General features: G+C 41.5%; 42 protein-coding genes, 1 tRNA gene, 2 CRISPR repeat arrays and 2 riboswitches (1 of these 47 running past the window's edge). Of the genes, 29 read left to right on the top strand and 14 right to left on the bottom strand.

The window, feature by feature from the left end:
• Window positions 1–1031, bottom strand: the 5' portion of a protein-coding gene (locus tag HKX40_RS03170; RefSeq protein ID WP_171588122.1) for a benzoate/H(+) symporter BenE family transporter. 142 nt of this gene lie to the left of the window's left edge; 1031 of the gene's 1173 nt are visible here — the first part of the coding sequence; it begins with the start codon at window positions 1029–1031; its stop codon lies off the left edge, out of view.
• A 44-nt stretch (window positions 1032–1075) separates the two neighbouring features.
• Between HKX40_RS03170 and HKX40_RS03165 the strand changes: the two genes are divergently transcribed.
• Window positions 1076–1405, top strand: a complete 330-nt coding sequence (locus tag HKX40_RS03165; RefSeq protein WP_171588121.1) for a DMT family transporter — start codon at window positions 1076–1078, stop codon at window positions 1403–1405.
• 30 nt (window positions 1406–1435) lie between these two features.
• Window positions 1436–1867, top strand: coding sequence for a DUF2147 domain-containing protein (locus HKX40_RS03160; RefSeq protein ID WP_171588120.1), 432 nt, complete (start codon window positions 1436–1438; stop codon window positions 1865–1867).
• Here the strand turns inward: HKX40_RS03160 and arsC are convergent.
• Window positions 1864–2214 carry an arsenate reductase (glutaredoxin) gene (gene arsC / locus HKX40_RS03155; RefSeq protein ID WP_171588119.1) on the bottom strand — a complete coding sequence of 117 codons (351 nt, stop codon included), beginning with the start codon at window positions 2212–2214 and terminating at the stop codon, window positions 1864–1866. The two genes, HKX40_RS03160 and arsC, sit on opposite strands and share 4 nt — an antisense overlap.
• 141 nt (window positions 2215–2355) lie before the next feature.
• On the opposite strand from arsC, the gene HKX40_RS03150 reads away from it, so the two are divergent.
• The gene (locus HKX40_RS03150; protein WP_171588118.1) at window positions 2356–2601 is read left to right on the top strand and encodes a hypothetical protein; all 246 of its coding nucleotides are present in this window, start codon (window positions 2356–2358) and stop codon (window positions 2599–2601) included.
• 114 nt (window positions 2602–2715) lie between these two features.
• On the opposite strand, the gene HKX40_RS03145 is transcribed toward HKX40_RS03150, so the two are convergent.
• From HKX40_RS03145 to HKX40_RS03135, 3 genes are all read right to left on the bottom strand, one after another.
• The gene (locus HKX40_RS03145) at window positions 2716–3729 is read right to left on the bottom strand and encodes a sulfate ABC transporter substrate-binding protein (RefSeq protein ID WP_171588117.1); all 1014 of its coding nucleotides are present in this window, start codon (window positions 3727–3729) and stop codon (window positions 2716–2718) included.
• Window positions 3730–4116: 387 nt separating this feature from the next.
• Window positions 4117–4740: an FMN-binding negative transcriptional regulator gene (locus HKX40_RS03140; protein ID WP_171588116.1), complete on the bottom strand. Its 624-nt coding sequence runs from the start codon at window positions 4738–4740 to the stop codon at window positions 4117–4119.
• A gap of 120 nt (window positions 4741–4860) precedes the next feature.
• Window positions 4861–7077, bottom strand: a complete 2217-nt coding sequence (locus HKX40_RS03135) for an NADP-dependent isocitrate dehydrogenase (protein ID WP_216605154.1) — start codon at window positions 7075–7077, stop codon at window positions 4861–4863.
• A 333-nt stretch (window positions 7078–7410) separates the two neighbouring features.
• Between HKX40_RS03135 and HKX40_RS03130 the strand changes: the two genes are divergently transcribed.
• Entirely contained in the window at window positions 7411–8514 is a 1104-nt protein-coding gene (locus HKX40_RS03130) for a glycerol dehydrogenase (RefSeq protein ID WP_171588115.1), read from the top strand.
• A gap of 86 nt (window positions 8515–8600) precedes the next feature.
• On the opposite strand, the gene ffh is transcribed toward HKX40_RS03130, so the two are convergent.
• Window positions 8601–10028 (bottom strand): signal recognition particle protein, encoded by a 1428-nt coding sequence (gene ffh / locus HKX40_RS03125; protein WP_171588114.1) that lies wholly within the window; start codon window positions 10026–10028, stop codon window positions 8601–8603.
• Window positions 10029–10092: 64 nt separating this feature from the next.
• On the opposite strand from ffh, the gene HKX40_RS03120 reads away from it, so the two are divergent.
• The 3 genes from HKX40_RS03120 to ampD are packed head-to-tail and all read left to right on the top strand — an operon-like array spanning window position 10093 to window position 11784.
• A complete protein-coding gene (locus tag HKX40_RS03120; RefSeq protein ID WP_171588113.1) occupies window positions 10093–10953 on the top strand; it encodes a cytochrome C assembly family protein in 861 nt (286 codons plus the stop codon).
• On the top strand, window positions 10950–11198 hold the full coding sequence (locus tag HKX40_RS03115; RefSeq protein WP_171588112.1) for a PP0621 family protein: 249 nt from the start codon (window positions 10950–10952) through the stop codon (window positions 11196–11198). The genes HKX40_RS03120 and HKX40_RS03115 overlap by 4 nt, the downstream gene beginning before the upstream one ends.
• Before the next feature lies 1 nt (window position 11199).
• Window positions 11200–11784, top strand: a complete 585-nt coding sequence (ampD, locus tag HKX40_RS03110) for a 1,6-anhydro-N-acetylmuramyl-L-alanine amidase AmpD (RefSeq protein WP_171588111.1) — start codon at window positions 11200–11202, stop codon at window positions 11782–11784.
• Here ampD and HKX40_RS03105 read toward each other — a convergent pair.
• Together HKX40_RS03105 and HKX40_RS03100 are read right to left on the bottom strand one after the other, a co-directional pair.
• The gene (locus tag HKX40_RS03105; protein ID WP_171588110.1) at window positions 11776–12726 is read right to left on the bottom strand and encodes a lactate/malate family dehydrogenase; all 951 of its coding nucleotides are present in this window, start codon (window positions 12724–12726) and stop codon (window positions 11776–11778) included. The two genes, ampD and HKX40_RS03105, sit on opposite strands and share 9 nt — an antisense overlap.
• 507 nt (window positions 12727–13233) lie before the next feature.
• Window positions 13234–13318: transfer RNA gene (locus HKX40_RS03100), tRNA-Leu, on the bottom strand.
• Window positions 13319–13640: 322 nt separating this feature from the next.
• Between HKX40_RS03100 and htpG the strand changes: the two genes are divergently transcribed.
• Window positions 13641–15527 carry a molecular chaperone HtpG gene (gene htpG, locus HKX40_RS03095; protein WP_171588109.1) on the top strand — a complete coding sequence of 629 codons (1887 nt, stop codon included), beginning with the start codon at window positions 13641–13643 and terminating at the stop codon, window positions 15525–15527.
• 118 nt (window positions 15528–15645) lie between these two features.
• Here htpG and pip read toward each other — a convergent pair whose 3' ends face one another.
• From pip to HKX40_RS03075, 4 genes are all read right to left on the bottom strand, one after another.
• Window positions 15646–16587 carry a prolyl aminopeptidase gene (pip, locus tag HKX40_RS03090; RefSeq protein WP_171588108.1) on the bottom strand — a complete coding sequence of 314 codons (942 nt, stop codon included), beginning with the start codon at window positions 16585–16587 and terminating at the stop codon, window positions 15646–15648.
• 36 nt (window positions 16588–16623) lie between these two features.
• Window positions 16624–17427: a tRNA (guanosine(46)-N7)-methyltransferase TrmB gene (gene trmB, locus HKX40_RS03085; RefSeq protein WP_171588107.1), complete on the bottom strand. Its 804-nt coding sequence runs from the start codon at window positions 17425–17427 to the stop codon at window positions 16624–16626.
• 15 nt (window positions 17428–17442) lie between these two features.
• A complete protein-coding gene (gene metG / locus HKX40_RS03080; protein WP_171588106.1) occupies window positions 17443–19515 on the bottom strand; it encodes a methionine--tRNA ligase in 2073 nt (690 codons plus the stop codon).
• Between the two features lie 194 nt (window positions 19516–19709).
• The gene (locus HKX40_RS03075; RefSeq protein WP_171588105.1) at window positions 19710–20006 is read right to left on the bottom strand and encodes a hypothetical protein; all 297 of its coding nucleotides are present in this window, start codon (window positions 20004–20006) and stop codon (window positions 19710–19712) included.
• Between the two features lie 162 nt (window positions 20007–20168).
• Here HKX40_RS03075 and apbC point away from each other — a divergent pair, with 162 nt between their 5' ends.
• The 18 genes from apbC (at window position 20169) to HKX40_RS02985 (ending at window position 51537) form a co-directional block, all read left to right on the top strand.
• A complete protein-coding gene (gene apbC / locus HKX40_RS03070; protein WP_171588104.1) occupies window positions 20169–21260 on the top strand; it encodes an iron-sulfur cluster carrier protein ApbC in 1092 nt (363 codons plus the stop codon).
• Between the two features lie 45 nt (window positions 21261–21305).
• A complete protein-coding gene (locus tag HKX40_RS03065; RefSeq protein WP_171588103.1) occupies window positions 21306–23141 on the top strand; it encodes an autotransporter assembly complex protein TamA in 1836 nt (611 codons plus the stop codon).
• Window positions 23142–27983, top strand: coding sequence for a translocation/assembly module TamB domain-containing protein (locus HKX40_RS03060; RefSeq protein WP_171588102.1), 4842 nt, complete (start codon window positions 23142–23144; stop codon window positions 27981–27983).
• Window positions 27984–28114: 131 nt separating this feature from the next.
• On the top strand, window positions 28115–28678 hold the full coding sequence (gene dcd, locus HKX40_RS03055) for a dCTP deaminase (RefSeq protein ID WP_171588101.1): 564 nt from the start codon (window positions 28115–28117) through the stop codon (window positions 28676–28678).
• 217 nt (window positions 28679–28895) lie between these two features.
• Window positions 28896–31157, top strand: coding sequence for an arginine/lysine/ornithine decarboxylase (locus HKX40_RS03050; protein WP_171588100.1), 2262 nt, complete (start codon window positions 28896–28898; stop codon window positions 31155–31157).
• Between the two features lie 100 nt (window positions 31158–31257).
• Window positions 31258–32622: a BaiN/RdsA family NAD(P)/FAD-dependent oxidoreductase gene (locus tag HKX40_RS03045; protein WP_343042948.1), complete on the top strand. Its 1365-nt coding sequence runs from the start codon at window positions 31258–31260 to the stop codon at window positions 32620–32622.
• A 249-nt stretch (window positions 32623–32871) separates the two neighbouring features.
• Window positions 32872–33942, top strand: coding sequence for an FUSC family protein (locus HKX40_RS03040; protein WP_171588099.1), 1071 nt, complete (start codon window positions 32872–32874; stop codon window positions 33940–33942).
• 162 nt (window positions 33943–34104) lie between these two features.
• Complete coding sequence (locus tag HKX40_RS03035; protein WP_171588098.1) at window positions 34105–34365, top strand: helix-turn-helix domain-containing protein; 261 nt, start codon at window positions 34105–34107, stop codon at window positions 34363–34365.
• On the top strand, window positions 34365–35642 hold the full coding sequence (locus HKX40_RS03030; RefSeq protein ID WP_171588097.1) for a type II toxin-antitoxin system HipA family toxin: 1278 nt from the start codon (window positions 34365–34367) through the stop codon (window positions 35640–35642). The genes HKX40_RS03035 and HKX40_RS03030 overlap by 1 nt, the downstream gene beginning before the upstream one ends.
• A gap of 20 nt (window positions 35643–35662) precedes the next feature.
• On the top strand, window positions 35663–38104 hold the full coding sequence (gene cas3 / locus HKX40_RS03025; protein ID WP_171588096.1) for a CRISPR-associated helicase Cas3': 2442 nt from the start codon (window positions 35663–35665) through the stop codon (window positions 38102–38104).
• Window positions 38105–38449: 345 nt separating this feature from the next.
• A complete protein-coding gene (gene cas5c, locus HKX40_RS03020) occupies window positions 38450–39079 on the top strand; it encodes a type I-C CRISPR-associated protein Cas5c (RefSeq protein ID WP_171588095.1) in 630 nt (209 codons plus the stop codon).
• Window positions 39076–40890, top strand: coding sequence for a type I-C CRISPR-associated protein Cas8c/Csd1 (gene cas8c, locus HKX40_RS03015; protein WP_171588094.1), 1815 nt, complete (start codon window positions 39076–39078; stop codon window positions 40888–40890). Before cas5c ends, cas8c begins: the two co-directional genes overlap by 4 nt.
• A gap of 5 nt (window positions 40891–40895) precedes the next feature.
• Window positions 40896–41744 carry a type I-C CRISPR-associated protein Cas7/Csd2 gene (gene cas7c, locus HKX40_RS03010; protein ID WP_171588093.1) on the top strand — a complete coding sequence of 283 codons (849 nt, stop codon included), beginning with the start codon at window positions 40896–40898 and terminating at the stop codon, window positions 41742–41744.
• 2 nt (window positions 41745–41746) lie between these two features.
• Window positions 41747–42355 carry a CRISPR-associated protein Cas4 gene (gene cas4, locus HKX40_RS03005; protein ID WP_171588092.1) on the top strand — a complete coding sequence of 203 codons (609 nt, stop codon included), beginning with the start codon at window positions 41747–41749 and terminating at the stop codon, window positions 42353–42355.
• Window positions 42303–43367: a type I-C CRISPR-associated endonuclease Cas1c gene (gene cas1c, locus HKX40_RS03000; RefSeq protein WP_246233551.1), complete on the top strand. Its 1065-nt coding sequence runs from the start codon at window positions 42303–42305 to the stop codon at window positions 43365–43367. Before cas4 ends, cas1c begins: the two co-directional genes overlap by 53 nt.
• 8 nt (window positions 43368–43375) lie before the next feature.
• On the top strand, window positions 43376–43669 hold the full coding sequence (gene cas2 / locus HKX40_RS02995; RefSeq protein ID WP_171588091.1) for a CRISPR-associated endonuclease Cas2: 294 nt from the start codon (window positions 43376–43378) through the stop codon (window positions 43667–43669).
• A 179-nt stretch (window positions 43670–43848) separates the two neighbouring features.
• Window positions 43849–44813: a CRISPR direct-repeat array (repeat unit 32 nt).
• Window positions 44814–45319: 506 nt separating this feature from the next.
• Window positions 45320–47475: direct repeats of the CRISPR family, unit length 32 nt; unit sequence GTCACCCTCTGCACGAGGGTGTGAATTGAAAT.
• A 22-nt stretch (window positions 47476–47497) separates the two neighbouring features.
• Window positions 47498–50962 carry a MuF-C-terminal domain-containing protein gene (locus HKX40_RS02990; RefSeq protein WP_425500433.1) on the top strand — a complete coding sequence of 1155 codons (3465 nt, stop codon included), beginning with the start codon at window positions 47498–47500 and terminating at the stop codon, window positions 50960–50962.
• Window positions 50959–51537: a hypothetical protein gene (locus HKX40_RS02985; RefSeq protein ID WP_171588089.1), complete on the top strand. Its 579-nt coding sequence runs from the start codon at window positions 50959–50961 to the stop codon at window positions 51535–51537. Before HKX40_RS02990 ends, HKX40_RS02985 begins: the two co-directional genes overlap by 4 nt.
• On the opposite strand, the gene HKX40_RS02980 is transcribed toward HKX40_RS02985, so the two are convergent.
• Window positions 51469–52041 (bottom strand): cysteine hydrolase family protein, encoded by a 573-nt coding sequence (locus HKX40_RS02980; RefSeq protein WP_171588088.1) that lies wholly within the window; start codon window positions 52039–52041, stop codon window positions 51469–51471. The two genes, HKX40_RS02985 and HKX40_RS02980, sit on opposite strands and share 69 nt — an antisense overlap.
• A gap of 181 nt (window positions 52042–52222) precedes the next feature.
• Window positions 52223–52324, top strand: a riboswitch (glycine riboswitch).
• 47 nt (window positions 52325–52371) lie between these two features.
• Window positions 52372–52452: riboswitch (glycine riboswitch) on the top strand.
• 52 nt (window positions 52453–52504) lie between these two features.
• Between HKX40_RS02980 and gcvT the strand changes: the two genes are divergently transcribed.
• The 3 genes from gcvT (at window position 52505) to gcvP (ending at window position 57118) form a co-directional block, all read left to right on the top strand.
• Complete coding sequence (gcvT, locus tag HKX40_RS02975; protein WP_171588087.1) at window positions 52505–53599, top strand: glycine cleavage system aminomethyltransferase GcvT; 1095 nt, start codon at window positions 52505–52507, stop codon at window positions 53597–53599.
• A gap of 238 nt (window positions 53600–53837) precedes the next feature.
• Complete coding sequence (gcvH, locus tag HKX40_RS02970) at window positions 53838–54212, top strand: glycine cleavage system protein GcvH (RefSeq protein ID WP_171588086.1); 375 nt, start codon at window positions 53838–53840, stop codon at window positions 54210–54212.
• 35 nt (window positions 54213–54247) lie between these two features.
• Window positions 54248–57118, top strand: coding sequence for an aminomethyl-transferring glycine dehydrogenase (gene gcvP / locus HKX40_RS02965; protein ID WP_171588085.1), 2871 nt, complete (start codon window positions 54248–54250; stop codon window positions 57116–57118).
• A 457-nt stretch (window positions 57119–57575) separates the two neighbouring features.
• On the opposite strand, the gene HKX40_RS02960 is transcribed toward gcvP, so the two are convergent.
• The coding region (locus HKX40_RS02960; RefSeq protein WP_171588084.1) for an IS3 family transposase at window positions 57576–57671 on the bottom strand (96 nt) is incomplete at its 5' end.

Raw genomic sequence — 57671 nt, 5'->3', positions numbered from 1 at the left:
GGTTCATCATTCCAGGCTTGCAATAAATTGCTTAATAATGTGCCAAAAATAGCAATACCAGCAAGAGCTGTTAGTAGCTCTTTAGGCAGTGCATCAAAAACAGAGACAATTGTCCCTCCTAAAACAGCAGCAAGAAAGTAAAGTACAGCAAGCCAAATATTGGCAATATAGCGCTTTTTGGGATCTGGATCTACATCATCTCCCATTGTAATTGCAGCACTTATGGCAGCAAGGTTTACCATGAATGCACCAAAAGGAGCCATCAAGACTGTTGCTAGAGCTGAAGAACTCACCAAAGGTTTTTCAGGGATGTTGTCGTAACGGTACATCTTTAGAATGGTCATGGCAGGAACATTTTGAGTCACTAATGAGGTGATAAACAAAGGAATACCTACACTGATGATTACTTGTAGATTAAAGCTGGGATTTAGCCAAACAAGTTGAGGATTGTTCCAACGGATATGGTCTAGGTTGAGTAAGTCAAGGAAATAGGCACAACCAAAGCCAATAAGCAACATAAACATTAGACTATAACGAGGAAAACGTATTTTGCTGAGAAGATAGGTTAATAACATCATCCCCACTAATAGTGGTTGTGTTTCCACAGAAACAAATACCCGTGAGCCAAAATTAATTAAAATACCTGCTAACATGGCACAAGCAAGGGTTTTGGGTATAAGAGAGACTAAACGATTAAAAAGCCCCGTAAGAGAAAAAAACAACATTAGGGCTCCAGCAAACAGGAATGCTCCAGTAGCCTCTGATAAGGGAATTCCTGTCATCCCTACCATTAAAGCAGCTCCAGGGGTACACCAAGCGACCATGATAGGGGTTTTATATTTTAAGGAAAGCCCGAGAGTGAGTAACCCACAGGCGATGCCCAATGAAGTAAACCATGAGTTAATTTGTATTGGGGTACTACCAAAAGATAGGGCAGCTTGATAAATAATAACGGCAGAGGACCCATAAGAGACCAATAATGCAGCCACTGCGGCAGCAAAATGGCTTGCAGAAAGGATAGGTTTTGTCATAATGGTATACTTTTAGGTAAAAATACTCTTTTAGTAGGTAACACATGAACTGGTTGTATCTTGCAATCGCAATCTTAGCCGAAGTAGTGGCATCATCATCTTTACTGGCTTCTCATGGATTTACTCGATTAATCCCCAGTCTTGTCACAGTGATAGGTTATATTATCAGTTTCTACATGTTATCTCTAGCCTTAAGACAAATTCCATTAGGGATTGCTTATGCTATTTGGTCTGGGGTAGGGATAGTCCTGCTAGCCGTGATAGGTTATTTCCTGTATAAACAAACACTGGATTTTGCTGCTATTCTTGGATTAGGCTTTATTATTACAGGGGTAGTGATTATTAATTTATTTTCCCAAACAGTTGGTCATTAGGGCTGACTATGTGGTTCTTAGGAGACAACAATGAAGAAATTATTAGCAGGCATGGTATTAATGAGCTCACCTTTATGGGTCATGGCACAAACCAACACCCCTATTGGAACTTGGCAATCTGTCGATGAAGATGGTGCTAAAAAGGCTGTTGTTAAAATTACACAAGATTCCAATGGTGACTTGCGTGGCACAATTATTAAGCTGAATCAAAAACCAGGAGCACTTTGCGAAAAGTGTGAGGGTGATAAAAAGGGAAAACCTATTGAGGGGATGTCAATTATTTGGTCTCTCAAAAAAGTGGGAGACAATGCTTGGGGAGAAGGGGCAATCATGGACCCCTCCAATGGTAAAACTTATAAGCTGAAGGCAGAGATGGCAGAAGGAGGCCAAAAGTTGAAACTTCGAGGATTTATCGGAGTTTCTCTATTTGGCCGTACACAGACCTGGAATCGTATTGATTAGAGAATCTCTTTGACGGTTTCTATAGGGCGACAAAGACGAGCACCCTTATCGGTGACGACTACAGGGCGGTTCATGAGGACAGGGTGCTCTACCATAGCATCAATCAGTTGTTCTTCAGTGACTCCTTCCGCATTGAGGTTTAGCGTCTTAAAAAGCTCTTCCTTGGCACGGATAAGCTCTCTTGCTGTTAATCCTGATTTTTTGAGAATATCTTTAAGACCATTCTTATCAAGAGGGTGTTTGAGATATTCTACAACAGTAGGTTCTATACCCGACTCACGTATGAGAGCTAATGTGTTGCGAGAAGTGCTACAACGAGGATTATGATAAATAGTGACCTGTTTCATGATGAGGAGTTTTCCTTTACGTGTTTATTCAGTACAATAACCTTATTGTACGCTATCAGATGCAATATGATAAAGGTCTTGTTGTAAAGACATGGTCATATTTTTAGGATAGCTGGTCACTAGATAAAAGGGATGTTTGAAATGCGAGTATTGAGTCAATATGGGAAATGGTTAGGATTGTTATTAGTATCTATCTTATCCGCTTGCTCTGCCGGCCCTGTAGACCACACCAAAACAGCAGAGTGCTCTCAACTTACAGGGCGTATTATTCAACCTCCTGCTGCCCAGCAAGCTCCAGGAAGCAATAATTTTCTCAATCAATACCAGCAACTTAACCGTCAAGAGGCAGCAAGAGCTCATGCTAGAAAGGTAAAGTGTATTGAATAACTAGATTTTGAATTAGGTTACGCTTATACCTATAAAAAATAATCCGGTGTATAACCATAAAATATAGATGGAGTGATGGGGATGTGAGGTTTAATGACATCCCCAGGAAGGTGCTTACTTTTTCTGTTGAATGTAGATTTTGTCAAACACGCCGCCATCAGCAAAGAACCTTTTCTGTGCGTACTGCCATCCTCCAAATTCATCACGAATATTGACTAGATGAAGAGACGGGAATTGCTGAGCGAATTCAGTTTGTACCTTTGGGTCTATAGGGCGATAAAAATTCTTGGCAATAAGACGTTGTGCTTCTGTTGTATAAAGTCGTTTTAAATATTCTGTTGCCACAGCACGAGTGCCTTTCTTATCGACAACATCATCGACTATAGCGACAGGAGGTTCGCATAAGATAGATAATGTTGGTGTAATGATGTCGAACTGGTCAGGAGCCTCTTGTAAGGCAAGATAGGCTTCATTTTCCCAAGCGAGTAAGACATCCCCTTGTTGTCTTTTGGTAAAAGTGATGGTCGCACCTCTGGCGCCTGTATCCATAATAGGAACATGTTGATAGAGTTTTTGTACAAAATCTTGTGCTGTTGAGTCACTACCATTGGCTTGATGCTTTGCCCATGCCCATGCAGCAAGAAAATTCCAGCGAGCACCTCCAGAGGTTTTAGGGTTAGGAGTAATGACAGAAATGTTATCACGAATTAAGTCTCCCCAATCCTTGATGTTTTTAGGATTGCCTTTGCGCACGAGAAATACGATAGTTGAAGTATAGGGAGTACTATGTTCTGGTAGTGCCTCTTGCCAGTCTTTGCGAATAAGATGAACGGTGTTATTTAAGGCATCAATATCGGCAGCCAGGGCTAGTGTGACCACATCGGCTTTGAGGCCATTTTGAACAGAGAGAGATTGTTTACCACTACCACCATTGGATTGTTGGATAGTAATATCTTGTCCTGTTTTTTGTTTCCAATATTGTTTAAAGTCGTTGTTATAGGCTTTATAGAGTTCGCGAGTCGGATCATAAGAAACATTTAATAGTGTGAGTGAGGTGTCACTGGCCAAGCTAGGTTGAATAAGAGGGAAAAATAATAATGTAGAAATTAGGATAAGTGACTTTTTCATTATGGGCTCCAAAGTGGGGAAGTGACTGGTTCTATCAGTCATTCTTGATAGCAAAAATAAAAGACTTAGGAGCTAATATATCAGCCTAACTTATTGATTGAAAATATGATTTTTTTATTAAATTATTCTAAGGGAAGTTCTTTTTATATTTCTGGTTGTTTTAATGAGTGATTCTAATATAATTAAAAATATTAAGATGATTTGATGGATAGATTTAAGGCATGCCGGGTAATCTATCTCATACGAAATAAGTTTTATTTGGTGGTAAGGGCGTAGATTACTGTTGAGGTCACTGTAAAATCAGGAGGGTAGTAAAACACTGATGTTGCTAGTTATAAGAGCAGGGTGATTCTGTTGAGTTGTCGACATCACTGCTGTACTGTTTAACTAGGACCTTTTTAAACGTTGCATGCTATCTGCTAAGTCATTCTCTCCCCGTTGTTGAAGCTCATGGATGACTGACAAGAAATCTTGTTGACTGCGATTTTGGCTAAGTTTAGATTTGGCTAGGCATTTACTTATATGGATTTCAAAAGCAATAATATGGTTAAGTTGCTCCATTAAATAGTCCTTAGGAGCATCTGACATTTTCCACTCTTTGTTTCCATTGGCTTTTTGCTCACTTTGTTTGGTGAGCAGACCCAGTGCTAATAACTTTGCTTTGGTATCTGTGATGTATTGAATATTGCCGTAAAGGTGTACTACTTGGTAATTCCAAGTAGGTACTTTTTTGTGATCAATGAATTTACTTGGATAATAATTAGCTGAAATATAGCCTTGAGGACCAGTGAAAATACAGAGAACTTCTTGTCCTGTAGGAATGTTTGTTTGAAATGAATTCTTCTGTGCCATGTGTCCAACAAGCGTACAATCGTCTTTGAACACTAAAGGAATATGTGTGGCAGTAATGCCTTCTGGAGTAGATGCAACAATACAGGCAAGGGGAAATTCTGTGATGATGCGTTTGATTTCTGCAGGACGGGTTTCTTTGAAGTCATCAGGAATGTCCATGAAATACCTCCAAATTAAGGAAAGAGCAGATGCAGTGGTGCAAATCAATAAGATGTTAAAAAAGCCAGTGAGAAGATGGAATTGTCACTGGCTTTTTATCACGTACTAATCAGCAGCTTATTAGATACTATCTACAATAGCATTTAATGTTGCTGATGGACGCATTGCAGCAGATGTTGCCACAAAATCAGGTTGGTAGTAACCTTTGATATCTTGTGGCTTACCTTGAGAACCAATTAACTCTTCGTTAATCTTAGCTTCATTAGTTTTCATAGCTTCTGCCACAGGTTTAAACTGAGCAGCTAAATCAGCATCTTTACTTTGGTTAGCCAATGCTTCTGCCCAATACATAGCAAGGTAGAAGTGAGAACCACGGTTGTCAATAGTACCTAATTTACGACCAGGAGATTTGTCATTGTCAAGGAATTTTGCATTTGCTTCATCTAAGGCATCAGCTAGCACTTGCGCTTTTGCATTGTTTTGTGATTGAGCGACATGTTCTAGTGATGCTTGTAATGCCAAGAACTCTCCTAGAGAGTCCCAGCGTAAATAGCCTTCAGTGATAAATTGCTCAATGTGTTTAGGAGCAGAACCACCAGCACCAGTCTCAAATAAACCACCACCATTCATAAGAGGTACGATAGAGAGCATCTTAGCTGATGTACCTAACTCAAGAATAGGGAATAGGTCAGTTAAGTAATCACGCAATACATTACCTGTTGCAGAGATAGTATCTTCTCCTTTACGGATACGAGCTATTGAGAATTTGCATGCTTCAATAGGAGAAAGAATGCGAATATCGAGACCAGAGGTATCAAACTCGGGTAAGTAAGCGTTGACTTTCTTGATAATTTCACGGTCGTGGGCACGGTTTTCATCTAACCAGAATACCACAGGTGTATTGGATAAACGTGCACGACTAACAGCTAATTTCACCCAATCCTTGATAGGAGCATCTTTGGTTTGGCACATACGGAAGATGTCACCAGCCTGAACAGGTTGCTCCATGTACACATTTCCACTCGCGTCCACAGCACGGATAACGCCGTCAGCTTCAGCTTGGAATGTCTTATCATGAGAACCATATTCTTCAGCTTTTTGTGCCATGAGACCTACATTGGGCACAGAACCCATGGTACGAGGATCATAAGCTCCATTGGCTTTACAATCCTCAATAACTGCCTCATATACACCAGCATAGCAACGGTCAGGGATAATAGCAAAAGTATCTTGTTGTTTACCTTCTGCATTCCACATTTGTCCGGACGTACGAATCATCGCAGGCATAGAGGCATCTACGATAACATCAGAAGGGACATGTAAGTTGGTAATACCTTTATCAGAGTTGACCATAGCAATGGCAGGGCCAGCCGCAATAGCTGCATCAATCGCTGCCTTTACTTCAGCTTCTTGAGGGTGACCAGCAATCTTCGCATAAAGCTCACCTAAGCCATTGTTAGGATTGATACCTAGTTCTGCAAATAAAGTGGCGTACTTATTGAAAACATCTTCAAAGTATACAGATACCACTGCACCAAAGATAATAGGGTCAGAAACCTTCATCATGGTGGCTTTTAAGTGGGCTGAGAAAAGTACTCCAGCTGCTTTGGCTTCTTCTTTGGTTTTTTTCACAAAAGCCTTGAGTGCAGATAAGCTCATGACAGAAGAGTCTAATACCTCACCTGCTTTGAGTGGAGCCAATCCTTTTAACTCTTTTACAGAGCCATCTTTAGCAACAAATTCAATTTTAAACTGAGACTCATTAGGAACAGTCACTGATTTTTCTGTACCATAGAAGTCACCAGACTCCATGTGGGCTACTTTAGTTTTTGAGTCTTTAGACCATACACCCATAGAGTGAGGGTTTTTCTTGGCATAGTTTTTTACAGCTTTAGGAGCACGGCGGTCAGAGTTACCTTCACGTAGTACAGGATTCACCGCTGAGCCAAGTACTTTAGCATAAGCAGCTTTGATGGCTTTTTCTTCATCAGTTTTAGGATCTGCTGGGTAGTTAGGTACTGCAAAACCATGTTTCTGCAATTCCGCAATCGCTGCGTTTAATTGAGGAATAGACGCAGAGATATTAGGTAGTTTGATGATATTGGCTTCTGGCTGCTTAGCAAGTTCACCTAATTCAGCTAATGCGTCTGCTGTTTTTTGGTCATCTTTAAGGTAGTTAGACATATTAGCAAGGATACGACCAGCTAAGGAAATGTCTTTAGTTTCTACTGCAATATCAGCAGCAGAGGTAAATGCCTTAACAATAGGCAAAAACGAATAAGTCGCCAACATTGGCGCTTCGTCAGTGAGAGTATAGGTAATTTTAGCTGTAGACATAATCGAACCAATATAAAAAGTGGTAAAACTCTTATTTTACAGGAAAAATTACAACTCATATATAAGAGTTGCTCATTAAGGAAAAATAGCTAGGTGTACACCATGACTGTTTTATTATTTGTAGAACTGCTGAAAAGCTTTTTAAGAGCTACCTTGCTATATCTGGGATTACTGTGTTGCCTACTAAAAGACCGATTATTGAATGCATAAGGGGTAGTGTCTTTTCTTGCAAAATGACGCTTTTCTATCTTGTCATGGGTTTGTCGTGATAATAGGCGTATAATAAGGGTATTCCCTAATAAAGGGTAGTTCATTTATTGCAAGGAGATAGCAATGTCTGTAGTTAAGTCGATTACTTCCCCTATGAAATTTTTAATTCAAGCGGGTTTACTCAGTGATTTAGGTAAATATGTTAAACAATATGGTGATTACGCACTTGTGATTAGTGACCCTTTTATTGCTCCTTGTGTAGAAAAAGAAGCAGCGGCGAGCTTTGCCGACAATGGTGTTAAGCCTGTTTTTACGACATTTGGTGGTGAGTGTTCCGATGATGAAATCAATCTCCACAAGGCAGAGTTTGATAAAAATGGTTGTAAGTTTGTTATAGGTATTGGTGGGGGTAAAACATTGGATACCGCTAAAGCCACTGCCTACTATAAAGATGTTCCAGTGGTGATTGTGCCTACATTAGCTTCTACTGATGCTCCATGTACTGCATTGGCTGTTATTTATAACAGTGATGGGTCTTTTAATCGTTATCTATTCTTGCCTAATAACCCCAACGCAGTATTGGCAGATACAAAATTATTGGCATCTGAGCCTGCACGTTTCTTTGCTGCTGGGGTAGGTGATGGCTTGGCGACTTATTTTGAAGCACGCACTTGCTATGCAACTAGTGGTATTAACTTGGTGTTGATGCAACCTAGTTTATCAGGTCTGGGTATTGCTAAGATGTGTTATGAAACTATCCGCGATTATGCAGCACAAGCAATGCATGCGGTAGCAACAAAGTCTGTAACGCCTGCTCTAGAACGTACTATTGAAGCGACTATCTACATGAGTGGTGTGGGTGCAGAATCAGGTGGGCTAGCGGCTGCTCATGCCATTCATAATGGTATGACTGCTGTTCATGATTTACATGGTGCTATGCATGGTGAGAAAGTAGCTTTTGGTCTGGTTACTCAGCTTGTGATGGAAGGTGCTTCTACAGAAGAGTTAGAGGAAGTGATTGGTATTATAAAAGCAGTTGGTTTGCCATTGACACTTGCTGATTTGGGGTTAAAAGAGTTCAAAGAAGAAGAGTGGCGTAAAGTGGCTGAGTTGTCTTGTGCTGAAGGCGAGACCATTCACAATGAACCATTCAAAGTTACACCTGATATGGTGTATGACGCCATTGTGGCAGCAGATAAGTTGTTGCAACAGTATAAAGATGCATGACGTTAATTGTTGTTAGCTTATTAACACTAGACTAAGTTGTTAGAAGTACTCCCTACAGGTTGGTGTAACTTGTAGGGAGTTTTTAGTTAACGCCGCTTCCCAAAGCCTCCAAAGCCGCCCATGCCTCCCATTCCACGCAGGGCATTCATACCACGCATTAGCTTACCCATACCGCCTTTTTTGAATTGCTTCATCATACCTTGCATTTGGTCGAATTGTTTTAATAGACGATTTACTTCTTGTACAGGCACGCCAGAGCCTTTGGCAATGCGTTGTTTGCGTTTGCCATTGATAATCTCCGGTTTACGACGTTCTAATGGGGTCATAGAGCGAATAATACCCTCTGTACGACGCAGTTGCTTTTCTGCCTCTCCTTCTTTAAGCTGCGCTGCTGCCTGTGCAAACTGTCCAGGTAATTTCTCTAACAAACTACTCATGCTTCCCATTTTCTTGACTTGCTGAAGTTGTTCCAGAAAATCATTTAAATCAAAGCGGTCACCGCTCTTGATTTTTTTCGCCATCTTTTCGGCTTCAGCCATATCGATATTGCTTTGGACTTGTTCGACCAAAGATACAATATCCCCCATGCCAAGCACTCGTTGTGCCATACGCTCTGGGTGGAACGGCTCTAAACCGTCGATTTTCTCTGAAACACCGATAAATTTAAGAGGTTTGCCTGTGATATAACGAACTGATAGGGCAGCACCACCACGTGCATCACCATCTAATTTAGTAAGTACAACACCAGTCAATGGTAGAGCTTCGGAGAATGCTTTGGCTACATTGACTGCGTCTTGCCCCTGCATAGCATCCACTACAAATAGGGTCTCAATGGGCTTGAGTAATTGATGGAGTTCGGCGATTTCTTTCATCATCGCCTCATCAATACCAAGACGACCTGCCGTATCCACAATCAATACATCATAAAAGTGACGCTTAGCATGGTCTAATGCGGATAGAGCAATATCTTGAGGTTTTTGATTAGGGTCTGAGGGAAAAAAGTCCACGCCTACTTGTGCGGCAACTGTTTTTAATTGCTCAATCGCTGCAGGGCGATAAACGTCTGCACTGACTACGAGTACTTTTTTAGGGTTAATCTTACGCCCTTGCTGTTTAAGCTGACCAGTACTTAAGAGTTTGGCGAGTTTACCTGTTGTGGTGGTCTTACCTGCACCTTGCAAACCTGCCATTAAAATGACAGCGGGTGGTTGGGTGGCTAGTGATAATTCAGCAGCAAACTCACCTAAGTCCCCACCCATCAAAGCGGTGAGTTCTTTGTGAACAACGCCAACTAATGCTTGGCCTGGATTTAAGCTAGTTGCAACTTCCTGTCCCATAGCTTTGGATTTGACTCGCTCAATAAAGTCGCGTACTACGGGTAGGGCAACATCGGCCTCAATCAGGGCCATACGAACTTCACGCAACATGTCCTTAGTGTTGGACTCAGTAAGACGAGCCTCTCCACGCATGGTTTGCATGATTTTTGATAAACGGTTGGTTAAATTATCAAACATATTTTTTGCTAGAGTGGGTTATACTTGTAAATCATTCCCTGTATATTTTGGGCTTTTAAATTTTATGTCAACCGATATTGTATTGCACTATTTAGCCGCGTTGTTCTATCTTGGACTTGGCACCTCAATTTGGTTTGCTTTATTAAAACAAAAAGAAGTCAATAAGCGTACCATCCCGATTCCTATCTCTATTATTTTCTTTATTTTGATTGTTATTCAAGGATTTGCTATCCATTTGGGAATGTTATCCAGTGGGCAGATTCGTATTAATTGGACTTTGGGGCTGTCATTTACACTTTGGCTGGGAGTGATGGTATATTGGTTTGATAGTCATTTTATGAAGATTAATGGCTTTCAACTATTGTTATTGCCAATTGGTGTGGTGATTTGTGTACTTGCTGCATTGTTTCCCACCTCTGGGCTTAGTACAACGATTAATGTACCTACAAAGCTGTTTATGGTGCATCTAGTGACTTCTTTATTTGCCTATAGCTTGATTGCATTGGGGGCATTGCAGGCACTTATTATGACAAGTCTAGATAACTATCTGCACCGACCGCAGCACTTTAGCACGACCCCAAGCTTGTTATCGCGAGTATTAGATGCTCAACCCCCTTTATTAGTACAAGAGCGTTTATTGTTTCGTATTATCTGGATAGGCTTTGCATTATTATCAGTCTCCATTGTGACAGGTATGTTTGTCTCAATGGATTTAACAGGACGTATCCTGCCCAATGACCACAAGACCTTTTTTACCCTGTTATCTTGGGTGATTTTTGGGACTTTGCTGTTTGGGCGTATGATGTGGGGGTGGCGAGGACGTATTGCATTGCGTTGGACATTATGCGGGTTTGCGTTGTTGATGTTGGCTTATACTGGTACACGTATTATTTTTGAAGAAGTTTTACATAAGAGCATCTCATGAAATTTCTGATTTTTGTTTTGATAGTGTGGGGTGTTATTCATCTATTGCGCCACCGGTCAGTAGTAGCCTCACAGTCTCGTAAGTATTCAAGAACGGGTGCTCCACAAGGTCAAGCGGCTAAGACTATCACTATGGTGCAATGTGATCATTGTGGGGTGTACCTGCCTGAGAATGAGGCTATTATTCGTCAAGGACATGTTTGGTGCTGTACTGAACATGAGCGTCTAGGTAAGAGGATATCTTGATATGTCGTTGTGTCTGGATAGACATGGTTGGTTGGTCGAGAAAAATGGGGTGCGTAAGATTCCTTCTCCTAATTTTAACGAACGACCAGTGGGGCAGGTAGCAAAATTACTTGTTATTCATAATATTAGCTTGCCACCTCAGCAGTTTGGGGGACCTTATATTGAGCAACTGTTTACAAACTCTTTGGAAGTAGAGCATCATCCCTTTTTTAAAGAAATTGTTCACTTGCGTGTCTCAGCTCATTTTCTTATTCGTAGAGATGGTGAAATTATACAGTTTGTGAGTACGGATAAACGTGCTTGGCATGCCGGAGTTTCCTGTTTTGAAGGGCAGGCTATGTGCAATGACTTCTCTATTGGGATAGAGCTAGAGGGTAGTGATTTTGAGCCGTTTACTAATGAGCAGTATCTACAGTTAGCTTCATTAAGTCAGGTGTTAAAAAACCGTTATCCTTTGCGTGCAGTAAGAGGGCATGAACATATTGCCCCTACTCGTAAAACAGATCCAGGGCCGTTTTTTGACTGGAATCGTTATCGAGTAGAGGCTCAGTGGGGATGGCGAGCACTGCCATTACTTTTAGCCTAATAGCTTTGTATTTTCTACGACATGCTGAACTACTTGACGTAAATGAGTGGCTGTGTTTTGTAATGCTGCAATATCCTCATCAGGTAATTGATAACGAATTTGGCGTACGATACCTGTGCGAGCAATAACAGTGGGGACATTAAATACAATATCGCGAATTCCATATTCGCCACGCATGAGAACGCCAACAGGCAGAACAGAGTGTTCATCAACAGTAATCGCGCGAATAATTCGGAAAACACTGGCGGCAATACCATGGTTGGTATTGAGTTTACGATTAAAGATATCAATCCCTGCCTGTTTCACCTCTTCTAGTAAATGGGCTTTATCAAAAATCGGCAATCCATTGCTACGACAATAATCATCTAGTGATTGTCCTGCGACCTGTACCAATCCCCATGGGATAACACTGCCAGAGCCATGTTCTCCCCACACCATACCAAAAACATTTTTGGGATCTACATTAACGTATTGGGAAATGATTTTCATTAGGCGAGCAGAGTCAATGACACAACCAGCACTGATCACTTGATTAGGAGAGTATGGGGTGTTAGCGATAATAAAATGTGTCAAAATATCGCATGGATTAGTCACGATAACAAGAATTGCATTGGGTGCATATTCCCATAGTTTTTTGGCAATATCAACAGCAATAGGGGAGTTGATTTGTGCTAAATCTAAACGATTTTGCCCTACTTTTATTTGGGCACCAGCAGTAATCACAATGACATCACTTTGTGCAGTATCTTCATAATTACCTGAATAGACTCGGGTGTTTTTAGCATACGATAAGGCACTAGTGTGGCTAAAATCAAGGGCTTCTCCTTCGCTACGATCTTTATTTAAATCCACTAGTACAATTTCTCGACAGTTTCCTAAATTAAGAAGGTTTTGACAAATACCCACACCTACTGCACCAACCCCAATAATAGATATTTTCATAAAAACTCCTCACAATAATATGAAACAGGTACGACACGTAAATGATGAAATGAATTAGAGATAATAAAAAGTATAATTATGTCTTTTTGTAAATAAAAGAGAGGTAGGAGAATTGCTAATGAGTGAATAGGCTAGGAATTGTGTGAAGATGGGGATGGGGACTAGTGTTGCACTTTTTTATAATTCAGATGGGAAGGGTGTTGCTTTTTAAAAGCAGAAAAATCATTAATGAATTTTCTTGGTGCATTCTGCACAAGGTGTGAGCGGCTTGTTTAAAAGCTCGTATATGGTGATGTTTTTAGGGGAGTCAAATAATTTTTTGGAGTAAAAAATCTTGAATGTGTTATTGCCACAAAAGAAGCACACTTTGAAATAATCAAATAATTTTTTGAAGTAAAAAATCTTGAATATTGCTTAGAGTATTCTGAGGAGGGGGAGTATTTTTTCCTGAATAGGAATTCTGTTTATCTGCAACCTTTGACTGTATTGATGCAATCAATGAGTTTGTGGTGCCCGGGGCCGGAATCGAACCGGCACGCCTTGCGGCGGGGGATTTTGAGTCCCCTGCGTCTACCAATTTCACCACCCGGGCTCATTGATAGATTGCAGTGTAATCAACTGATAGGGTTGCTATTTTATCGAACTTTTACTTTCTTGTCACTATGGGGGCAAAAAATTATTAAGAAGAAGGTCAGTTTTTTATAGATTTGTTGTTTTATTGCCTAAATTATTTCTGAGTTGGTGGTGCGTTTTATCAGGTCAAATAGGTTTTGTTTGTTTACTTTTAAAGTAGCTGTTGGACTTCCTTTATGTTTTTAAACTAAATCTTTTAATAATATTTTCTTTTTCATACTGTCTTGAAAAAAACTCTTTTCATCCCCATCTGCCAAGCAAATTATTTTTGGAGGATTTATATGTCTAATGCACAAACGATGGGATTTCAAACTGAGGTTAAGCAATTACTTCAGTTGATGATTCACTCCCTCTATTCTAACAAAGAGATTTTCTTGCGCGAGTTGGTTTCTAATGCATCAGATGCTTGTGATAAATTGCGTTTTGAGGCGATTAATCGTCCAGAATTATTAGCAGAAGATAGCGATTTGCGTATTCGTATTAGTTTTGATGAGACCAAGAAGACTATTACGATTGACGATAACGGTATCGGTATGACGCATGATGAAGTGATTGCAAACCTGGGTACAATTGCTCGTTCAGGTACCAAAGAGTTTTTTGCTTCGTTGACAGGAGATCAACAAAAAGATGCCCAACTTATTGGTCAGTTTGGTGTGGGATTCTATTCTGCTTTTATTGTTGCTCATAAAGTGGAAGTTCTTACTCGCAAAGCGGGTGTAGCAGCCAATGAGGCAGTACATTGGGTGTCAGAGGGGCAAGGTGAATTCACGATTGAATCAGTTGAGAAAGCATCTCGTGGTACCACAATTACACTTTATGTGAATGAGGAAGGAGAGCGTTTCTTAAACAACTGGGTGTTACGTGATGTATTGCGACGTTATTCAGATCATATTTCTATTCCTATCCAAATGGAGAAAGAAGAGTACGATGCTGAGAAAAGTGAAAGTAAAAAGACCGGTGAATGGGAAAATATCAACCAAGCAAATGCTCTCTGGACACGGCCTAAATCCGAGATTAGTGATGAACAATATAAGGCATTTTACTCACATATCAGCCATGATTATGATGAGCCTTTATGTTGGGCACATCACCGTGTAGAGGGGCGTACAGAGTATACTCAATTATTGTATATCCCTAAACATGCTCCGTTTGATTTATATGACCGAGATGCAAAACGCGGTGTAAAACTATATGTCAAACGAGTTTTTATTATGGATGATGCCGAACAGTTATTGCCTTCTTATCTGCGGTTTGTGCGAGGAGTAATTGATTCATCCGACTTGCCATTAAATGTATCGCGTGAAATTTTGCAAGAAAGCCGAGATGTGAAATTAATCCGCGATGGGTCAGCTAAACGCGTACTTAGTATGTTAGAGGATTTAGCAGACAATCGTCCTGAGGATTATGTGACATTTTGGTCGGAGTTTGGTCAGGTATTAAAAGAAGGCTTAGGAGAGGATCAGGCGAATCAGCAACGTATTGCTAAATTAGTGCGTTTTGCCTCTACTCATGATAATCAACCTGCACAAACGGTTTCTTTGGATGACTATGTGTCTCGCATGAAAGAGGGGCAAGATAAGATTTACTATGTTGTTGCAGAAAATTTTGCTAATGCAAAAAGTAGTCCTCATCTTGAAATTTTCCGTCAAAAAGGCATTGAGGTCTTGTTGCTTTCTGACAGAGTGGATGAGTGGATGCTTACTTATTTCCGCGAGTTTGATGGTAAACAACTAGTGTCTGTCTCTAAGGGAGGTTTGGATCTTGAGAAACTTAGTGATGAGGCAGAGAAGCAGCACCAAGAAGAAGTAGCACAAGAATTTAAACCGCTTGTGGAGCGTTTACAAGAGGCTCTCAAAGACAAGGTGAAAGAGGTTCGTGTTACTGCACGCTTGGTAGATTCTCCTTCTTGCGTGGTGGTAGGTCAAAATGAACTTAGCCCACATCTCTTACGTATGCTGAAATCAGCAGGGCAAGAAGTGCCTGATATGAAACCTATTTTTGAGATTAATCCAGACCATGCTTTAGTGAAGAAACTCAAAGAGGTAGAGGGTGAGGATTTCAGTGATTTAGCAGAGGTTTTGTTTGATCAAGCGATGTTGCTTGAAGGAGCACAGCTTGCTGATTCAGCGGAGTTTGTGAAAAGGCTTAATCGTTTATTAGTGAAATAAATCAAGATTATTCTTGGGTTTAATGTAGTACAACTAGTGGCTGAGAACATGGTTAAGATTTTCTCAGCCATTGTTGTATTTTCCATATAGATAAGAGGATGAGACAGGCTTACCTTTTTTACTCTTCTACAGCCTTATCTGTCGCCTCAATTAGTGCTTTAAGAATACCTGGTTCGCTATAAGCATGTCCAGCATCATTGATAAGGACGAATTTTGCATCGGGCAAGGCTTTATGTAAATCCCATGCGGTTTTCATTGGGGTACACATATCATAGCGCCCCTGTACGATAACAGTAGGGATATGTCGGATTTTATAGGCATTACGAAGTAGTTGCTCGTCTTCAAAAAAACCATTATGCATAAAATAATGATTTTCGATACGAGCAAAAGCGACTGCAAAACCATCTGCAGAGAAGTGGTTTGCTGTCTCTGGGTCTGGCAATAGAGTAATGCCTCGGCCTTCCCATAGTCCCCATGCTGTGGCAGCAGCTAGCTTTTCTTCCTCATTGTTGCCAGTAAGGCGACGATGAAAGGCAGATAGCATATCATAACGCTCTGCTTCTGGAATAGGGCGAACATAGTCTTCCCAGTAATCAGGATATACAAACGAAGCCCCCTCTTGGTAAAACCAACGGATTTCTTCTTGGCGACACATAAAAATGCCACGCAAAATTAGTTCGCTGACATGGTTAGGGTGTGTTTCTGCATATGCTAAAGCTAGTGTAGATCCCCAAGAACCTCCAAAAATCATGACTTTTTCCACACCAAGCACTTCTTGACGTAAGCGTTCAATATCGCTGACCAAATGCCATGTTGTATTATTTTCTAGAGATGCTTTAGGCAATGACCGACCACAACCACGTTGATCAAATAACATGATATGGTATTTTTCAGGGTTGAATAAACGGCGATGATTGTCTGAGCATCCAGCACCAGGACCACCATGCAAAAATATCACGGGTTTGCCATTAGGGTTGCCACAAAGCTCCCAATAGACTAAGTGTCCATCTTGTGTATCTAAAAAACCAGTTCTATAAGGGGTAATAGCGGGATATAGCATGATATTTGATTGATTAGCGTAACAGCTTGGTAAGTATTAGATTTTTTTAAATACTACATCCCAAGAACTATGACCTAGTCTAAAACCTCTAGTTTCAAATTTTGTCTGTGGACGGTAGTCTGGTTTAGGAGCAAAACCATCAGCGGTATTGCATAACAAAGGCTCGTTACTTAGTACTTCTAGCATCTGTTCTGCATAGTTCTCCCAGTCAGTGGCACAATGAATATAGCCACCAGATTTTAAGCGTTGTGCTAGCAAATGAACAAAAGGTCCTTGAATTAGGCGACGCTTATGGTGACGTTTCTTAGGCCAAGGGTCGGGGAAATAAATATGAATCCCATCTAGACTTTCTGGGGGAATCATGTGATTAACTACATCAACAGCATCATGTTGAATGATACGTACATTATGCAAGTTGGAGGCTTCGATGCGATTGAGCATAGAACCTACCCCAGCAGGAAATACCTCAACACCAAGGAAGTTATCACCAGTACGTGTTTGAGCAATCTTCTCCGTTGTCTCTCCCATACCAAAACCTATTTCTAAAATGGTTGGGGCATGACGTCCAAAGACAGTAGCAAAATCTAGCAGCTGATCTTGATAGGGAATAGTCCATTTTGGGGCTAGCCTATCAATCGCATGTTGCTGTCCTTGTGTAATATGTGAACGACGGTGGACAAAACTACGGATATGCCCAAAACGAGGGTGAGAATCCTCTTTAGTAGATAGGGTGGCTTGCCCCTTATCTGAAGAAGAGTTCGATGTGTCCGCAAGGATTTGTTGTTCTTTGGTGGCGGTAGCTGATGTACCGCCTTGCTCTTCGATAGTGTGTGTGTTCATATCACCTCTACCTAACTAGCGAACACGCATACCCGGCTGAGCACCAGGGAATGGTTCTAGTACGTAGATGCCAGGATTAGCTTTTTCGTCGGCGTGGCTGGCTGCTAATACCATCCCTTCAGAAATACCAAACTTCATCTTGCGAGGAGCAAGGTTAGCTACCATAACAGTTAGCTTGCCTACTAAATCCTCTGGTTTATACATTGATTTAATACCAGAGAATACATTGCGGTAGTGACCTTCCCCTACATCTAAAGTTAGTTGCAAGAGCTTATCAGAACCCTCCACATGATTGCACTCAACAATCTTGGCAATACGCAGGTCAATCTTGGCAAAATCATCAATCTTGATGGTTTCTGCAATTTCTTCTCCCCCTGGTTTTGGGGTTTCTACTGCTGGAGCTGGAGGTTCTAGTAATGCGTCCACCTGTGTGGCGTCTACACGCTGCATAAGGTGTTTAAATGGAGCAATAGTTTGCGGTAGATCCATTGCATCGCCCCACACAAAGGTACGGTTAATGCCAAACAACTCTGATGCAATGCGTTCTGCTAATGCAGGCAATACAGGACTGAGTACCACAGATAAGGCTTTAAATCCGGCAATTGCACGTGAGCAGATGTCTTGTAATTGAGCTTTGGTGTCTTCACTTGCTGTGCTAATACCCTTGGCAAGAACCCAAGGAGCAGCTTGGTCAAATGCTTGGTTGACTGTGTCTGCATATGCCATCAATGTACGAATGGCACGACTATATTCACGGGCTTCTAAATCCTTACTTACGCTATCAACAAGTGTACTAATCTCAGTCAACATTTCATCCGTGCTACCAGAGTAGGCCAATTTCCCCTCAAAATGGCGGCTGATGAAATTAGCTGCACGACTGGCAATGTTGATGTACTTGCCGATAAGGTCTGCGTTAACACGTGCAATAAAATCTTCGGGATTGAAATCAACATCCTCAACCTTAGCATTGAGTTTGGCGGCAATGTAATAACGCATCCACTCAGGGTTCATGCCCAACTCTAGGTAGCGTAGAGGGGAAATACCTGTGCCACGGCTCTTAGACATTTTCTCACCACTGACAGTGATAAAGCCATGTGCATTTAGTTGGTCTGGTGTTTTACGTCCAGAGAACTTCAACATAGCAGGCCAGAAAAGGGCGTGGAAGTAGGTAATGTCTTTGCCAATAAAGTGAATTTGCTCGGTATCACCTTCCGGATCTAATAATGCATTGAAATCTATGCCTTTTTTATCACAATAGGCTTTGAGTGAGGCTAGATAACCTACTGGAGCATCTAACCATACATAGAAATACTTACCTGGCTCTCCAGGAATCTCAATACCAAAATAAGGGGCATCACGAGAAATATCCCAGTCATTGAGGTTGTTATTTTCGATGCTTTCGCCAAGCCACTCTTTAGTTTTACCAAGGACTTCATTTTGGAGATGTTTATATCCAAATTTGCTAGAACCTTGTGTCCACTCGTGTAAAAACTGTACACAGCGAGGATCAGAAAGATTAAAGAAAAAGTGCTCAGAGGTTTTTAATACTGGAGTTGCATTACTCAAGGTTGAGTAAGGGTTAATTAACTCTGTTGGTGCATAAACGGCACTACATACTTCGCAAGAGTCTCCATATTGATCCTTGGCATGACATTTAGGACATTCACCTTTAATGTAGCGATCAGGCAAGAACATACCCTTAACAGGGTCATAGAATTGTTCAATTGTACGCTTACTAATCAAGTTATTTTTCTTTAATGCAAGGTAAATATCACCAGATAATGCTTCATTTTCTGGGCTATGAGTACAGTGCCAGTGGTCAAACTTGATATGAAAACCATTTAGATAGATAGGACGTTCGTTGGCAATACGACGAACAAGTTCCTCTGGAGTAATGCCTTCTTTTTCAGCTTTAAGCATAATAGGGGCGCCATGCGCATCATCAGCCCCTACAAAGTGTACGGTATGACCTGACATACGCATCGCACGCACCCAAATATCGGCTTGAATATATTCCATAATATGACCAATATGGAATGAACCGTTGGCATAAGGAAGTGCTGTTGTTACAAAAATAGTGCGTGTCATTGTGTAATTACTTTAAAAAAATAAGAAAAATAAGATTTTAAACCAAAAGCGAAATTTTTAAATTAAAAGATTCCGTTCTCGATAAATGAGGGGTTATTTATTTAAAAATAGGTTTGTTTCAGACGAAAATAGTAAAATAGCACAGCTCATCAGATAAACATATGCAGATTAAATATCTTCAATAGTGATACAGCCTACGTATCGTGTTTAATTTCTCTCACCTCAGCATCACTGACATCCTGAGCAGGACGGCGGCTATAGCTAGGTTGACGAAAACGCCCGCTAAATTGAGAGCTGGTTTGTTTTGCTCGGGCACGAGATTGCTGCCAATATTCTGTAGCAGAGAATTTTTGACCACGAATAAGATAGACAAGATACATAATGCCTAGTGATACGACACCGACCACTAGCAAAGCGAAAGCCATACCAAGTCCGACAAGGGTAAAAAGTAATACCATTGCACCGCGGAATAATTGTCGAAGAAAGTCCATGATGGCTCCAAAAAAATGAGATTAAAAGAAAACGCTATAAAGACAACAGATTTAATATCTTCTTAATAAAAACTTAATGACATTGGGGTGTTTAAAGACAGGATAAAGTAAACCCGTTATGATAAAGTTTTCATTTGATTTTAACACCGATATAGAGTCCTTATGACAGTCAGTTTAAATCCTAGTATTGTTCTAACACAGCTTCAATCACTTAAAGACCCTCTTGTAGGGGAGGTTATCGGACACCTTTTGAAAGAAGAGGATATTCGTGTACATGGCTCTTCTGTCTTTGTCCAACTTACTCCAGGATATTATTTATCACCCTCAGAAGAGGAGGCATTGCAACAACAAGCATTGGTTTTGTTACAGCCTCTTGGTGTTAGTGAAGTGCGTTTGTCCGTTGTAAATGGGGTGCAACAGCATAAAGTTCAAGATGGTTTGCGTCCTTTGAAACATGTTAAAAACATTATTGCAGTGGCATCAGGCAAAGGAGGGGTCGGTAAAAGTACAACTGCAGTGAATCTAGCGGTAGCTCTGGCACAATCCGGGGCTAAAGTGGGAGTGTTAGATGCAGATATTTATGGACCGTCCCAACCGCTATTATTAGGAGTCAAGGACAAACCAGAACTGGATGCACAACAACATATGATTCCTCCTTATGCTCATGGAGTTTATGTGAACTCTTTCGGTTTTCTGATAGAGGATGATAAAGCAGCAATTTGGCGTGGTCCTATGGTTGTACAGGCGATGAATCAATTACTTAATTTGACTGCATGGCCTGATGTGGATTACTTAATTGTCGATATGCCTCCCGGTACCGGAGATATTGCGTTAAGTTTGGTGCAAAAAGTTCCTATTATTGGCGTAGTGATTGTAACAACACCACAAGATATTGCCCTTTTGGACGTACGTAAGGGAGTGAATATGTTTCAAACCGTAAATATCCCTGTGCTTGGTATTGTAGAAAATATGAGTGTGCATATTTGCAGCAACTGCGGTCATGTAGAGCATATTTTTGGTGAAGATGGAGGAAAGAAATTTGCTCAACAACTCGGTATTCCCTCTATTGGAGCTTTGCCTTTACATATTCGGGTGCGTGAACAGTCTGATAGTGGTTTTCCCATTGTAGCTCAAGAGCCTCAATCTGATGTTGGCTTGATTTATCGACAAATGGCTCGTAAGTTGGCGTTAAATGTTACTAAATTGCCTAAAGATATGACACACAAATTCCCTCCGATTGTGGTAAAACGGTAGAATAATAAGCTATTATTTAACCGTTTAGTGTATATATAATTTAGGATGAAATATTTTTACCCTATATGGCAAGTGGGATTATGTATTACTTTGGGTGTGGGGACTGCCTATGCGGCTGAGTCTTCAGCACAGTCATCATCGACAACAGTAAAGCGTAATAATGTCCCTGAAGTAATTATTGATCCAAGTGGACTGCCTCCGGATGTGTTGACTGCTGTACAAAAGGCTATCGCTGCAGTAGTGCGTCAAGCCGATGACCAAGATAGTGGTGAGGCTGATCGTATCCGTCGTAAAGGGCATGATGCCGTTCTATCTGCTTTAGCTACCAAAGGGTATTTTAGTCCTCATGTAAGGCTAGAGGTTGGTGAGGATATTGGTGGGGATACTTGGGAAATTTCTATTGATGCAGGGGCTATTTCAAAGGTGCGTACTGCCAATAATGTATTTGTAGGACGTATTGCTGATTCTGACTATGCCAATCGTGTCAAAGAATTGAAATCCTCATGGGGACTTCCAGAGGGCAAGGACTTTATCAATGAAAATTGGAGTTCTGCCAAGGCAGCTTTACTTGATAAAACACAAGAACAAGACTTTTTTCTTGCTCGTATGATTCGTTCCCAAGCGGTGGTGCATCCAGAGCAAGCACAAGTAGACACCATTACAATGATTGACAGTGGACCAGAAGTCACATTGGGGAAAATCGAAGTTTTGGGTCTTAAGCGTGTTCCTGAAAGTATTATTCATCGTTATGTACAGTATGAACCTGGTGAGCGTTATAGTCAGGCACAGCTAGACGAATGGCAAACTAAGTTGCAATCTACTAATTATTTCCGTGGTGTTTTTGTCAATCTTAAAGTTCCTCCTGGGGATGAAATATATGCTCAAAAAGATGCACAGCTGCCTGTGACTGTTAAGGTTACAGAAGCCCCCGCACGAGAAGTCACTGCCTCTTTGGGGGTGGATGATTCTGTTGGTGTGAGAGGTGAGGTCAAGTATTTACAACGCATTGTGGCAGGGCTGCCAGTGACAATGGAAACAGGTATTGGTGCCGATTTCAAAAACCAACGTGCTTATTTGGATTTTTACCTTCCTCCCAATAATAATGGTTCTATTGATAGCCTTGGTATCATGACCCGGCATACCGATATTGAAGGCGAGGAAGTTCTGCGTTATGGAGCAGGTTGGCGTAGACAGCGTGTGTTTAATTTTGATGCAAAAAGTCGTGTTGAGTATGAGAGTAGCTGGAGTTTAATGGCAAACTATGACTATGTAAAGCGTGACACTGACGAAGAAAAAACCAAATTTCACTTGCCTACACTTGTTGCAACCTATGATTTATTGCGTAGAGATGTTGATGATAAATATAATCCACGCTCCGGTAATTTGATTGCCATAGGTGGCGGTATTGGTCGAGACTTAAAAAATAAAGAATACTTTTCTCGAGCATCAGCTAGAGCTCAAGTGTGGATTCCTGTTGGTAAACGAGATGTGTTTACGGTACGGGCAGAAGTGGGTAAAGTCTGGGCAAAAGACAGCACCCTCATTCCTGATGACTTTGGCTATCGTACGGGTGGGGCCCGCACTATTCGTGGTTATAGATACTTTGGTATTGGTGAGAAAGTCGGTAAAGCTGTGATTGGTACGCGAGCTCTAGCAGTAGCAAGTATGGAATATATGCATTATTTCAATGATACTTTTGGTATGGGCCTTTTTGTAGATGTCGGTGATGCAGCACCTTCCTTCAAAGAGATGAAAATGCATGTCGGCTATGGAGTGGGTGCTCTTATTAAAACTCCTGCAGGTCCACTCAATCTTGATGTGGCTTATGGTCAACGAGACCGTAAAATCAGATTACACTTTTCCTTAGGTATGGCATTTTAGATGAAAATTTTTGCACGTCCGTTTCGTACATTAAGTTTATTATTGCTAGGTATTTTACTACTAGTGGTAGTTGGCTTTGCTTGGATTTTTAGTACACAGACAGGTACACGCACATTGATGACTAAAATCTTACCTATGGTAGGAGTCAAGGCTGAGGGTGTACAAGGCTCCTTGCTAGATGGTCTACATGTGGAGCATATAACTGTGACAACACCTGCAGCTAAAGTGGACATTCAATCTATTGATTTAGAAGTGCAGTGGCGGCGGTTATGGAATGCAACTGTGCTTGTTCGTAATTTTGCCGTTGGGGATGTGCATATAGATTTGTTAAATGCACCAGCACAGCCTGAGCAACAACAAGAGGCGGGGATACCAGCTCTGCCAGTTGATATTATTGTGGAGAAATTAGCATTAGCGAAATTAACACTCAATAATGCCGATGGAAAGGCAATACCTGTCAGTGTGCGTCGACTAAATGTGCAGCAGCTACAATGGGCAGCAAATAAAGCAGGGCTTGAGCTTAGGAATCTAGAAATTGACCATGCATTAGCAACAAGTGCTCTGAAAGGACAGGTCAAATTAGCTGATTTATCACAGGAAAACTTACCACTTACTCTAAATATTCAAGCTCAAGTAGATAGCCAAGACTTATCATCTCCTGTTTGCATAAGTTCAGCAATGAAGCAAGCATTGGAGCAAAATGAACAAGATTGTCATATTGATGTGAACTTGGCATTAGATGGTAGCCTACAGGATTTAGCTATGAAAATTACTGGGGAGGGTAAAGGTTTAGCATTAAACGGAACAGGGAAATTAAACCTTTTTGACCCTATCCCTTTAGTTTATTTAAAAGCAGATGTTGGGGTAGACAAAGGATTCAGTGCTACGATTGATGCCAAAACGCACACAGCTGTCAATAAAGAACAACAATTAGAGGCAGATATCTTACTTAAAGATATAGATTTGGGAGGTGTAGTCCCACAGTCCAGCATAGGGTCAACAATTCATATTGATGTTGGTACTGCGGAATCAAGTCAATGGAAAGCAGCGGATATTCGTTTTCAGTTATCTGATTCTAGTCGTTGGAATGGTATTCCATTAAAAGGTAATGGAGATATTAATGTTGATTTAACAGATGACGTTAGGGTTACATCAGATATTCAAGTAAATCAGGCAAACAATCAGTTAACAGCAAAAGGCAACTGGGGCAAAAAAGGTGATGTATTGACAATCCTCGCCAAGGTTCCTCAGCTAGCAAAACTTTATCCCACTATAGGTGAGAAGTTATCGCTAGAGGCCCAACTTTCTGGTGGTTTGCAAGAGCATCAACTTGCTGTTAAGGGTGATTATGCCAAAGGTGTAGGTAAAGCTCTAGGTGAAGCTCCTGTTGATGTCGATTTGCTTGTGCAGGGTAGTGCTAAAACAGAGGCAACGGTGTTGAACTGGGTGGGACAGGTGCAAAAATTGCAGCTCAATCATGCTGGCTATAAATTAGTGAATCAGCAAGCAGTTGCGATTGATGTATCTGCAACTGAGCCTTTGCAATGGTCTGTGGGAGAGGCGACATTAGTGCTTACGCAACCTAGTGGTGAATTGACAGAGTTTATTCATCAAGGCTCTAATCAACAAAATGGACAAGTCCAATCGCAAGGTAATATAAAGAATTTACCTATACAGCAAAGTAGCTTTGATATTGACTGGCATGTGACAAACCAGCCTACATGGAATGTGGCAGTTAATATGCTACGCATCAGTGGTGATGCAGATAAAATACAAAGTAATCCTCTGGCAAATATTCAGAGATTGGCCTTGACATTGACTCCTGTTGCTGAGGCTAATAATGTATATACCCTGCTTGCAAAAGGAGAGGGTGAACAGACACAGATAGATGGAGATATTTTATTAAATTTGAACAATCCTTTTGTGGTAGACAAAGCATTGCTAAATTTGGGCTTGTCTGATGGTACTTTGCTAAAAGCTGATGCTTCTATTCAAGACGATGTTGTTTATACAAAAAACTCGGCACAGACCAGCCCTAACGAGCAAGGGAATAGTCAAGAAATCAAGCAACAAACCCAGCAGAGTGGTTCACCAGCAGAAGAGTCAAAGAGTATTTCGACACCGTCAGGTAGTACTGTTACGCTAAAAAAACCGCATATTTCATTGAATCTTGTCATGAAGAATCTTGCTTTGGATAAATGGAGTTTAGGTGCTTTACCTCCTAATAAACTAAATGGTGAGATTCATGCCAATGCAGTATTAGGTACTAAGAATCTGCCCCAATATGCAGAAGTCAAGGCACAGTTTGCCGATGGTAGTACCTGGAATAAACAAAAGTTGAGTGGAGATGTTCATTGGTTACTGTCTTCCAATATAGACGATGAACAGGTGAGTCTATTAAATGCTTACCATCTTGAGAAAATCAATACTAATTTATCTATAGGGCAAAATCATATTGTTACACAAGGAGCTTTTGGACGAGTAGGTGATAAACTGACCTTGGATATTGTGTTGCCTCGCTTGGCTGAGCTTTATCCCGGCCTTACTGGAGGTACTTCTGTCAAAGGAAGTCTTCAAGATGGAGTGAATCAGCATAAAGTTGATTTGGCATTAATTTACGCATTGAAAGGGGCGTTACAACCTAAAAATCCTGATGTGATTACGACACATATTGTGGCAGAAGGAGGTTGGGGAACTCAGCAAGCTAATAAGGTTCCATCAAGTTTGCAAACTAACGAGAAAGTGGTAGTGCCCGATGTCTTGGAAGTAACAACGGCAGATCAATCATCCACATCAGAAGGTTCTTCTGCATCAACATCTTCTAGTAAGGATACGGCAGCTGAAGGTTGGTCAGGGACTATTCAAACACTTTCTGCTGGTTATCAACAATACAGTATTGAGCAAAAACAAGCCATGTCACTCAAAGTGATTCCAAGTGGAGAAAAAGGTTTTCCTGAGTGGAATGTTGGTGCTTCTATATTGCAGCTGAATATCCCTGGCAAGCAGACGCTAATGTTGCAACAACTCGGCTCTACAGGAAAACGTGGTGCATGGACAACTAAAGGCAATATTCGTCATTTTGTTATTAATAAAAAACTCTTAGACGAAGTGTATCGCCTTACTGGACAGACTAGAGAACAGGCACAGGATATTGTGGTTCGTAGTAAAACACCAACTGCGTCTTCTGATTTGGTATTAGATATAGATTGGGACATCAGCTTTGACAGAGCACTAAAAGGGCAAGCAAATATTACTCGTCGCTCTGGAGATTTGGCACTTCCTTTGGCAAAACCATTGCCTATGGATATTAAGAATTTGGCATTAAAGTTAGGTTTTACTCCAACACAAGGAACCCATAGTGTGCTAAATGCCCAGCTTTTATTAGATACTGCAGCTAAAGGCAATGCCAAAGTTGAAGTTCAATCAGATTTTAATGGGCTTGAACCCAATCTGAAAGGAGGAACTAAATTAAAAGCTGTAGGCGGTATTAAAGATATTGCGTGGGCATCTGTGTTTACCAATGATTTGTTAAGTCTTGGTGGTGCAGTGAGTTTTGATGCTCAATTATCTTCAACACCATCAGGTAAGTGGCATTCATCTGGTTTTATCAATGGAGAGAATTTACGCATTGTTGAGGTTGAGAATGGTGTTCGTTTGTTAAATGGTACGCTTAAAGCAAGTTTTAATGATATGAAAGCTCGCATTGAGACATTACATTTCCCTGCGGTAATCCGTGTTGAGCCTAAAGAGTGGCGTACACGCCAATGGATAGCAGAGAATCCTCCAGCACAACATGGTAGTTTAGATATTACAGGGGATTGGGATTTAGAAAAGGCCAGAGGTAGTGTCAAGACAGTGCTAGATCACTATCCTATTGTTCAGCGAGCAGATCGTTTTGCTATGCTGAGTGGTGAAATCCGGATGGAAGCACACATGCCAAAGATTAATTTAACAGGCAAGGTGACAGCAGATGCAGGTTGGGCGAGTATTGATATTAAAGATACTGTGCCCACTGTAGATGGTGATGTAATTGTTCTTAAACCAGGACAAACAACGATACAGTCTCAAGGAAATGCATCTGAGGATTTAAACATGAATTTAACCGTTGATTTAGGTCCACGTTTCTATTTAGTGGGTATGGGACTTAACTCGGGTCTGGTTGGTTCTATCACATTAGTGCAGGAAAAAGGACGATTAACTGCGGAGGGGCAGTTTAGAACTCGTGGTGGTGCGATTGAAGCCTATGGTCAACGGTTGCAAATTGCACGAGGTGAAATTGCGTTTGGCGGTAATATTACTAATCCTAGTCTTAATATTGAGGCACTTCGTCGAGGTCTAGAGGTTGAAGCCGGTCTGCGAGTCATCGGTACAGCAAAACGTCCTAAAATTACACTGGTGTCTTATCCTGATGTAAGTGATGTCGAGAAACTTTCTTGGCTTATTATGGGAAGAGGTCCTGATAGTAGTAGTGCAGATTTGGCATTGCTGCTCTCTGTAGGTGGTTCACTTCTCACAGACAGTGATTCAGAGCCATTTTATCGTAAAGTTGGTCTAGATGAGGTCGGGGTGAAAGCTGGTAGTGTGGGTGAGTCAGATAATATTCTTCCTAAGCGCACCGTGGCAGATAGTTCTGCATACCGTGGTTATGAGGAGGCCAGCCAACTTCTTTATGCTACGAAAAAATTTGGTAATGATTGGCGTGTAAGTGTTGAACAGGCATTGTCTGGTAGTGGTACCGTAATTCGTGGCAGTTATAAATTGATGAAGCACTTCACTGTTGATGCTAAAGCAGGTACTGTAAATGGTATTGAGTTATTGTACAAGCGAGTATTCAAAGATTAGTTTGACTTCCCTGCGTGTACTAATAGGTTTGGAGTGTAATCAAAAAGATAATCCTACTAAGCCAGTATTACACAGCATGAAATAACTGCGTTAAAATAAAACACTTTATCTAATTAACAGAGGGCTTAAGAATGAGCATAAAAAACGATCGTTGGATTCGTGAGCAGGCGGCTAAAGGTATGATTGAGCCTTTTGAGCCAGGGCAAATTCGCACGGTTAATGACCAAAAAATCGTTAGCTATGGTACTAGTAGCTACGGTTATGATGTCCGTTGTGCGAGAGAATTTAAGATTTTCACAAATATTAATTCAACGATTGTAGACCCCAAGAAATTCGATGAAAAGTCATTTATTGATTTTGAAGGGGATGTGTGCATTATTCCACCTAACTCTTTCGCTTTGGCACGCACTGTGGAGTATTTCCGTATTCCACGTGATGTATTGACAATTTGTCTTGGTAAAAGTACTTATGCTCGTTGCGGTATTATTGTTAATGTGACCCCTTTAGAGCCAGAGTGGGAAGGGCACGTAACTTTAGAGTTTTCTAATACAACACCATTACCTGCCAAGATTTACGCCAATGAGGGGTGTGCTCAATTTTTATTCCTAGGTGGTAATGAAATATGTGAAACCTCTTACAAAGACCGTGGCGGTAAGTATCAAGGTCAGCGGGGGGTGACTTTACCTCGTACTTGATGAAAAACTGTTTGTCCGTCAAATGATTGTCATGAGATGGTGAAATAATGAGTAGTACATCATTTTTTAAGTATTAGAGGTGATTTTTACTAGTGCAGAACAGATTGATTTTGTACTTCTATCTGAATAGTATCAAAAACGGTGTTTAGACAAAGACACCGACTTTAAAGTAGGCAACACTGGCTTAAAGTGTTGCTTCTTCTTTTGGAGGATTTTCATGAAATTCCGTTTTCCCATCGTTATTATTGATGAAGATTATCGCGCAGATAGTGCTTCTGGTTTAGGTATTCGTGCTTTGGCAGATGCGATTAAAGATGAAGGAATGGACGTATTAGCCGTGACGAGTTATGGGGATTTAAGTTCTTTTGCTCAACAACAGAGTCGTGCAAGTGCATTTATTTTGTCGATTGATGATGATGAGTTTGATGTGGATTCTCCAGAAGATGTGGCACAGGCGATTAAGAACTTGCGTCAGTTCGTAGGAGAGTTGCGTTTTCGTAATGCGGATATTCCGATTTATTTGTACGGAGAGACACGTACTTCACAGCATATTCCCAACGATATTCTGCGTGAGCTGCATGGGTTCATCCATATGTTTGAGGATACCCCTGAGTTTGTGGCTCGTCATATTATCCGAGAAGCAAAAAGCTATTTAGATACATTGGCACCTCCTTTTTTCCGTGAGTTAGTGAAATATGCTCAAGACGGCTCTTATTCTTGGCACTGTCCTGGGCATTCAGGTGGTGTGGCATTTTTAAAGAGTCCTGTAGGGCAGATGTTTCACCAGTTCTTTGGCGAGAATATGCTGCGTGCGGACGTATGTAATGCAGTAGAAGAGCTAGGTCAGTTATTGGATCATACAGGCCCTGTAGCAGAATCAGAGCGTAATGCAGCACGTATTTTTCATGCGGATCACTGTTATTTTGTGACCAATGGTACATCGACTTCTAATAAGATTGTGTGGCATGCTAATGTGGCAGCTGGTGATGTAGTAGTGGTGGATCGTAATTGTCATAAGTCTATCTTACATGCTATTACGATGATTGGTGCTATTCCTGTTTTCTTGCGTCCTACACGGAATAATTTGGGTATTATTGGACCGATTCCTTTAGAAGAGTTTGATCCTGAAAATATTCGCAAAAAAATTGAGGCAAATCCATTTGCACGTGAGGCAGTCAATAAAAATCCACGTATTTTAACCTTGACACAAAGTACTTATGATGGTGTGATTTATAACGTGGAAATGATTAAAGAAAAACTAGGAAGTACAGTAGATACCTTGCATTTTGATGAGGCGTGGTTGCCTCATGCGGCTTTCCACGAGTTTTATACCAATATGCATGCGATTGGAGAGGGGCGACCTCGCCATCAAGATTCTGTGGTGTTTGCAACGCACTCAACGCATAAATTGTTGGCAGGTATTTCGCAAGCTTCACAAATTATTGTGCAAGAATCTGAAAATCGTAAGCTAGATCGAAATGTGTTTAATGAAGCCTTTTTAATGCATACGTCAACATCACCGCAGTACGCCATTATTGCCTCTTGTGATGTAGCAGCGGCGATGATGGAGCCCCCAGGAGGGACTGCTCTTGTTGAGGAAAGTATTCGCGAAGCGATGGATTTCCGACGTGCTATGCGTAAGGTAGCCTCTGAGTATGGACGTGATGACTGGTGGTTTAAGGTTTGGGGACCTAGTCGCCTACCTACAGAGGATATTGGTGTTCAGGAAGATTGGATTTTAGGCTCTGATGAGGAGTGGCACGGATTTGGGTCATTAGCAGAAGGATTTAATATGCTAGATCCTATTAAAGTGACCATTATTACTCCGGGATTGGATGTGACTGGTACGTTTGCTGAGCGTGGTATTCCTGCTTCCTTGGTCAGCAAGTATTTAGCAGAGCATGGTATTGTGGTAGAGAAGACAGGGTTGTATTCTTTCTTCATCATGTTTACCATTGGAATTACCAAAGGTCGTTGGAATACCTTGTTAACGTCTTTACAACAATTCAAAGATGATTATGATCGTAATCAGCCTTTATGGCGTGTGATGCCTGATTTTTGCAAAGTATACCCTCAATATGAACGCATGGGATTAGCTGACTTATGTCAAATGGTACACAAGGCTTATCATGAACACGATTTTGCTCGCTTAACTACAGAGGTGTACTTAAGTGATATGGAACCAGCCTTAAAACCATCAGATGCTTTTAATCGCATGGCACACCGTGAGATTGAGCGTGTAGGTATTGATGATTTAGAGGGGAGAGTGACTGGCGTATTGTTAACACCTTACCCCCCTGGTATTCCTCTATTAATTCCAGGTGAGCGTTTTAATAAAAAAATCGTGCAATATCTTCAGTTTGCTCGTGAATTCAATAAGCAATTCCCTGGTTTTGAAACCTTTATTCATGGTTTAGGTTCTGAAGTTTTGCCTGATGGTACGACACGTTTTTATGTGGATTGTTTGATGGATGAATGATAGGTGCGTTTGGCAATAGTGTATCTACTGGTAGTGAAGCGTGTATTTCCCTTGATATTTAAGGTAGAGGATTTGTAGGGTTTAGGCAGAGGATTGGTAGGTGAAGAAAAAGGGTTATATTGATGTTGCGATTATTGGGGCGGGTGCTGCAGGCATGATGTGTGCCGCACAAGCTGCCGCACAAGGACTTGATGTACACCTTTTTGATCATGCGAGTAAACTGGCTGAAAAAATCCGTATCAGTGGAGGAGGGCGTTGCAACTTCACCAATCGTGGAGCGACATGGGAAAACTATGTTTCACAAAATCCGCGCTTTGCACGTTATGCCTTGATGCACTATACCCCAGGAGATTTTCTGGCATTGTTGGGGCGTCACGGTGTAGCTTGGCATGAAAAACATCGTGGACAGCTCTTCTGCGATGATAGTAGCCAAGAGATTATTCGCGTATTAGAGGCGGAGTGTCGACAAGCGGGTGTGCATTGGCATATGCCTTGCACGGTTGAGGAAGTAAGTCTTTTATCTGATAAATTTAATTGTGCAGCAGATGGTATCAGTGGTTTAAGTGTGGCTGTTGAGGAGGCTAAAAAAGATGCTGCTAAAAATAATGACGGCAGTACTCATGATGATGTTATTAGTGCCACAAGTAGTGTTTCTAACGATGAGCAACAGTTTTCTCGGAATGCTTTTTGTTTAAACACGTCTGCAGGTACTTTTATTGCCAAACAATTAGTGATTGCGACGGGTGGCATGGCAGCACCTGCGATTGGTGCTACGGATTTCGGCTTACGCATAGCACGTCAATTTGGACTTAAAACAATAGAACCTCGTCCTGCTTTAGTACCCCTTGAGTTTAATGGAGTAGAGTGGGCGGATTATGTGGCATTAGCAGGTATTGCTTTAGAAGCTCGTATTGCAAATGGAGAGGGGAAAAAAGCGGTTTATTTTGACGAAGATATTTTGTTCACTCATAAGGGTTTGTCGGGGCCAGGGATTTTACAGATTTCTTCTTACTGGGATGGGCAGTCTCCCTTGTATATTGACCTGTGTCCTAGCCATGATTTAGAAACGATTTTACTAGCAGAGAAGCAAGGTAATAAACAGCAATTAGGAACAGTGCTTAGTCAATATCTTCCTAAGCGATTGGCACAGCATATGATTGCCCGACAAGGACTATCTGAGGATAAACGCTTAGCAGAATATGCAGATAAGGTTTTGCGTCAATTAGCACAGTCCATTAAAGCATGGAAAATCACCCCCAAAGGGACAGCTGGCTATAAAAAAGCTGAAGCGATGCGTGGTGGCGTGGATACCGCAGAATTAGATCAAAAAACCATGATGAGCAAGAAAGTTCCCGGACTGTATTTTATTGGTGAAGTGGTGGATGTCACTGGTTGGTTGGGCGGGTATAACTTTCAGTGGGCATGGTCAAGTGCAGTGGTATGTGCTGAGGCTCTGAGAAAATAACGTTGGGGGATGGGTTTTTTTCATACCCATCATACGAGTGATATTGAATATTAAGAAGGGGGTGTATCCCCTTTAATCGTAGCTCTGATTGTTGAACCTCTATCATTTTCATAAGGTTATAGGGGGTGTAAATGAGTTTGGTCGGGTACTGGAGTGGTATAGAGTTAAGCAGATTTTGTGTGAAAGATAGTACGAAATAACCCTTTAGCATGGTGTACTAGAGAAGTTTTAATAGGGAAAATAGTAGTAATGAATCGACTTATTCAACTGATTAAGCAAGAATGGAAATATTTTTGGCAATTAAATCCTCATCATCGTCCGTGGAGCTTACCAGTAGCGTCTACGATTGCGAGTGGCATTCCATTGCTAATTGGTGCCTATTTTGGACATATGGGGTATGGATTGACCTCTAGTTTGGGAGGGATGGCCTTTCTTTATTTGCCAAATACTTCTTTGCTACATCGTATGGTATCTCTGATGACAGCCTGTACAGCAATGGCAGCCTGCTTTTTTTGCGGATTAGTGTTGCATTTCTATCCACTATTTTTTGTGCCAGGGATTACCTTGCTTGCCATAGGCATTACGATGCTATGCCGTAGTTTGCGAGTACAGCCTCCCGGATCACTCTTTTTCCTGATGGCAGCGATGATTGCAGTTTATATGCCACATACGGTAGAGCAAGTTCCTCTGTATCTAGGCTTGCTAACAGCAGGAGGCTTGTGGGCGTGTGTGGTTGGTCTTGGTTATAGCCTATTTCGACTATGGAGAGGGGCGGGGTACGATGCTATGCCAGATATTGAACGTGATTTTAAATTGGTAGTGGTGGATTCACTGATTATTGGGATATTTATTGGCATTGCTGCATTAGTAGCACAACTGAGTGGATTACCGCGTCCTTATTGGGTTCCCGTAGCATGTATTGCAGTTATTCAAGGGATTAACTTTAGAGCAGTTTGGAGCAAACAGTTGCATCGTATCGCAGGGACATTAGGAGGTATGGTGCTATCTTTTTACCTCCTTTCGTTACCATTGAATGCATGGGGAATTTGTCTAGTGATGATGAGTCTTAGTTTTATTATTGAGTCTCTGGTGGCTAGACATTATGCGGCTGCAGTGATTTTTATTACCCCGTTGACAATTTTTCTTGCGGAAGCGGGTGCGGGGATGGATGCTCCAGTGCGTGAAATTATTGAGGCAAGGGTAGTTGATACCGTGGTAGGAAGTGTGATTGGTTTTATTGGTGGATGGTGCTTACATCAGTTGAATTTACGCGATAAATTGGCAGATTGGCTGCATGGCTGGAGGAAAGGGCAAGTATAGAATTGTGTGCCAAAATTCGTTAGGTTTGCTCTAATTGGTGTATAGGTGTATATTATCCCCTGTAAAGGATATTTTTGAGTTTATCCTTTATAGGGGATATTTTTGTTTTATCCTTTATAGGGGATATTTTTATCCTTTGTAGAGTATAGAAGAGGTGTTTTTATGGTTGTCACAACAGCCCCCATGCTGGCTCATGTATTGCGTGAATTTCGTTATCAACAAAACCTTTCTCAATCAGAATTGGCAAAACTTGCTATGGTGAAGCAAGCCACTATTTCAGCGTTTGAGAATAATCCTGATAGCACTAAGATAGAAACTTTATTTAAGTTGCTTACAGCACTGGAGTTAGAATTTGTCATACAGCCAAGACCTAAAGGGGGCGAGGTGATTGAACGGCTTCCTAATGGGGAGGAGATGTGGTGATGGAGAAGCTGCAAGTTGCCATGAATGGCGTAAAAGTAGGAGAGTGGTATCGAAGTATTCAAGGGGCAACCTATTTTCAGTATGATGAGAGTTGGCTAAATTCTCTATATGCCCGTCCTATCTCACTCTCTTTGCCATTGACCATGAAGCCTTATAGTGGAGAAAAAGTCTTTAATTTTTTTGATAATCTCCTACCAGATAATCCACAGATACGGCAACGTATTCAACAAAAATTTCATGTCGCTAGCAATACACCTTTTGACTTGTTATCGGCAATAGGACAGGACTGTATTGGAGCTATACAACTTTATCAACATGAACCACAAACCGTTCAGAAAGTAGAGACGATTGCTTTAACGGATAGTGATATTGAAAAGTTGTTGTCTCAATACCAGCAATATCCATTGGGAATGTCTAATGATGTTGATTTTCGTATTTCTTTGGCAGGGGCTCAGGAGAAAACGGCATTTTTATGGTACCAAGATAAGTGGCATTTACCGCTTCATTCAACACCTACTAGTCATATTTTTAAATTGCCTATTGGTGTTGTAGGACAGGGGCAATTAGATTTATCCCAAAGTTGTGAGAACGAATGGTTGTGCCTTGAAATCATGAAGATATTTGGTTTACCAGTAGCTAATGCTCAATTGATTCAGTTTGGAGAGGTAAAAGCGTTGGTTGTTGAACGGTTTGATAGACGTTGGTCCGAAGATTTTTCGTGGCTGATTCGTTTACCTCAAGAAGATATGTGTCAAGCAAGAGGAATTGCTTCTGCGTTGAAGTATGAAAGTGATGGAGGCTTAGGTATTATTGATATCGTAGGTGATATTCTTCGAGGTTCGTCGCAAGCATCACTTGATAGAAAATTGTTTTTCAAGGCACAAATTATATTTTGGCTGTTATGTGCTATTGATGGACATGCCAAAAATTTCAGTGTTTTTCTTAAAGCGAATAACCATTATCAATTGACTCCTTTTTATGATGTGATTTCAGCCTATCCTTTGATAAGTCCTAGCAAGTTACAACAGAAAAAAATAAAAATGGCAATGGCTTGGAGAGGAGAAAATAAGCATTATTTGTGGTATGAAATCCGGCCTAAATATTTTTATGAAACAGCGAAATTGGCGGGGTTGTCGGCGGAGTTTGTGGATGACATTCTGCATGAAATCATACAGAGTTATCCACGATTAGAGCATATTTATTCAGATAAAGTACCTGCAGATTTGCAAGAGGCAATTTTTGCAGGAATCGCAGGAAGAATAAAGATTTTGGATTAAGTTTAGAAGGAGTTTAGACGGTGAAGGAGCAACAAAGTTATATCGCACATATTCGTTATGATGGGGATAAAGAAGTTACACATCATCTTGAGGATCATTTGCGAGAAGTAGGAAATCTAGCCGCAAGGTTTGCAGGTCAATATGGTGCTGAATTTGCAAAACAAGCAGGTTTTCTTCATGATTTGGGAAAAGCGAGGTTAAAGTTTTCTCAATATATTCAAAAAGCGGCTCGAGCGGAGAAGGAAGATGCTCATGTTGAAAATGAGCAGAGAGGGCGAGTCACCCACTCTACGGCTGGCGCGAAGTATGCAGTGGATCATTTTGATCCTGTGCTAGGTTACGCATTAGCGTATTTAATTGCGGGGCATCATGCAGGATTAGCAGATTGGCAGGGAAAAAGACCATTGAAAACACGGTTGGCTGGGGCAGGTGCTGAACTGCAAGAATCTTTGGATTCTGGTTTTCCTATTCAAAAATTTTTGGTGCCAGAAGAGAGTTTAATAAAGGAAGTTGGGGGATTATGGCAAAGTAGTGAAGATTCTCGTGCTGAATTTCATATCTGGCTGCGCTATATTTTTTCTTGTCTAGTGGATGCTGATTTTCTAGATACAGAAGCCTTCATGGCGGGGTATCAAAATGCAGATGAGGCTAAACAACATGGAGTGCGTCCTAGTTTTCCTAGTTTGTTGGATTTGCAAACGCGATACCAACAGCACATGGAAAAGTTAAAACAGAAGGCTGTTAATTCTCCTTTACAAAAAATTCGTGCAGATATTTTAGAGTCGTGTTTATCTAAAGCCGAACAAGAAGCAAGTATTTTTAGTTTGACAGTCCCTACAGGTGGAGGTAAGACATTAGCAAGTTTGGGTTTTGCTTTAAAACACGCTTTGAAATTTAATAAGCAGCGAATTATTTATGCGATTCCTTTTACCAGTATTATTGAGCAAAATTCAGAAGTTTTTCGACGTGCATTAGGTGATGAAGCACTTATTGAACATCATAGCAATTTAGAAGTTGATGAGAAAAAAGAAAATTCAAGAAGACGAGTTGCCGCAGAAAATTGGGATGCTCCCTTGATTGTGACGACAAATGTTCAGCTATTTGAGTCTCTTTTTGCTGCCAGAACTAGTCGCTGTCGTAAGATTCATAATATTGCCAATAGCGTGATTATTCTTGATGAGGCACAGCAGTTGCCGCGGGATTTTCAAAGACCTATCACCGATATGATGAGGGTATTAGCTAAAAAGTATGAGGTAACCTTTGTGCTTTGTACCGCTACACAACCAGAGCTTGGTGAGGCGAGGGATGTGTTTGATGGGCTGATACAAAAAGGGCTTGATAGTGTTGTGGAGATTATCCCTGATCCTCAACAATTGGCTCAGCAGTTAAAGCGTGTAGAAGTGAGATTCCCTGCTTCGGATGCAGAACAGAGCTGGGAAGAATTAGCAGAAGAAATACAGCAGAAGCCTTGTGTGTTGGCAGTGGTGAATACTCGAAATCATGCCAAAGCATTATTTAATGCACTTCCTGATAATGGTATTAAGTTACATCTATCCGCTAATATGTGTGCGACCCACCGTAGCGAAGTGATTGCATTGGTTCGTTTGTATTTACAAGCATATCATCAAGGTCAATTAGATAAGCCATTATGGTTAATCTCAACGCAGTTGATTGAAGCTGGGGTAGATTTGGACTTTCCTGTCGTTTACCGACAAATGGCAGGACTGGATTCTATTGCACAAGCAGCAGGGCGTTGCAATCGAGAAGCAAGACTGCCAGTGGGAGAGGTTGTTGTTTTTAGAACAAAAGAAAAAGCCCCTGCTGGTATATTAAAGCAAGGGCAAGATATTACCGAGGAAATGCTAAAAATAGGCGTGTTAGATGATCCATTGTCGCCGCAAGCATTTAAAAATTACTTTATACGACTTAATGCAAAAGGAGAGAGAGATAAGCATGGTATTTGTTCTGATTTGAGGTTGAAATCAAATTCTGATGATCCATTGGAAATTAGCTTTCGTACTGCTGCGGATAAGTTTCGCATGATTGATCAAAATGGTGTGGCTTTAATTGTTCCTTATGCTCCCCTGATGGAACAACAAAAAACTATTTCTTCACGAGATTTGGATGCGTTTTTGAGCCAGCATAAAGAAGATTTGTTATCGCAAACCTATCCAAAAAATCTGTCCGCATTGAAGACAAAGGACAATCAAAGAGCTTTACCAGAGCCATTGGAAGGATGGTTTAGGATGCTAGAGAATGATAAACACCAGACATGGATATATCGTCGCCTTCAACGATATACCATTACAGTGCCGGAGTTTTATCTAAAAAATCTACCAGCAAATGCTGTCTATGAACGAGCTGGTTTACTCGTGTTGGATGCAGGATTTTATGATGAGGTTTTTGGTGCGATACGATTAGACGATACCTACCAGCAAACGCCAGAAACGAGCGTGATATAAAGTTTGATTTGATTTGTTTAATGAGAAACCCCTTTACCCTACTTAGTGATAAGTAGGGTAAAGGGGGATTTTTGTGTTTAATAAAAAATAAACTGTTTCAACTCACATCCACTGAAGGATGAACTTAATGCCGTCAATATTAAGCCGGGAAACAAAAATGTTCATGGCATCTAATCAACAGGTGAAATTATAACTATATAAATAATTCAAAAATTTTCTTGACAACAAAAATATAAAAATACATAATAATTAAAAATAAACTGAATTTTTAATTGGAGACTTTATGAGTTCTATGCTAGAAGTGGTAATAACTAAAGATAAACCAAATTTTTATAAGGAGGTTTTATGGGTTTTATATTAGAAGTAAAAGGAGAGTACGCCTGCTTTACCAGACCAGAAATGAAAGTTGAACGGGTGAGCTATCCGGTTATCACACCTTCTGCTGCTCGAGCTATTTTTTCGGCAATTTTATGGAAACCAGCTATTGCCTGGTGTATCGATAAAATTGAGATTCTGAATCCTATTGAGTGGGCAAGTGTACGGCGTAATGAAGTAGGTGTCAAGATGAGTGAGCGTAGTGAGGGGATTTATATCGAAGATCATCGCCAACAGCGAGCCACATTGATGTTGCGTGATGTGGCATACCGACTTCATGCTCACTTTGAAATGACTGAACATGCAGGGCCTAGTGATAGCTCTCAGAAGTTTGCGGAGATGTTTAGACGTCGAGCGAGCAAAGGGCAATGCTTTTATCAGCCTTATTTGGGGACAAGGGAGTTTGCATGTGCCTTTCGTCTTATTGAAGATTTATCACAAGAACCAGCAGCACTGGATATTAACGAGAATTTTGGTTTTATGCTCTATGACATGGATTTCACACAGCCAGATAATCCACAGGCAATGTTCTATCAGGCACGAGCAAAAAATGGTGTTATTCAGGTTCCTGCTGTGACTAGCGAAGAGGTGAAACGATGATATTGCAAGGATTAACTGAGTATTATCACCGTAAATCCAATAACGAGGAAACGAGTATCGCTCCTCGAGGATTTGAAGCTAAGGAAATTCCATTTGTAATCGTGTTAGATAAGAGTGGACATTTTATTCATCTGGAAGACACGCGAGAGCAAGACGGAAAAAGGCAAGTTGGTCGAAAATTTTTGATTCCTCAGACTAAAACACGCAGTGGTGCGAAATCATATGAGGTGAGTAATGATTTGTGGGATCACTATGGGTACGTTTTAAATACACCTAAAGAAGTGGATGGTGTTGCAAAGAAAACAGCTGAACAAATTTCCCAGGAAGAAGCTAAAAATCTTGATATGGCAAATAAGCAGCATCAAAGTTTTATTGAGAGAGTCAATGAAATTGCACAGGCCATTCCTGATGATGAGGGTGTACGAGCTGTTAAGCAATTTCTTTCAATGCCATCAGAAATAGAAAAGGTTAAGCAAAGTGATGCTTGGAAAGATTGTCAGAAGATTAAAGGGTGTAATCTCAGTTTTAGATTAGCGGATGAACCCCAAGCATTGGTATGTCAATCAGTCTTGGTTCGCCAGTGGGTAGAGCATTCTTTCTCTCAAGAAGGGGAAGATGGGGAGCAAGCTATATGTTTAGTGACAGGTCAGAAAACAAAGATTGCTCGTTTACATCAAGGGATTTCTGGTGTTAATGCCAAGGCTTCACCATTTGCGTCTGTCAATCTCAAAGCTTTTGAGTCGTATGGTAAAGAGCAAGGAATGGTATTTCCCGTAGGTGAACAGGCTATGTTTGAATATACAACAGCCTTGAATACCTTGCTAGCCTCTGAAAATCGCTTCCGTATTGGTGATGTTACGGCTGTATGTTGGGGTGAGAAGGCGACACCTTTGGAAACTCAATTAGCCTTCCTAGTTTCTTCAACCAAAGATAATCCTGATGAACACATCAAAGCGGTAAAAACAGTATTTGAGAGTTTGCATAATGGACAGTATGTCAAGTCAGATGGGACGAGTAAATTTTATTTACTAGGATTGTCACCTAATGTAGCTCGAATTGTTGTGCGGTTTTGGATGGTATCGACGGTTGCAGAGATAACCAAAAATCTAGCACAGTGGTTTGAAGATATTCGAATGGACAGAGGTGAAAATTCTCTTTACCCAGAATATATGCCTATGATGAGGCTGCTGTGTAATCTTGTATTAGATGGTAAAGCAGAAAATTTACCCTCTAATTTGATTGCTGATGTTATTCAATGTGCATTGAATAATCATCCTTTACCGATGAGTGTATTGCAGGTAGCATTACGAAGAAATAAGGCAGAACAGCAGGTAACACATGGTAGAGCATGTTTGATTAAAGCATATTTAAATCGTTGGATACGACGATATGAACCTACAACAAAGGAGTTAACTATGAGTCTTGATAAAGACAGACTAGAAATAGGATATTTATTGGGTAGGCTATTTGCCCTCCTAGAAAGAGCTCAGGAGGGTGCCAGTCAGAATCTAAATGCTACGATTCGTGAGCGATATTTTTCTGCTGCCAGTACAACACCAATGAGTGTTTTTCCTACCTTAATACGGTTGATGATGCACCATTTAGGCAAGATGCGTGCTAGTGGAAAAGATAAAGGGAAGGCTGTTTATTTAGAAAAAGTATGGTTGGAAATTTCTGACAAAATATCTGACTATCCCTCGCATTTAGATATGAAACAACAGGGATTTTTCTCACTAGGGTATACCCAACAAAGACAATCTTTTTTTACTAAACAAGAATCGCAACAGACAGAATCAACTATTGAGGAGTAATGAACATGACTATTAACAAGCGCTCTGACTTTGTGTATTTGTTTGATGTGCAAGACGGAAATCCTAATGGTGATCCAGATGCGGGCAATTTGCCTCGTATTGATCCTGAAACAGGGATGGGATTGGTTACCGATGTCTGCTTAAAACGTAAGGTACGTAATTTTGTACAAATGACGCAATCTCCAGAGACTCACGATATTTTTATTCGAGAGAAAGGTATTTTGAATCAGTTAATTGATGAGTCACACGAGCAAGACGCTGTGAAGTCTAAAGAGAAAGGAGATAAGATAGAAGCGGCTCGTCAGTATATGTGCCAACGTTATTACGATGTACGCACATTTGGTGCTGTCATGACAACAGGTAAGAATGCTGGTCAAGTTAGAGGACCTGTACAGCTTACTTTTTCTCGATCCGTTGATTCCGTGATAACTCTAGAGCATAGTATTACTCGTATGGCAGTGACGAATGAAAAAGATGCGAGTGAAACAGGGGATAATCGAACGATGGGTAGAAAGTTTACTATTCCTTATGGTTTGTATCGTTGTCATGGTTTTGTATCGGCACACTTTGCACAACAAACAGGATTTAGTGAAGAGGATTTGGATTTGTTGTGGCAGTCTTTAGTGAATATGTTTGATCATGATCATTCAGCGGCTAGGGGTCAAATGAATGCGAGAGGACTGTATGTTTTTGAGCACTCCAACAGTTTGGGTGACGCGCCTGCTTATACTTTGTTTGAGCGTATTCAAGTTCATAAAAAGGCAGGAGTAAGTTCTCCTCGACAATTTGATGATTATGATGTTGTTGTTGATGAAACCAATCTTCCCGTTGTATTGCATCGCAAGTTAGGGTAGTCATGCGATTGATTGCTTTATCGGCACTACAGCATTATGTGTTCTGCCCACGTCAATGTGCTCTGATTCATAATGAGCAGGAGTGGGCAGAGAATTTTCTAACTGCGCAGGGGCAGGTGTTACATCAACGGGTTGATTCAGGTGTTCCAGAAACTCGTAAAGGTATTCGCTATGAACGTAGTGTGCACCTAGCCTCGCATAAGCTAGGGTTAGTTGGTGTTGCTGATGTTGTTGAGGTAGAAAATAAAACAGGCTTGATGAGACCTGTGGAATACAAGAGAGGCCGCTCAAAACTTGATAACGTGGATAAAGTGCAGTTATGTGCACAAGCTATTTGTCTAGAGGAGATGTGTGGTATTGATATCAATGAGGGAGTGCTTTGGTATCAGCAAACAAAGAGACGAGAGCTTGTGGCGTTGGATAAAAATTTGAGAGAAGAGACTTTGGCGGTTATTCAGAAGGTTCGTCATTTGTTGGATAATAACATAACTCCAAAGCCAACCTATCAAAAGGCTTGTAAAGCTTGTTCTCTTATAGATATTTGTCAGCCTAAGTTGATTGAAAAAGATAACTCTGTGGATTATATCAATCAGATACTTGGTGAGGAGTAAGATGAGGAAGTTGCAAAATAGTCTTTATATTACAAAGCAAGGAAGCTACCTTCATAAAGAAAGAGAAACATTAGTGATTGAGAATGAGGGGCAAAAATTATTGCAACTTCCAGTGCACTCTATCGCAAATATCTTTTGTTTTGGCAATGTTCTTATTTCTCCTTTTTTGCTAGAGTTTTGTGGGGAGAGTAATGTCAATTTGGCTTTTTTTACGGAGTTTGGTCGATTTCTGGGAAGATTTCAAGGAAGACAAACAGGGAATGTTTTATTGAGACGAGCACAATACGGTGTTTCAGAGCAATCTCCTTTTATCATTGCGAGGAATATTGTCGCAACCAAAATTCAAGCTAGTAAGAAGGTTCTGCAACGTTACCAGCGAAATCATGGAGAGGATGGTGAGTTGGGGAGAATCGTCGCTTTAATGAATTCTTGTATTGAGAGAGTTGCAAAGCTAGAAGATATGGATAGAATTCGAGGTATTGAGGGGGAGGCGGCTTCTTATTATTTTTCAGTTTTTCACAAGCTCATTTTGAATGAGGATTTTTCGTTTGTGGGACGTAATCGAAGACCTCCTAAAGATCCCATTAATGCAATGCTTTCACTTTTGTATAGTCTAGTTAGTGTGGATATTAGTGGCGCTTTACAAGGTGTAGGGTTGGATCCACAAGTTGGTTTTTTGCATGAGGATAGACCTGGTAGAGACAGTCTTGCCCAAGATATTTTGGAAGAGTTTAGAGCTTGGTGGGTGGATCGTATGGTGTTGAGTATGGTCAATTTAAAACAAATCTCGGTGCAGGATTTTCACCAAGAGGTTAGTGGTGCTGTCTTGATTAAAGATGAGGCTAGAAAACAAATTCTTATAGAGTTACAACGTAAGAAGCAGGAAAAAATCTTACACCCATATTTAAAGGAGGAAGTGGAAATTGGTTTATTGCCACATGTTCAAGCAATGCTTTTGGCTCGTCATCTGCGAGGAGATTTAGAACAATATCCACCGTTTTTGATGAAATAGGAGAAAGGATGTTAGTGCTGATTACCTATGATGTTTCGTTTGATGATCCAGCAGGAGCTAGGAGATTACGAAGAATTGCTAAGCATTGTTTAGATTATGGAGTGCGGGTTCAGTATTCTGTTTTTGAATGTGATGTGACGCCAGATCAATGGGTTATATTAAAAAATAAATTATTAGATGAATATCAAGAGGAGACAGATAGCTTGCGATTTTATATGCTGGGCGCTAAAGGTAGGCAGAAAATTGAGCATTATGGTGCTAAGCGTGCTATTGATATTTTTAAGGATGAGCTAATTATTTGATGCCCGCTAATTTGTAGTAAACATATGATTAGGATAAGCTTAGCGGGCTTTGATTTTTAAGTATAAATGCCGAGAAAGTAGTTTTTCTTGGATGGTTCTTTAAAAAGATGTAATGATTTCTTGAAATTAGCGGGAATGCTAATTTTAAGGTAATATATATGAGCCATCTAGCGATGGCGGTCACCCTCTGCACGAGGGTGTGAATTGAAACCAGCTTGATCATCATTAAAGACATCTACAATCTCAGTCACCCTCTGCACGAGGGTGTGAATTGAAACGGCTTTGTCTCCCCATTTTTCTTTGGCCACGGCGTCACCCTCTGCACGAGGGTGTGAATTGAAACCCTCCACCTGCAGCTCCACCATACCCAATGATGGTCACCCTCTGCACGAGGGTGTGAATTGAAACTCTGGGTGAGTGTCTTTGGTCGCACGGTCGAGCATGTCACCCTCTGCACGAGGGTGTGAATTGAAACTAGTACCTTGAGTAAATCCAGTCGGTTGTGAATGGTCACCCTCTGCACGAGGGTGTGAATTGAAACCGTCCCGTGATGTACTGTACTTTGCGCATCTGGGAAAGTCACCCTCTGCACGAGGGTGTGAATTGAAACTAAGCGAAAGTGATTGGAAGCAGTTTGCGAAACGGTCACCCTCTGCACGAGGGTGTGAATTGAAACAAAATAATCACGCCAAAGATTTCACCACCGAACAAGTCACCCTCTGCACGAGGGTGTGAATTGAAACCTGTTTCTGAGCATTTACAGCTGGTGCAGCAGGAGTCACCCTCTGCACGAGGGTGTGAATTGAAACATCGTTATGGGTACGAGAGTTATTTGCGTAAGGGAGTCACCCTCTGCACGAGGGTGTGAATTGAAACCTCAATCTCAAATCTGCAGATTATTGCTGGCATTGTCACCCTCTGCACGAGGGTGTGAATTGAAACAAGTTGACCTCATCTGTGATGGTTAAATCTTACCTGGTCACCCTCTGCACGAGGGTGTGAATTGAAACATCAATTAAGATGCGATGAAGAAATTGCGGACTATGTCACCCTCTGCACGAGGGTGTGAATTGAAACACGGTTTTAGCCGCAGCGTTCAACGCTTCAATCTCGTCACCCTCTGCACGAGGGTGTGAATTGAAACACATCAAGTCGAGCTGGAGCAATCTCTTTTACCTCGTCGCCCTCCACGCGAGGGCGTGAGTTGAAACATCCAGTTTTTTATAAATATCGCTGTCCTTACCGGTCGCCCTCCACGCGAGGGCGTGAGTTGAAACTACCCATGCGGTTGGTATCACTTGATACACATCGGTCGCCCTCCACGCGAGGGCGTGAGTTGAAACTGCCAGCTCTTGGGGGATTAAAACTTATTCGTGAGAGTGTCGCCCTCCACGCGAGGGCGTGAGTTGAAACTGCCAGCTCTTGGGGGATTAAAACTTATTCGTGAGAGTGTCGCCCTCCACGCGAGGGCGTGAGTTGAAACTCCGTATAAAAATTTTGGCAGAGTGTTATTCTCCGTCGCCCTCCACGCGAGGGCGTGAGTTGAAACATGTTTAGCTAACCAGTCATAAACAGCATTGCGAGTCGCCCTCCACGCGAGGGCGTGAGTTGAAACAAAAAGCCAAGCGAGGGCTTGAAAACTGCATTGAGCGTCACCCTCTACACGAGGGTGTGAGTTGAAACTCTTTATAAGCTCTCTGCCACTCAAACCATATCAGTCACCCTCTACACGAGGGTGTGAGTTGAAACATTTATTCATAAGTTGGGAAATAAGGGAAAATGGGGTCACCCTCTACACGAGGGTGTGAGTTGAAACCGGTTAATCAAATAGTGGCATACTTTGACAAACAAGTCACCCTCTACACGAGGGTGTGAGTTGAAACTTCACCTACTCCTACAAATTGATAAGCAGGTCTGTCACCCTCTACACGAGGGTGTGAATTGAAACTTTGTTCAAGTTTATGCACACATCCAAGTGTGTAGTCACCCTCTACACGAGGGTGTGAATTGAAATATTTTTAACCTCGTAATAAAACTTTAACCATACCGTCACCCTCTGCACGAGGGTGTGAATTGAAATGTCTGCTGCCATAATTACCTCAATCGTTTTAGGGTCACCCTCTGCACGAGGGTGTGAATTGAAATTTCAACTTGCGTTTTCACGACCTGCGACACGAGGCGTCACCCTCTGCACGAGGGTGTGAATTGAAATGTTTATTGAAGCGGCATTAGGCAACATTAAACAGGTCACCCTCTGCACGAGGGTGTGAATTGAAATTTGCCTCCTACACTAGAGCAGGTTCTACCTCTGTCGTCACCCTCTGCACGAGGGTGTGAATTGAAATTACTTATATATAGGCAAGGCAGGAAAAAAGTAAGGTCACCCTCTGCACGAGGGTGTGAATTGAAATTACCAATACGTTTAAAGCAAACATGGATAAAAACGTGTCACCCTCTGCACGAGGGTGTGAATTGAAATTTAGATATAACCTTATTGACTGTTTAGCTACTTGGTAGTCACCCTCTGCACGAGGGTGTGAATTGAAATAGCTCTAATACGAGCTGCATAATGTCGGTTCCCAGTCACCCTCTGCACGAGGGTGTGAATTGAAATCCACTCGAAATAATTAATAATCATGCTCCCTCTGGTCACCCTCTGCACGAGGGTGTGAATTGAAATTGCATCCCTTTACTGTTAAGCGCCATCGCTGTTTTGTCACCCTCTGCACGAGGGTGTGAATTGAAATTTTGTTTGAATTTGCACGTGTAAACGGGCTTGTGAGTCACCCTCTGCACGAGGGTGTGAATTGAAATAGTTATCAGTAGAAGAAAAAGCAGGTCAAGCAGAGTCACCCTCTGCACGAGGGTGTGAATTGAAATGATTAAAACGTGGGTTTGTCCACAAAACCGAAGAAGTCACCCTCTGCACGAGGGTGTGAATTGAAATTTTGAAAACCACTTCTTTGGTAATGTACCGTGCCTCGTCACCCTCTGCACGAGGGTGTGAATTGAAATCAAGGTATACCACCGATGGAACTTATTAATTATCTGTCACCCTCTGCACGAGGGTGTGAATTGAAATACTGGACAACGACGCATAAAATCAAGCAGGAAGGTCACCCTCTGCACGAGGGTGTGAATTGAAATTGCGATTTTTTAGCTATGCATAATAAAATCAAGCGTCACCCTCTGCACGAGGGTGTGAATTGAAATTCGTACGTTCTGCGTGCCATGATGCAAGCGTGTTGTCACCCTCTGCACGAGGGTGTGAATTGAAACCGAGTTTACACGATTGATTTTGAACCTGAAATATTGTCACCCTCTGCACGAGGGTGTGAATTGAAACTACTGGTGATACTGATGATGGTTTAATCGACATGTCACCCTCTGCACGAGGGTGTGAATTGAAACTTCATCTAATGGATCTAATTCCAGCAAGCTCTGCGTCACCCTCTGCACGAGGGTGTGAATTGAAATTCTTTGGTCTCTTTTACCGAAAAGAGTATGTACTGTCACCCTCTGCACGAGGGTGTGAATTGAAATACTTATTCTACAAGGAGCATATCACAGCAAAGTCGTCACCCTCTGCACGAGGGTGTGAATTGAAATTAATAAGGCTAATACTGACCTAGACAATATTACCGTCACCCTCTGCACGAGGGTGTGAATTGAAATTCAGGCGTTGGCGCAGCAATCGGTGGCTTTTTCGGTCACCCTCTGCACGAGGGTGTGAGTTGAAACATCAATTCCGAGATTGGTTCTTAGCTAATCAGAGTCACCCTCTACACGAGGGTGTGAGTTGAAACCTGGTACGATTGTAACTGCTAAGTGGTTGAATGGTCGCCCTCTACGCGAGGGCGTGAGCTGAAAACTAGTATTATTGCAATAACCATAGGAGGTGGATCGTTAGTCATGGGAGTTGGTGGTAAAGCAGCATATGCAGGAGCTAACCTTGCTTCAGCTGGAACGGTAATGGGTCTGCAAACGGCAGGTGCAGAATATAAGCAATCTCGCGATAGTGGCTTAACCCCGATTCAGTCTATTCCTTATGCTGCATCACAAGCTGCTATTGAGGTAGCCACGGAAAGTATTCCAGCCATGGTATTTTTTAAAAACCTTAAGCAGGGCGCACCTTTTTATCAGACTGTTTTAAATTCTCTTGCTGCAGAAATCCCTAGCGAACAAGTGGCGACCATTTTGCAAGACGCAAACGAATGGGCGGTATTAAACCCTGAAAAAACATTTAAAGATTATCTAAGTGAACGACCTGACAGGGCTGTATCTACCGCTATCTCGACAATTACCTCTACTTTAATATTAGGTTCTGCAGGTCATACTGTGCAGCGTATCGCAGATAGAAAAGCGAAGAAAGATTTACAAGCCTATCAAGCTAATGTGATGGGTGAGGTGATGAAGCAAACATCAGACGCAACACGACAATCTAAGCTGGCGGAGAGAGACCCTGAAACTTTTCAAACCTATTTACAGAGCGTATTCAACCAGAGCGGAGTAGAGAACGTATATCTTAGTGCGGAGGTGCTTGCGCAATCAGGCTTGGTAGAAAAGATGGCAGAGGTTATGCCTAGTGTTAAAGAACAAGTAGCGCTTGCTGCAGAGACAGGACAAGATTTAAAAATTCCTGCTGCAGAGTATTTTGCCTATGCTCCAAAGATTGATACGGCAGACAGTTTACTACCTCACTTAAAAGTAGATGCTAACGGTATGACTGTAGCTGAAGCGCAAGAGTATGCGCCTAAAGCTAAAGAGCTTTTACAAGCAGACTTTGAACAAGAAGCCGCCAAGGCTGAACAAGAGGATAGTTTTAAAGAGTCTGCACAAAAGGTGCAAGATACCATTACTCAACAATTAATCGCTACAGGACGATTTACGAACGACCAAGCTAGGATTCAAGCTAGTTTGACAGGGGCGGTGTATGCAGCCACAGCCAAGCGCCTAAACATGACACCAGAAGCATTGTTCAACGTCTACCAGATGAACGTGGTGGGTGGAGAGCCTGTGGGGGTAGAGTTAAATCAAGCATTGAAAAGCAATCCTCCTCGTGGTTGGGTGCATGCGGAGAGTGGTGAAGATGCTATCCATTTATTCCCTGATGGACCAGCCCAAGCGAAAGAAGGTGCGGTATTTTGGACGGATTTAGGAGATAGAACGGCAGAAGTATTGCCTAGTACAAAAGGTTATTCGCATTCGCTTAGTGGATATGCGGCTCAACATATTTTTAATCACCACGGGGATTCCGAGTACGAGACATCACGAGGTCAGATTGCTGTTGTTAGAGAGGACTTAGCACGTATTCCCGATATTGTGCAAAACTATGATTTTGTGCGGACAGATATAAAAGATGAGCAAGGCAATCAACAAATTGCTTATGTGAAGAAGTATGATGACGCAGTAGTGCTGTACTTAGAGACAGCGAGCAGAAAGAAAAAAGACTTTCGAGGGGTATCAATGTGGAAATATCCCTCAACGTCTGATGCCAAGAAAATGCTAGAAGCAAATATTGACCCCACACTTTACGGCCAAAACCGGGAGCGGGCATCTTTCCACGGAGAAAATGCTAACACTGTTAGCGACGAAAGTCAATATTATCAAGAAGATAACGCAAAGGTAAATTACCGTCAAGCCTACGAGCAAGCGGTGGCGGAGGGTCGTACTGAGTTGTCCTACGAACTCTATGTGCAGGTGCGTACCCCTGAGTTTAAAGCCTGGTTTGGCGATTGGGAGAATGACCCAGCGAACGCCTCTAAAGTGGTAAATCCAAGAACAGGAGAGCCTCTAGTGGTGTACCATGGTACTACTGCTGATTTTGATACCTTTGAAAAAACAGGGTTAAACGACGCAGGGTGGTACGGTAAAGGGTTTTATGCTACCGCTTTTCCCGAAGATGCTAGTGAATACTCATACTACCATACCGACATTCACGATCCACGCGGTAGCATGGTGTCAGAATCAGGAGAAAAGGTAGCAATAGGGGCTAACGTGATGCCTCTGTTTATGAATATCAGAAACCCTTTTGTTGTAAAAGAGTTTGAAACAACACCAGGTGAAACGGTAGATTCTATTAAGTCTAAGGGGTTTGATGGTGTATTAGTTTTAACGCAAGACGGTTTGTTCAGAGAAGTTATGGCATTAAACCCAACACAGATTAAATCTTCTGTGGGAAATACAGGAAGGTTTGATGCAAACAATTCTAACATTCTTTACCAACTTGATGAAGACGTAAATTCGGCATTTGCACAAGCAGTTGATGAAATCGCAAATGGTAAAAAGATTGATTTGCGTAATAGCAAGAAAATTAAATTAGGTACAACCCCCGATGTATTTGCTATGTTAGGTTTACCCTCTGGAGATTTTCGAATTGATGAATCTGTTATTGAGAAGATTATGGGTGTTGGCCTCGGTGTTGGTAAGGGAAAGTATACCAACCTACACAACCTTACTGCTTCGGAGGTTAAAGCTATTCCTATTCAGCTGAACAGCCCCATTGCTGTTTTTAAGTCAAGCTCAGTGTCTACAAACCCCAAAGGGTTCGTAGTCCTTACTGAATTACAAGAATACAATGTAGAAAGAAAATCCGTGGAGCCTGTAATCGTAGCCCTCCATGTCAAAAAACATAAAAAAGACTATGATGTAGTTGATGTTGCTAGTGCCCACGGTCGAACAGCTACTTGGTTAGAGAAGCAGATAAACGGTAACCCAACAACAGGGGAAACTAGCAACCTATTGTATGTAGATAAGGTAAAAGGCCAGCAATTTCTGAACACCATAAGCCTACAATTGGTTCGGGATTTTACATCAGATGCTGACCTTCACGCCCGCAATGTTAAAACAGATACAGACTTACGTCAATACCAATCTGCAAAAAACAACGCTCTGTATCCGCAGTCACACCAACACACATTGCTTGATAGGGAAGCCAAGAAGTTTGCCGTTATTCAAGGAAATCCCGTTTATGAGATAGTTACTCGCACGGCACTCAAAGATAATGAGGGCTTAAGGCAGTGGGCAATAGAGATTTTTAATAAGGCAGGAAATCAGGCTATTAGCCCAGAGTTAGGTAAGGTAACGTTGAATGAACGTTCTGTGAAAGATTCAATGGCGCATGGCATGAATGCACTTAAAGCATCTGCTTTTGAAGCGGTACCAGCTGTGATTGAGAAAGGTGTTGTTGTTGCTACGGCAGAACACGGACGTACGAGCAGTAAATATATTAGTGCGCCCGTCAGAATTGAGGGGGTGGAGACAATAGTCACTGGCTTGTACACCGTGATATGAACAAGCAGCAGATGTATTTGCATAGTGTACAGACAAAACAAAAACTTTTGGGTTCAGCCGAAAACGAATCCGCCGCTGATACTGAAGTATCCGAGCCGCACGGTAAGCTAAACCCAAAAGCAGTATCCAGTATACTCACTCATTTATTAAAAGGCAAGCCTTTCAAACAATTAACCACTTCTGCTCGTGGCTCGTACAATCCTGCGACTAACACCATCACGCTTGGTAAAAAGGCGGATATGTCTACCTTTATCCATGAGCAAGGGCATTTTTACCTTGATATGATGGCAGGCTTAGCAACCAAGCTACAGCAGCAAACTGCTGAAAACCTCACCGCAGGGGATAAAAGTATTTTGAATGATGTACAAACTATCTTGAAGTGGTTTGGTGTAGAGAGCCTAGCTTTCTTCATAATCTCTCTTTGTTATATTATGATGCCATTTCGTATGGGGTTACTTATAATGAGCGTTGAAAAGAGGAGGTGGGTTAACGATTATGATAACGATTTAATTTTGTCCCTCACCCCACTTCTCCAGCCACTCAATAATCTCTTGCGTGCTTCCTGTCTCTCCTAGACGAGGGAAGATTCTCTCGATACTATTGGTGTGAGCTTCTAAACTACGGTCGGTCATTGCATCAATAGCCAGTGTCACGTTCAACCCCAATTCACTTGCTTGGCGAGCAGTTGATTCAACTCCCATTGTGGTCGCCACTCCACAGATGACAACTTGAGTAACCGATTCAGCTACTAAGATTTCCTTGAGTTTACTATTGCTAAAGGCTCCCCATGTTTTTTTAGAAATTAGATAATCCTGAGGTTGGATATCAAGTTCTGGCATCAGGACAGTTTCTTCGGGAGGAATGGAACCAGCTCCCAATGGTTGTTCTGCTCTGCCAGGAACCCTACCCACAACATTGACCAGTATTACAGGAAGACCATGTTTTCGAAATGTTTGGACTAAACGGCAAGATTGTGCGAGTACATCCGCAAAAGGGTGAACGGTGGGAATCTTGGAAATGGATTTTTGTAAATCAATAACGATAAGTGCGGTATGTGCATCAAGTTGAGAAATTGGCATAATAAAATCCTGTTGTTTTTTTAAAAAGAGTTGAAGTTATGATAGCAGTTTTTAGGATGGATGTTTTTTTATAAAACCTCATCCTAATGCATAAAAAACACTAGGGTTTCTCCCCATTTTTGTGTATCTATCATTTCCCAAAATTAAAAACTCTAAAAATAGATTAAAATAGTCACATCTATTTGTAGGTGCAGGAGAGAGTGGTCCGCGTTTTAGGCGAGAGACTGCCACCGAAGGCGTAAAAACCCATAATCGCTCAGGTAAAAGGTACTGCACACTATCGCTTTATTGCACGATGTATAGCTCCCTAAATTATCATCGTTGTTTAGCAATAGGTACTCTGGAGAGATCTGAATAGCAGACGCCGAAGGTGATATGAAAACTCTCAGGCAAACGGACAGAGGGGTAGAAAGTAGTTATTTTGATAGCTGATTGTTTTATCCTTTTTGTTTAAGGGGCTTTTATGTCATCGTCTCTAAATCGTACCGCTCTTTACCAAGCACATCTTGATTCTGGTGCCAAAATGGTTGATTTTGGTGGTTGGGAAATGCCTATCTCCTATGGTTCCCAAATCGAAGAGCATCATGCCGTTCGTACAAAAGCAGGTATGTTTGATGTATCGCATATGTTGAATGTTGATGTCAAAGGTGTTGATGCATATGCGTTTTTACGCAAATTAATTGCCAATGATGTGGCCAAAATTACTGGCACTCCTGGCAAGGCTTTGTACTCTTGCATGCTCAATGAGCAAGCTGGTATTGTGGATGACCTCATTACTTATTTCTTTAGCGAAACAGAATGGCGTGTTGTAGTTAATGCAGGTACAGCAGAAAAAGACATTGCATGGATGAATAAACAAGCCGAAGGTTTTAATGTGACCATTACCCCTCGTCGCGATTTGTCTATGGTAGCGGTACAAGGTCCTCAAGCACGTGAATTAGTGTGGAAAGTACGTCCTGAGTGGAAAGAAAAATCCGAAGGCTTAACCCCGTTTGTAGCGGCTTTATTGCCTAACAACACAATCGTTGCACGTACTGGTTACACTGGTGAAGATGGCTTTGAAATCGTATTGCCGAGTGAAGATGTAGTGGCATTTTGGAAAGATTTAGCTACTGCAGGCGTTCAACCTTGCGGCCTAGGTGCTCGTGATACTTTACGTCTTGAAGCAGGGATGAACCTTTATGGTCAAGACATGAATGAAGAAATTCAACCTTATCAAGCAGGTTTGGCATGGACAGTCAGCCTCAAAGATGAAAGTCGTGATTTTGTAGGTCGTAAAGTACTAGAGACAGCACCTGCACGCAATGCTTTCTTAGGCATTAAGTTATTAGACCGTGGTGTGGTACGTGCACATATGAAAGTGCGTGGTGCCAGCGGTGAAGGCGAAATCACCAGCGGTACTATGTCACCCACTTTAGGCTTCTCTGTTGGTTTTGTGCGTATGCCAGAAGGTGCACAAGCCGGAGATGCGGTAGAAGTGGAAATCCGCGGTAAATGGTTACCTGCTGTATTGACTAAATTGCCTTTTGTTCGCAATGGCAAAGCGTTAGTGGAGTAATCCAAACGCCTAGGTGCATAAGTACCTAGGCTTTTGAGTATAGATTTGAAAACAAAATCGTACGATAGTGTTTTTCTTTTATTTAGAAAAATGTTTCTTGTAAAAGGTAAGTGGGCTGATGCGGTTTTGGAGTTTGTTTTAAATTATCTGCTGTTAAAGCAGGTGATATTGTTTTAAGTTTAAATAGTTTTTTGAATATGGCACGTGTGCAACGTGGCCTTTCGCTAAGGAGTTAAAAATGAGTCTACCTGAAGATCGTAAATATACTGAATCACACGAATGGATTTTGCAAGACGGTGATGTTTGTTTAGTTGGTATTACTGATGATGCACAAGACCAATTAGGTGATTTAGTGTTTGTTGGTGATGTTAATGTAGGTGATACTGTTGCTGCTGGTGATACAGCGGCTGTAGTTGAGTCTGTAAAAGCTGCTTCTGATATCTATGCTCCTGTAGCGGGTGAAATCGTTGAGTTCAATACAGCACTAGAAGATAATCCAGCATTAATTAACGAAGACGCATACGCTAACTGGATTTTCAAAATCAAACCAGCTAACCCAGCTGATCTTGATGGCTTGATGAGCGCAGCTGATTATTCTGCTTCTCAAGGCTAATTTATAGGTTTTCTGAAAAAATTTAGGAAAAAGACATGTTGCACACACATATCGAACAGACAGAAGAATTTATCGGTCGTCATATTGGTCCCAACGATGCAGAACAAGCAGAGATGCTTAAAGTGGTTGGAGCTGATTCATTAGAGGCATTGGTTGAGCAAATCGTACCAACCAATATTCTTCTTAAAAACAATTTGGACTTAGATGCTCCAGCGACTGAAGCAGATATTCTTGCTGAGTTGCGTGAGATTGCTGAAAACAACCAGGTTTTCCGTAGCTATATCGGTCAAGGTTATTACGGTACTTATACACCTAACGTGATTCTTCGCAATATTCTTGAGAATCCAGCTTGGTATACTGCTTATACCCCTTACCAACCAGAAATTTCTCAAGGTCGTTTAGAAGCGTTATTAAACTTCCAGACCATGATTACAGACTTAACAGGTTTGGATATTGCCAATGCTTCCTTACTAGATGAGGGTACAGCAGCAGCTGAGGCGATGACATTAGCACGCCGTAGCTCTAAATCTAAGAGCAATGTTTTCTTTGTTTCTAAACACGCTCACCCTCAAACGATTGAAGTGGTGCGTACACGTGCAGAGCCTTTAGGATTGGACGTTGTTGTCGGTGATGAGGCAGCAGGTCTACCAGAGTGCTTTGGTGTGCTTTTACAATACCCTCAATCATTAGGTAGCGTAGAAGACTACTCTACCATCGCTGAACAAGCTCATGCACAAGGTGCGATTGTGGTAGCGGCGGCTGATTTGTTAGCTCTAGCCTTATTTAAAGCACCTGGTGAATGGGGTGCTGATATTGCTATTGGTAGCGCCCAACGCTTTGGTGTGCCTTTTGGTTTTGGTGGTCCACACGCTGGTTATATGGCGTGTAAAGATGCACTTAAACGTACTATGCCAGGTCGTTTAGTCGGTGTATCTGTTGATGCACAAGGGAAAAAAGCTCTACGTTTAGCTTTACAAACTCGTGAACAACATATCCGCCGTGAAAAGGCAACTTCTAATATTTGTACCGCACAAGTGTTACTAGCAGTAATGGCGAGTATGTTTGCGGTTTATCATGGTGCCTCAGGTGTACGTAAAATTGCCGAGCGTATTTACTCTAGCACTGTATTATTGCGTGAAGCATTAGAGAAATTAGGTGTTAAAGTCGTAAACAAAACTTTCTTCGACACTTTACAACTTGAGTCTGATAAAGCACCAGCTGTTCTTGAAACTGCACTCTCATATGGTATTAACTTGCGTAATGTTAGTGAGACTAGTGTTGCAATTTCTTTAGATGAAACAGTGTCACTATTCGATGTTCAAGAATTGGTAGACATTGTTGCGGAGGCATTAGGCAAAGAGACAATCGATATTAATGATTTAGCCGATAAAGCGGCAGATATTGCTGTTCCTGCCAACTTAGCTCGTCAAAGTGCGATTTTGACTCATCCAGTATTCTCTAGCGTTAGCTCTGAAACAGATATGCTCCGCTATTTGCGCAACTTGGCGGATAAAGACTTGGCATTAGATCGTACGATGATTCCATTAGGCTCTTGCACCATGAAGTTAAATGCAACAGCCGAGATGATTCCTATCACATGGCCTCAATTTGCCAATATTCATCCATTTGCTCCTGATGATCAGGCGGCTGGTTATGAAATGTTGTTTGAGCGCTTAAGTCAAGCCTTATGTGAAATTACCGGTTACGATGCAATCAGCTTGCAACCTAACTCTGGTGCACAGGGTGAATATGCTGGTCTTTTAGCCATCCGTGCTTACCATAAAGCCAATGGTCAAGAGCAACGTAATCTTTGCCTAATTCCTGCTTCTGCGCATGGTACTAACCCAGCATCAGCAGCTTTAGCTGGTATGGATATTAAAGTGGTTGCATCAGATGCCAACGGTAACGTTGATGTTGAGGATTTGAAAGCCAAATTGGCAGAGTTTGGTGATCGTGTTGCTGCCTTTATGATTACTTACCCATCTACACATGGTGTATTTGAAGAGCGTATCGTAGAAATTTGTGAATTAGTTCATGCAGCAGGTGCACAAGTTTACCTTGATGGTGCCAATATGAATGCCTTGGTTGGTTTAGCAAAACCAGGTAAATTTGGTTCTGACGTGTCTCACTTGAACCTTCACAAAACATTCTGCATTCCTCATGGTGGTGGCGGCCCAGGTATGGGACCGATCGGTGTACGCGAACACTTAGCTCCGTACTTACCTGGTATTGTTGATGAGCAAGGTAACTTGCCAGAAGGGGCAAATGGTCCAGTGTCTTCAGGTCCTTTTGGTTCTGCGAGCATTCTTCCTATTTCTTATGTATACATTGCGTTGATGGGAGCAGAAGGTTTACGTAAAGCGACACAAGTTGCATTGCTAAATGCAAACTATATCGCAACACGCTTAGCTCCTTACTATCCAGTGCTTTATAGCGGTCGTAACGGTCGTGTTGCACATGAGTGTATTCTTGATTTACGTCCAATCAAAGATAGCACTGGCGTAACAGTCGATGACGTGGCTAAACGCTTAATTGACTTTGGTTTCCATGCGCCTACGATGAGTTTCCCTGTAGCAGGTACTTTGATGGTTGAGCCAACAGAATCTGAAGGCAAAGCCGAGCTTGATCGCTTTATTGATGCTATGATTGCCATCCGTAAAGAAATTGAGCAAATTGAGAAAGGCGAGATTGATGCTAATGACAATGCATTGAAGAACGCTCCTCATACAGCAGAAAGCCTATTGGTAGAAGAGTGGAATCACCCATACTCTCGTAAAGATGCTGCTTACCCAGCTGGTTTGGATCCATTGAAAAAATATTGGAGTCCAGTGGCTCGCGTGGATAATGCTTATGGTGACCGTAACCTTATCTGCACTTGCCCTCCAGTAGAGGATTACGAGGCGTAAAGTCGTTATGTGCCGCGGGAATGCTTGTCCTTTTTGGGATGAGCATTCTATAGCGAGATTGGATGATTCAAGTGGACTTGTTTTTATTGCGAAGATTTCTTGTGAGAAAATAAGTCCACTAGGAATAGACTCCTTAGCATCTCCATGTTTGTTATCGGAGGTGAATAGCAAAGTGGTAGGAGACTTGTGTGCAGGAGACTTTCTTTTTGATGGTTTTATAAGTATAACGAGGAGGCATTTTTGAAATGTAGGTCATTTTGAGAATGCGCTGATTTGTAGAAAATTCTCTTTAAAAACCTAGCAAAATACTCGGAATTACGAGGGTAACTTTTGAGTTTTAAAAATTTTTGGGAAACCTATTTTTAAGACTTTGTTTTTAAAGGGAAAAAAGAGGGTATGCAGTCAGGAAAAACTACCCCACCATACTGAACTGACCCCATAAACTTGGACAGTTTAATTAAGAAGTAGTATTAGAGGACTGTAATCTGTATTGAACAGGAGGCAGTCCTCTTAGTTTAGTATGAATACGTTCATGATTATAGTAATGAATGTA

Origin of the sequence: Pelistega europaea (assembly GCF_013133775.1) — a bacterium.
GTDB classification, from domain to species: Bacteria; Pseudomonadota; Gammaproteobacteria; order Burkholderiales; family Burkholderiaceae_B; genus Taylorella; species Taylorella europaea.
This window is presented reverse-complemented; position numbering and strand designations above follow the sequence as displayed.

Coding starts and splice junctions, on each gene's coding strand:
- HKX40_RS03165 (WP_171588121.1), top strand. CDS start 1,076: ATGAACTGGTTGTATCTTGCAATCGCAATCTTAGCCGAAGTAGTGGCA.
- HKX40_RS03160 (WP_171588120.1), top strand. CDS start 1,436: ATGAAGAAATTATTAGCAGGCATGGTATTAATGAGCTCACCTTTATGG.
- arsC (WP_171588119.1), bottom strand. CDS start 2,214: ATGAAACAGGTCACTATTTATCATAATCCTCGTTGTAGCACTTCTCGC.
- HKX40_RS03150 (WP_171588118.1), top strand. CDS start 2,356: ATGCGAGTATTGAGTCAATATGGGAAATGGTTAGGATTGTTATTAGTA.
- HKX40_RS03145 (WP_171588117.1), bottom strand. CDS start 3,729: ATGAAAAAGTCACTTATCCTAATTTCTACATTATTATTTTTCCCTCTT.
- HKX40_RS03140 (WP_171588116.1), bottom strand. CDS start 4,740: ATGGACATTCCTGATGACTTCAAAGAAACCCGTCCTGCAGAAATCAAA.
- HKX40_RS03135 (WP_216605154.1), bottom strand. CDS start 7,077: ATGTCTACAGCTAAAATTACCTATACTCTCACTGACGAAGCGCCAATG.
- HKX40_RS03130 (WP_171588115.1), top strand. CDS start 7,411: ATGTCTGTAGTTAAGTCGATTACTTCCCCTATGAAATTTTTAATTCAA.
- ffh (WP_171588114.1), bottom strand. CDS start 10,028: ATGTTTGATAATTTAACCAACCGTTTATCAAAAATCATGCAAACCATG.
- HKX40_RS03120 (WP_171588113.1), top strand. CDS start 10,093: ATGTCAACCGATATTGTATTGCACTATTTAGCCGCGTTGTTCTATCTT.
- HKX40_RS03115 (WP_171588112.1), top strand. CDS start 10,950: ATGAAATTTCTGATTTTTGTTTTGATAGTGTGGGGTGTTATTCATCTA.
- ampD (WP_171588111.1), top strand. CDS start 11,200: ATGTCGTTGTGTCTGGATAGACATGGTTGGTTGGTCGAGAAAAATGGG.
- HKX40_RS03105 (WP_171588110.1), bottom strand. CDS start 12,726: ATGAAAATATCTATTATTGGGGTTGGTGCAGTAGGTGTGGGTATTTGT.
- htpG (WP_171588109.1), top strand. CDS start 13,641: ATGTCTAATGCACAAACGATGGGATTTCAAACTGAGGTTAAGCAATTA.
- pip (WP_171588108.1), bottom strand. CDS start 16,587: ATGCTATATCCCGCTATTACCCCTTATAGAACTGGTTTTTTAGATACA.
- trmB (WP_171588107.1), bottom strand. CDS start 17,427: ATGAACACACACACTATCGAAGAGCAAGGCGGTACATCAGCTACCGCC.
- metG (WP_171588106.1), bottom strand. CDS start 19,515: ATGACACGCACTATTTTTGTAACAACAGCACTTCCTTATGCCAACGGT.
- HKX40_RS03075 (WP_171588105.1), bottom strand. CDS start 20,006: ATGGACTTTCTTCGACAATTATTCCGCGGTGCAATGGTATTACTTTTT.
- apbC (WP_171588104.1), top strand. CDS start 20,169: ATGACAGTCAGTTTAAATCCTAGTATTGTTCTAACACAGCTTCAATCA.
- HKX40_RS03065 (WP_171588103.1), top strand. CDS start 21,306: ATGAAATATTTTTACCCTATATGGCAAGTGGGATTATGTATTACTTTG.
- HKX40_RS03060 (WP_171588102.1), top strand. CDS start 23,142: ATGAAAATTTTTGCACGTCCGTTTCGTACATTAAGTTTATTATTGCTA.
- dcd (WP_171588101.1), top strand. CDS start 28,115: ATGAGCATAAAAAACGATCGTTGGATTCGTGAGCAGGCGGCTAAAGGT.
- HKX40_RS03050 (WP_171588100.1), top strand. CDS start 28,896: ATGAAATTCCGTTTTCCCATCGTTATTATTGATGAAGATTATCGCGCA.
- HKX40_RS03040 (WP_171588099.1), top strand. CDS start 32,872: ATGAATCGACTTATTCAACTGATTAAGCAAGAATGGAAATATTTTTGG.
- HKX40_RS03035 (WP_171588098.1), top strand. CDS start 34,105: ATGGTTGTCACAACAGCCCCCATGCTGGCTCATGTATTGCGTGAATTT.
- HKX40_RS03030 (WP_171588097.1), top strand. CDS start 34,365: ATGGAGAAGCTGCAAGTTGCCATGAATGGCGTAAAAGTAGGAGAGTGG.
- cas5c (WP_171588095.1), top strand. CDS start 38,450: ATGGGTTTTATATTAGAAGTAAAAGGAGAGTACGCCTGCTTTACCAGA.
- cas8c (WP_171588094.1), top strand. CDS start 39,076: ATGATATTGCAAGGATTAACTGAGTATTATCACCGTAAATCCAATAAC.
- cas7c (WP_171588093.1), top strand. CDS start 40,896: ATGACTATTAACAAGCGCTCTGACTTTGTGTATTTGTTTGATGTGCAA.
- cas4 (WP_171588092.1), top strand. CDS start 41,747: ATGCGATTGATTGCTTTATCGGCACTACAGCATTATGTGTTCTGCCCA.
- cas2 (WP_171588091.1), top strand. CDS start 43,376: ATGTTAGTGCTGATTACCTATGATGTTTCGTTTGATGATCCAGCAGGA.
- HKX40_RS02985 (WP_171588089.1), top strand. CDS start 50,959: ATGAACAAGCAGCAGATGTATTTGCATAGTGTACAGACAAAACAAAAA.
- HKX40_RS02980 (WP_171588088.1), bottom strand. CDS start 52,041: ATGCCAATTTCTCAACTTGATGCACATACCGCACTTATCGTTATTGAT.
- gcvT (WP_171588087.1), top strand. CDS start 52,505: ATGTCATCGTCTCTAAATCGTACCGCTCTTTACCAAGCACATCTTGAT.
- gcvH (WP_171588086.1), top strand. CDS start 53,838: ATGAGTCTACCTGAAGATCGTAAATATACTGAATCACACGAATGGATT.
- gcvP (WP_171588085.1), top strand. CDS start 54,248: ATGTTGCACACACATATCGAACAGACAGAAGAATTTATCGGTCGTCAT.